At 43.7% G+C, this 57,671-nt stretch carries 53 protein-coding genes, 1 pseudogene and 2 other annotated features (1 of these 56 cut by a window edge); of the genes and pseudogenes, 10 read left to right on the forward strand and 44 right to left on the reverse strand.

Annotated features, from left to right (window positions below; genetic code table 11):
- Positions 1 to 17: 17 nt before the first annotated feature.
- Positions 18 to 1,391, reverse strand: coding sequence for a M24 family metallopeptidase (locus IGI66_RS15795; RefSeq protein ID WP_438849538.1), 1,374 nt, complete (start codon positions 1,389 to 1,391; stop codon positions 18 to 20).
- Between the two features lie 185 nt (positions 1,392 to 1,576).
- Here IGI66_RS15795 and IGI66_RS15800 point away from each other — a divergent pair, with 185 nt between their 5' ends.
- Positions 1,577 to 3,127 carry a helix-turn-helix domain-containing protein gene (locus tag IGI66_RS15800; protein ID WP_010779283.1) on the forward strand — a complete coding sequence of 517 codons (1,551 nt, stop codon included), beginning with the start codon at positions 1,577 to 1,579 and terminating at the stop codon, positions 3,125 to 3,127.
- A gap of 46 nt (positions 3,128 to 3,173) precedes the next feature.
- Here the strand turns inward: IGI66_RS15800 and IGI66_RS15805 are convergent, their stop codons facing one another.
- The 13 genes and pseudogenes from IGI66_RS15805 to IGI66_RS15865 form a co-directional block, all read right to left on the reverse strand.
- Complete coding sequence (locus IGI66_RS15805; protein ID WP_438849539.1) at positions 3,174 to 4,052, reverse strand: sortase domain-containing protein; 879 nt, start codon at positions 4,050 to 4,052, stop codon at positions 3,174 to 3,176.
- A 229-nt stretch (positions 4,053 to 4,281) separates the two neighbouring features.
- Positions 4,282 to 5,472 (reverse strand): DUF6179 domain-containing protein, encoded by a 1,191-nt coding sequence (locus tag IGI66_RS15810; RefSeq protein WP_438849540.1) that lies wholly within the window; start codon positions 5,470 to 5,472, stop codon positions 4,282 to 4,284.
- Between the two features lies 1 nt (position 5,473).
- Positions 5,474 to 5,899, reverse strand: coding sequence for a DUF6323 family protein (locus IGI66_RS15815; protein ID WP_438849541.1), 426 nt, complete (start codon positions 5,897 to 5,899; stop codon positions 5,474 to 5,476).
- Positions 5,900 to 6,296: 397 nt separating this feature from the next.
- On the reverse strand, positions 6,297 to 7,337 hold the full coding sequence (locus tag IGI66_RS15820) for a peptidylprolyl isomerase (protein WP_438849542.1): 1,041 nt from the start codon (positions 7,335 to 7,337) through the stop codon (positions 6,297 to 6,299).
- A 140-nt stretch (positions 7,338 to 7,477) separates the two neighbouring features.
- Complete coding sequence (locus IGI66_RS15825) at positions 7,478 to 8,008, reverse strand: ClbS/DfsB family four-helix bundle protein (protein ID WP_431378550.1); 531 nt, start codon at positions 8,006 to 8,008, stop codon at positions 7,478 to 7,480.
- A gap of 131 nt (positions 8,009 to 8,139) precedes the next feature.
- The gene (gene cydC / locus IGI66_RS15830) at positions 8,140 to 9,888 is read right to left on the reverse strand and encodes a thiol reductant ABC exporter subunit CydC (protein WP_438849543.1); all 1,749 of its coding nucleotides are present in this window, start codon (positions 9,886 to 9,888) and stop codon (positions 8,140 to 8,142) included.
- The gene (gene cydD / locus IGI66_RS15835; RefSeq protein ID WP_438849544.1) at positions 9,885 to 11,597 is read right to left on the reverse strand and encodes a thiol reductant ABC exporter subunit CydD; all 1,713 of its coding nucleotides are present in this window, start codon (positions 11,595 to 11,597) and stop codon (positions 9,885 to 9,887) included. Before cydD ends, cydC begins: the two co-directional genes overlap by 4 nt.
- A 41-nt stretch (positions 11,598 to 11,638) precedes the next feature.
- Positions 11,639 to 12,682, reverse strand: coding sequence for a cytochrome d ubiquinol oxidase subunit II (cydB, locus tag IGI66_RS15840; RefSeq protein WP_438849545.1), 1,044 nt, complete (start codon positions 12,680 to 12,682; stop codon positions 11,639 to 11,641).
- Positions 12,675 to 14,091 (reverse strand): annotated as a pseudogene (locus IGI66_RS15845) (cytochrome ubiquinol oxidase subunit I). The gene cydB and the pseudogene IGI66_RS15845 overlap by 8 nt, the downstream one beginning before the upstream one ends.
- 332 nt (positions 14,092 to 14,423) lie before the next feature.
- Positions 14,424 to 14,915 (reverse strand): DUF6773 family protein, encoded by a 492-nt coding sequence (locus IGI66_RS15850; RefSeq protein ID WP_438849546.1) that lies wholly within the window; start codon positions 14,913 to 14,915, stop codon positions 14,424 to 14,426.
- Positions 14,899 to 15,111, reverse strand: a complete 213-nt coding sequence (locus IGI66_RS15855; protein ID WP_114525489.1) for a helix-turn-helix transcriptional regulator — start codon at positions 15,109 to 15,111, stop codon at positions 14,899 to 14,901. The genes IGI66_RS15850 and IGI66_RS15855 overlap by 17 nt, the downstream gene beginning before the upstream one ends.
- A 196-nt stretch (positions 15,112 to 15,307) precedes the next feature.
- Positions 15,308 to 16,201 carry a diacylglycerol/lipid kinase family protein gene (locus tag IGI66_RS15860; RefSeq protein WP_114525488.1) on the reverse strand — a complete coding sequence of 298 codons (894 nt, stop codon included), beginning with the start codon at positions 16,199 to 16,201 and terminating at the stop codon, positions 15,308 to 15,310.
- 352 nt (positions 16,202 to 16,553) lie between these two features.
- The gene (locus IGI66_RS15865) at positions 16,554 to 16,871 is read right to left on the reverse strand and encodes a MazG nucleotide pyrophosphohydrolase domain-containing protein (RefSeq protein WP_086304785.1); all 318 of its coding nucleotides are present in this window, start codon (positions 16,869 to 16,871) and stop codon (positions 16,554 to 16,556) included.
- A 78-nt stretch (positions 16,872 to 16,949) separates the two neighbouring features.
- Between IGI66_RS15865 and IGI66_RS15870 the strand changes: the two genes are divergently transcribed.
- A complete protein-coding gene (locus IGI66_RS15870; RefSeq protein WP_438849547.1) occupies positions 16,950 to 17,510 on the forward strand; it encodes a TIGR00730 family Rossman fold protein in 561 nt (186 codons plus the stop codon).
- Between the two features lie 100 nt (positions 17,511 to 17,610).
- On the opposite strand, the gene IGI66_RS15875 is transcribed toward IGI66_RS15870, so the two are convergent.
- The 8 genes from IGI66_RS15875 to trpE form a co-directional block, all read right to left on the reverse strand.
- Positions 17,611 to 19,017 carry a C69 family dipeptidase gene (locus IGI66_RS15875; RefSeq protein ID WP_438849548.1) on the reverse strand — a complete coding sequence of 469 codons (1,407 nt, stop codon included), beginning with the start codon at positions 19,015 to 19,017 and terminating at the stop codon, positions 17,611 to 17,613.
- A gap of 70 nt (positions 19,018 to 19,087) precedes the next feature.
- The gene (gene trpA, locus IGI66_RS15880; protein WP_438849549.1) at positions 19,088 to 19,843 is read right to left on the reverse strand and encodes a tryptophan synthase subunit alpha; all 756 of its coding nucleotides are present in this window, start codon (positions 19,841 to 19,843) and stop codon (positions 19,088 to 19,090) included.
- Positions 19,840 to 21,033, reverse strand: coding sequence for a tryptophan synthase subunit beta (gene trpB / locus IGI66_RS15885; protein ID WP_431378564.1), 1,194 nt, complete (start codon positions 21,031 to 21,033; stop codon positions 19,840 to 19,842). Before trpB ends, trpA begins: the two co-directional genes overlap by 4 nt.
- A 37-nt stretch (positions 21,034 to 21,070) precedes the next feature.
- Positions 21,071 to 21,670, reverse strand: a complete 600-nt coding sequence (locus IGI66_RS15890; RefSeq protein WP_431378565.1) for a phosphoribosylanthranilate isomerase — start codon at positions 21,668 to 21,670, stop codon at positions 21,071 to 21,073.
- On the reverse strand, positions 21,667 to 22,425 hold the full coding sequence (gene trpC, locus IGI66_RS15895) for an indole-3-glycerol phosphate synthase TrpC (protein WP_431378566.1): 759 nt from the start codon (positions 22,423 to 22,425) through the stop codon (positions 21,667 to 21,669). The genes IGI66_RS15890 and trpC overlap by 4 nt, the downstream gene beginning before the upstream one ends.
- Positions 22,425 to 23,438, reverse strand: coding sequence for an anthranilate phosphoribosyltransferase (gene trpD / locus IGI66_RS15900; protein ID WP_431378567.1), 1,014 nt, complete (start codon positions 23,436 to 23,438; stop codon positions 22,425 to 22,427). Before trpD ends, trpC begins: the two co-directional genes overlap by 1 nt.
- Entirely contained in the window at positions 23,439 to 23,963 is a 525-nt protein-coding gene (locus IGI66_RS15905) for an anthranilate synthase component II (RefSeq protein WP_438849550.1), read from the reverse strand.
- Entirely contained in the window at positions 23,960 to 25,309 is a 1,350-nt protein-coding gene (gene trpE, locus IGI66_RS15910; RefSeq protein ID WP_438849551.1) for an anthranilate synthase component I, read from the reverse strand. The genes IGI66_RS15905 and trpE overlap by 4 nt, the downstream gene beginning before the upstream one ends.
- Before the next feature lie 332 nt (positions 25,310 to 25,641).
- Positions 25,642 to 25,868: a binding site (T-box leader), on the reverse strand.
- A gap of 124 nt (positions 25,869 to 25,992) precedes the next feature.
- Positions 25,993 to 26,224 (reverse strand) — a binding site (T-box leader).
- Positions 26,225 to 26,350: 126 nt separating this feature from the next.
- Here trpE and IGI66_RS15915 point away from each other — a divergent pair.
- Positions 26,351 to 27,325 carry a YncE family protein gene (locus IGI66_RS15915; protein ID WP_438849552.1) on the forward strand — a complete coding sequence of 325 codons (975 nt, stop codon included), beginning with the start codon at positions 26,351 to 26,353 and terminating at the stop codon, positions 27,323 to 27,325.
- A 39-nt stretch (positions 27,326 to 27,364) separates the two neighbouring features.
- On the opposite strand, the gene IGI66_RS15920 is transcribed toward IGI66_RS15915, so the two are convergent.
- Positions 27,365 to 28,078: a nitroreductase family protein gene (locus tag IGI66_RS15920; RefSeq protein ID WP_438849553.1), complete on the reverse strand. Its 714-nt coding sequence runs from the start codon at positions 28,076 to 28,078 to the stop codon at positions 27,365 to 27,367.
- Between the two features lie 95 nt (positions 28,079 to 28,173).
- The gene (locus IGI66_RS15925) at positions 28,174 to 28,971 is read right to left on the reverse strand and encodes a formate/nitrite transporter family protein (protein ID WP_374044137.1); all 798 of its coding nucleotides are present in this window, start codon (positions 28,969 to 28,971) and stop codon (positions 28,174 to 28,176) included.
- A 231-nt stretch (positions 28,972 to 29,202) separates the two neighbouring features.
- Here IGI66_RS15925 and IGI66_RS15930 point away from each other — a divergent pair, with 231 nt between their 5' ends.
- A complete protein-coding gene (locus tag IGI66_RS15930) occupies positions 29,203 to 29,637 on the forward strand; it encodes an OsmC family protein (protein WP_431378571.1) in 435 nt (144 codons plus the stop codon).
- A 100-nt stretch (positions 29,638 to 29,737) separates the two neighbouring features.
- Here IGI66_RS15930 and IGI66_RS15935 read toward each other — a convergent pair whose 3' ends face one another.
- The 13 genes from IGI66_RS15935 to IGI66_RS15995 all read right to left on the reverse strand — a co-directional run bounded on the left by IGI66_RS15935 (position 29,738) and on the right by IGI66_RS15995 (position 44,510).
- Positions 29,738 to 30,409 carry an Mpv17/PMP22 family protein gene (locus IGI66_RS15935; RefSeq protein ID WP_010779311.1) on the reverse strand — a complete coding sequence of 224 codons (672 nt, stop codon included), beginning with the start codon at positions 30,407 to 30,409 and terminating at the stop codon, positions 29,738 to 29,740.
- A gap of 15 nt (positions 30,410 to 30,424) precedes the next feature.
- Entirely contained in the window at positions 30,425 to 31,543 is a 1,119-nt protein-coding gene (locus IGI66_RS15940) for an NAD(P)-dependent alcohol dehydrogenase (RefSeq protein ID WP_301516584.1), read from the reverse strand.
- 81 nt (positions 31,544 to 31,624) lie between these two features.
- Positions 31,625 to 32,695 carry a butyrate kinase gene (gene buk / locus IGI66_RS15945; RefSeq protein WP_010779313.1) on the reverse strand — a complete coding sequence of 357 codons (1,071 nt, stop codon included), beginning with the start codon at positions 32,693 to 32,695 and terminating at the stop codon, positions 31,625 to 31,627.
- Positions 32,696 to 32,698: 3 nt separating this feature from the next.
- Entirely contained in the window at positions 32,699 to 33,592 is an 894-nt protein-coding gene (locus IGI66_RS15950) for a phosphate acyltransferase (RefSeq protein ID WP_438849554.1), read from the reverse strand.
- A gap of 9 nt (positions 33,593 to 33,601) precedes the next feature.
- On the reverse strand, positions 33,602 to 34,942 hold the full coding sequence (locus IGI66_RS15955; RefSeq protein ID WP_438849555.1) for an aldehyde dehydrogenase family protein: 1,341 nt from the start codon (positions 34,940 to 34,942) through the stop codon (positions 33,602 to 33,604).
- Between the two features lie 141 nt (positions 34,943 to 35,083).
- Positions 35,084 to 35,662: a TetR/AcrR family transcriptional regulator gene (locus tag IGI66_RS15960; RefSeq protein WP_288226934.1), complete on the reverse strand. Its 579-nt coding sequence runs from the start codon at positions 35,660 to 35,662 to the stop codon at positions 35,084 to 35,086.
- A gap of 239 nt (positions 35,663 to 35,901) precedes the next feature.
- On the reverse strand, positions 35,902 to 37,872 hold the full coding sequence (locus tag IGI66_RS15965; RefSeq protein ID WP_301517575.1) for a glucosaminidase domain-containing protein: 1,971 nt from the start codon (positions 37,870 to 37,872) through the stop codon (positions 35,902 to 35,904).
- 395 nt (positions 37,873 to 38,267) lie between these two features.
- Entirely contained in the window at positions 38,268 to 39,143 is an 876-nt protein-coding gene (locus tag IGI66_RS15970; protein WP_438849556.1) for a hypothetical protein, read from the reverse strand.
- Between the two features lie 12 nt (positions 39,144 to 39,155).
- Positions 39,156 to 40,667 (reverse strand): FAD-binding oxidoreductase, encoded by a 1,512-nt coding sequence (locus IGI66_RS15975; protein WP_301517266.1) that lies wholly within the window; start codon positions 40,665 to 40,667, stop codon positions 39,156 to 39,158.
- Positions 40,664 to 42,109 (reverse strand): FGGY-family carbohydrate kinase, encoded by a 1,446-nt coding sequence (locus IGI66_RS15980; protein WP_438849557.1) that lies wholly within the window; start codon positions 42,107 to 42,109, stop codon positions 40,664 to 40,666. The genes IGI66_RS15975 and IGI66_RS15980 overlap by 4 nt, the downstream gene beginning before the upstream one ends.
- 100 nt (positions 42,110 to 42,209) lie before the next feature.
- Positions 42,210 to 42,773 (reverse strand): glycerol-3-phosphate responsive antiterminator, encoded by a 564-nt coding sequence (locus tag IGI66_RS15985; protein WP_438849558.1) that lies wholly within the window; start codon positions 42,771 to 42,773, stop codon positions 42,210 to 42,212.
- Between the two features lie 88 nt (positions 42,774 to 42,861).
- The gene (locus tag IGI66_RS15990) at positions 42,862 to 43,962 is read right to left on the reverse strand and encodes a glycerol dehydrogenase (protein WP_438849559.1); all 1,101 of its coding nucleotides are present in this window, start codon (positions 43,960 to 43,962) and stop codon (positions 42,862 to 42,864) included.
- Between the two features lie 194 nt (positions 43,963 to 44,156).
- On the reverse strand, positions 44,157 to 44,510 hold the full coding sequence (locus IGI66_RS15995; protein ID WP_071875837.1) for a hypothetical protein: 354 nt from the start codon (positions 44,508 to 44,510) through the stop codon (positions 44,157 to 44,159).
- Positions 44,511 to 44,748: 238 nt separating this feature from the next.
- Here IGI66_RS15995 and IGI66_RS16000 point away from each other — a divergent pair, with 238 nt between their 5' ends.
- Complete coding sequence (locus tag IGI66_RS16000; RefSeq protein WP_438849560.1) at positions 44,749 to 45,909, forward strand: cation diffusion facilitator family transporter; 1,161 nt, start codon at positions 44,749 to 44,751, stop codon at positions 45,907 to 45,909.
- Between the two features lie 37 nt (positions 45,910 to 45,946).
- On the opposite strand, the gene IGI66_RS16005 is transcribed toward IGI66_RS16000, so the two are convergent.
- The 4 genes from IGI66_RS16005 to IGI66_RS16020 form a co-directional block, all read right to left on the reverse strand.
- Entirely contained in the window at positions 45,947 to 47,935 is a 1,989-nt protein-coding gene (locus IGI66_RS16005) for an FtsX-like permease family protein (RefSeq protein WP_438849562.1), read from the reverse strand.
- Positions 47,936 to 47,938: 3 nt separating this feature from the next.
- Positions 47,939 to 48,700 carry an ABC transporter ATP-binding protein gene (locus IGI66_RS16010; protein ID WP_438849564.1) on the reverse strand — a complete coding sequence of 254 codons (762 nt, stop codon included), beginning with the start codon at positions 48,698 to 48,700 and terminating at the stop codon, positions 47,939 to 47,941.
- A gap of 141 nt (positions 48,701 to 48,841) precedes the next feature.
- Positions 48,842 to 49,831 carry a sensor histidine kinase gene (locus IGI66_RS16015; protein WP_438849565.1) on the reverse strand — a complete coding sequence of 330 codons (990 nt, stop codon included), beginning with the start codon at positions 49,829 to 49,831 and terminating at the stop codon, positions 48,842 to 48,844.
- Entirely contained in the window at positions 49,828 to 50,508 is a 681-nt protein-coding gene (locus IGI66_RS16020) for a response regulator transcription factor (RefSeq protein WP_438849566.1), read from the reverse strand. Before IGI66_RS16020 ends, IGI66_RS16015 begins: the two co-directional genes overlap by 4 nt.
- A 683-nt stretch (positions 50,509 to 51,191) precedes the next feature.
- Between IGI66_RS16020 and IGI66_RS16025 the strand changes: the two genes are divergently transcribed.
- From IGI66_RS16025 to IGI66_RS16035, 3 genes are all read left to right on the forward strand, one after another.
- Positions 51,192 to 51,575, forward strand: a complete 384-nt coding sequence (locus tag IGI66_RS16025; RefSeq protein ID WP_438849567.1) for a hypothetical protein — start codon at positions 51,192 to 51,194, stop codon at positions 51,573 to 51,575.
- Positions 51,576 to 51,623: 48 nt separating this feature from the next.
- Complete coding sequence (locus IGI66_RS16030) at positions 51,624 to 52,214, forward strand: DUF2922 family protein (RefSeq protein ID WP_438849568.1); 591 nt, start codon at positions 51,624 to 51,626, stop codon at positions 52,212 to 52,214.
- Positions 52,215 to 52,313: 99 nt separating this feature from the next.
- Positions 52,314 to 52,406: a type I toxin-antitoxin system Fst family toxin gene (locus IGI66_RS16035; RefSeq protein WP_438849569.1), complete on the forward strand. Its 93-nt coding sequence runs from the start codon at positions 52,314 to 52,316 to the stop codon at positions 52,404 to 52,406.
- Positions 52,407 to 52,465: 59 nt separating this feature from the next.
- Here the strand turns inward: IGI66_RS16035 and IGI66_RS16040 are convergent, their stop codons facing one another.
- From IGI66_RS16040 to IGI66_RS16050, 3 genes are all read right to left on the reverse strand, one after another.
- A complete protein-coding gene (locus IGI66_RS16040) occupies positions 52,466 to 53,314 on the reverse strand; it encodes a TIGR03943 family putative permease subunit (RefSeq protein ID WP_438849570.1) in 849 nt (282 codons plus the stop codon).
- A 10-nt stretch (positions 53,315 to 53,324) separates the two neighbouring features.
- Complete coding sequence (locus IGI66_RS16045) at positions 53,325 to 54,218, reverse strand: permease (protein WP_010779333.1); 894 nt, start codon at positions 54,216 to 54,218, stop codon at positions 53,325 to 53,327.
- Between the two features lie 157 nt (positions 54,219 to 54,375).
- Positions 54,376 to 54,651 carry an HU family DNA-binding protein gene (locus tag IGI66_RS16050; RefSeq protein ID WP_010779334.1) on the reverse strand — a complete coding sequence of 92 codons (276 nt, stop codon included), beginning with the start codon at positions 54,649 to 54,651 and terminating at the stop codon, positions 54,376 to 54,378.
- A gap of 324 nt (positions 54,652 to 54,975) precedes the next feature.
- Between IGI66_RS16050 and IGI66_RS16055 the strand changes: the two genes are divergently transcribed.
- Positions 54,976 to 56,499 (forward strand): helix-turn-helix domain-containing protein, encoded by a 1,524-nt coding sequence (locus IGI66_RS16055; RefSeq protein WP_438849571.1) that lies wholly within the window; start codon positions 54,976 to 54,978, stop codon positions 56,497 to 56,499.
- Positions 56,477 to 57,671, forward strand: partial view of a helix-turn-helix domain-containing protein gene (locus IGI66_RS16060; RefSeq protein WP_010779336.1) — the 5' portion only. 320 nt of this gene lie beyond the right edge of the window; only the first 1,195 of its 1,515 coding nucleotides appear in the window; its start codon is at positions 56,477 to 56,479; the stop codon falls past the right edge of the window. Before IGI66_RS16055 ends, IGI66_RS16060 begins: the two co-directional genes overlap by 23 nt.

A 57,671-nucleotide genomic window follows, 5' to 3' on the forward strand; every position in this document is an offset into this window, starting at 1 on the left:
TGAGTGTCAGAGAGAAATTATCGTGCAGTTAAAGCGTCTTCCTTGTTCAAAAAGAAAGGCCGGTAATAGGCAGTGGCATTGCTCATTGGCAATACTTCTTCGCTTAGTTTGATGCCGATTTCTTCTATTATATAGTGTCTGCGTGCCTGCATATGGGCCCACATTTCAGGATACGCTTCCTGAATCAACGCGCGGAGGCGTTCATCTGCCAGCAGGATACCGCCCTCACAGCTTGCCCCCGAATAGCCGGGAACAGAAGGAATGATATCGAATTGGAACAGCATACCGCTTCGGATCGTTTCCTGAGAAGCAGGATAGATCGGTGAAGCCAACCATTCTTCATCCGCACAAAGATGACCTGGATTCAGGTGCCAGCCGTAGGTTTCTTTTGGCAGCACTTCTTCGATCTTGTCATACAAAACGGCGCCATTCATGTCCACCGTAATTGCCTCGAGCCACGTTTTGACTGCGTTGTAGTAAGGTTTTGCGACGCGATCCAGATAATCTCTTTCATTTTCCGGCAATTCTTCCGTGTCATGGACAGCGTAACCGCCACGGCTCTGCAGACCGCCTTTATAGCCGACAGTCATGGAAATCCGATCACCAAGCTGAATTTTCTTATTCGTTGGATAAAGGTTCGCTTTTTCAAATCGAGCCCCCGTTGCCATGATCGTTACCACGCTGGGTGTTTGCCCGTAATCATTCAACAATCCGCCAAGCTCCAGCTCACTCTTGCCGATCTCTAGCTGCTCCATGGTTTTTAGCACGCCGTTGCCTGCAAGCATAGCGCCGAATTCGTAATGAGCGACCTCATTTGCATTGTTACTGATGCGCAGACCGTTTTCGCCAATTAGAATAGATGAAGCATTTGTAAACGTCGCCTTTGGTGCAGCTTGTTTCAGGCCTTCAACTAAAAAGTACGGCAAATCAAAAAGTGCAGTATTCTCCTCGGAAGAGCTGGTAAACTTCTTCCAGCCAATCAATCCAATCGTGCGGGCCTCTTGCAGCTGTGTTTGTTGCAAAATTTCTGACACAGTAAATTTGGTCTCCATGGGTTGATTTGGCAGAGAAAAATGCGGCATATGGACAGCCTCCGCCGCAATTCGAGCAAGAGGGGCTTTATTTAGATTTTCGTTGCCAAGTACCAGATAAGCGTCTCCGTTTTGATGAACCACGAGCAAGGCTTCCTCAAAACGCGGAACGAAGCCTGTAAAGTATTCAAAATTGCCGCCATGCTCTAAGTCAGCATAGATCGCGACTGCATCGTAATTGTTTTCCTGCATTTTTGCCAGCAGCTGCGTTTTGCGCGCCGCCATTGTTTCATCGGTCAATTGAACCGGTACGACATTCGTATCTAAATGTGGTGGTGTTACTTTCGCTAATTTAATCACAGTAAATGAACTCCTTTATTTTTTTCTATCATAACATAGCTTTTCATGAGAAAATACGTTGTATAGTTTTCTTTTATAGAATCAACTCACTCTTTTAAAGAATAGATTAATTAAATAGCTCGCTTTTTTTGAAGAAAATCGGTAAAATTATAACGAGAAAAACTATTTGTTTGAAAGGAGTCAATATGAAGCAGCTACTTAACTCCTCTACGTATCGACGAATCCAATTCGTTGAATTTTTAGATCAGCTTCCTTCTTGGTGCGACATCAAAGAAGCAGCAAGAACCGTTGATTGTTCCGTGAAAACGCTATTAACAGACATTGATTTTATCAATGAATTCTGGGGAGACTACATTTACATTGACTATTCAAAATTTCAGGGGGTTCGCCTGAACAACATTACCTCAAATAAGCTGGGGAATGTCTATGGTCAGATCTATCACGAATCATTAGAATTTCAGTTTGTTGAAAAAATGCTTTATGAATCCAATCAGGATGCCGAGTATTGGATCAACGAGCTGTTTATGAGCGAGGCGTCCTTTTATCGTATGGTGAATGCGCTGGAAGATTTTTTGAAGCGTCGAGGACTGACGCTTGAACGCTCCCCTTTTCGGATCACTGGTCCGGATGAACGCTGGGTCCGTTTTTTTTACCAGCAATATTTTACCGAGGCGTATGGTGTCAATCAGTGGCCCTTCACCTTGGATCATGAAGAAACGACGTGCTTCATTATGCGCACCTCGACTGATTTTGATGTGTCGCTAGACGATCGTGAGATACAAGAAGCGGCGTACCTATTCATGGTGACGTTGAATCGGATGCATCAAGGCTTTTATTTGCCGGAGAATGTCTATGTTGAAGAGGACGACACGATTGATAAGGTATTGGATTTCAGCCGTCCCTTTGCGGAACACCTCTTGGCCGATACGGATTTTAGTTTGCCTAAAAAATGGTACAAAGAAGTGAGCCGAACGGTTTTCCATGAATTTTATAATTGGGACAATCCGGAACAGATCGTCCGTATCAACGGGAAGATCGATACGTTTCTAAAAAACTTATCTCATGCGATCGAATTCCCATTAGATCGTGATGACCGTCGGAAAATCATTCAGGCGATGATGTCTTGGTACGTGGAATACAATTTCTATCCCTACCGACCGAATATGCTGTTTGATAAGCACCAAAAATTTGCGCGGGAAATTCAATTGGTATATCCTATTTTTTCTGCGTTGGTCAAAATCCATTTAAGGGATATCGAGAAAAAATCTCCGGAGCTTTGGACAGATATTCGTCTAAACAATGTCTTTTTCTTACTGATGAAGGAGTGGACCCATCTTCCTATCCATCTAGAAAATATGCGCCAAAAAGTTTCCATCATGATCGTGAGTGATTTGGGACGGCGGCATGCAGAGATGCTTCAGGATTTCTTGATCGCCAATTACCATGAGCGAATCTCAGTAGATACCTTCAAAGAACCGGTGATCTCAACCGGCCCTGAGGATTTCGAAGCCTTCGCCAAGTACGACATAGTTTTGAGCAATAATCCTATCAAAGGCTACGAAAATAGTAACGTCTTGATCGTCAACAATTTCTTCTCCGCTTCGGACCGTGACAACCTGTGGAATTTCATCATTGCTGTCCAAAAAAACGAAGCCCGCAGGCACCTCAAGGAGCTTGGCAACATCAAAATGAAGACGGCCAAAGAAATTTATTTTTCTCAACAGATCCTCAATTAATCAAGAAAACGACCATTCAACTGAATCAAGTTGAATGGTCGCTTTTTTATTTATTCGCAAACACGATCAGGTTGTAGTCATCGTTGATACATGTTTGCAGTGTGATACGTTCACCACCGCCTGAGCCAGTGATTTGATCCCAATAATCAGTGCCATCTGCGGCCATGCCATAGTCATCAACGGTTACGATATGGGAGATCGTGTATGTTGTGACGTTGTTGGCACTGTCGGAGACTTCAATTGATTGGCCGTTTCCAAGTGAAAACAGTACATTGAAGATGCCAGGATTGTGTCCAATAAAATGTGTATTCGCGCCATCATTCCCCGATTGCACTGAGGCGCCGCCCCAAGTGGCTACTTGGTTGTGATTGGCATCAATGATTGCCTGTCCATTGTCTTGTCCCGCATTTGAATAGGAAATGAACTGTCCATTGATTTTCATTTGGTTGGCTTGAATAGAGACAGGTGCAGGCTGTGCAGCATTCGTTGATTCTGCAGGGGTTTCTGACACTTGCTCAGGAACGGCTTCATTCACTGGCGGGGCCGGACGTGTGTTGACTTCAGGAGCTTCTGTCGGTTCGGGTGTTGGCTCTGGTGTATTTTCAGGAGCCGTTTGCGCTTCTTCACTCACTACCGGAACCTCTTCTGTTTCTGCTGGCTGTTCTGCTTCTTCTGATTGAACTGGTACCGCACTGCTATCAGTGGTAGCGGGCTCAGCCGCAGCTTCACTGGTAGAACCAGCGGATTCGTTTTCTAATTTGGTTGACGAAGAGGCGGCTTCCGTTGATTTCTTGCTCGACGATTGCACCGCAACTTTTGGTTCAGTTCCATTAGAGGCAGATTCCTGTGACTCCCCTAATACAGAAATCGCGCCAGTCGTTATGAGTAAGGCTGCGATGATAGTAAATTTCAAGTAGGTATTCATTTTCCGTTTCCTCCTATACATAGGCTGTTCTTCTTGCCTTAAAAGTAACGGAAAATAAGCCCTTTCACTGAATCCCGGCTCGTAAAATAACTATTGATATTATATGATAGATGAAAAAAACGGACAACAGCCCGTTTTCTAGCAATATTTTCATAACTTTCTTTGTTAAAGATAATTCTGGTCGAGCAAAATATTAGGGAAAACATTAATAATTTTGGCGAAACTCTTTTTAACTAAAGTCATAAGAAAATAATTCATAATCTTCTATATCAGAAAAGCGTCCATACCGTTCATCGATTGTCAGCGATTTTAATAAATCTTTTAAAAGCGCGTCTAAAGGTCGTTTCGCTGTTAAATCAACGATTTCGAAAGGGCTATCTAAATTATTACGATGTACAACAAACAATATAGAGACTTTTAAAAGATCGTCATCGAGTTCTTTAAAAAGCCTTTTATAAAAATCAGTTGTTTCATAGCTGATGTTGATGTATTCCTCTAAATCTTCTGGTGAAGAAATTACTTCATTTATTTGCGCTATTTTCTCTTGCTGATCTGCATTAGAACAGGCTTCTATAAGCTGATTAAACCGGTCTGCAGGCATTATAGGAGGCAATTCTAATCGCTTCTTCGTAGAAGTGGTCACTAAAAAGAATGAACCCGCGCTCTCCGTGCCCTCTAAACGACGTGCATAATCCTGAAAACGAGAAAAGGCTCTCTGATAATACGCATTTTTTTGAAAAAGGAAATCAAGTGCTGGAAAGCTTGATTGTGTTTTTAATTGATGGAGCGCATAGTGAGCTTCGATCGTATTCAGCAGAAGGGTTTCATTGTCTCTTTTTTCTGTTAATACTTTTCCAACAAATTGTTTAAACACACAGTCAAAAAGATTATTGATGTCCCTTCGATAATCAAACCCTAGCTTTTCTTGATACACGTTTAGTAACTCAACAATTTGTGTCTCAGGAATATACGTGATGAAGAAAACCTCAGCAGCCAAATTTTGCAGATAGCGTTCGTAAAAATCCAAGCCCACAAAATCTAATGGAACAGCTTCCGCCAATTGATAGTCTAAAAATGCGTGATCAACTTCTGCGGCAGCATACTCCATATCATAATTTGCAAAGAAGTGATCGATCTCAGCGAGACTTTCCTCCAATGACTCTATTCCAAAAGTTTGGACATTCTTCAAAAGGACTTTGTAAAGGCGCTGCAGTGCATCGAATCGTTTTGCCAGTTGCTTTTTCCCTTGGTCAAAGCGAACAGGCACTGTCCCCTCTCCACCATTTTCCAAGACATATTCGATGGATCGTTGAATCTCTTCCGCTTGCTCGATAGTCATAACAGTGGTTCCGCTAAGTCGCTCTTGAACTTTTTTCAAAAAGAATGGATAGAAGGTTGGATCGCTCAAGTAATTTTTCATTTTATTCCTCCAATGCTGGGAAATCTTCAAAGGAGCCAATCAACCTGTCTAAATCTCCTTGATATTCTTGGTAACGGACTTCGATCGCTTCACGAATTTCCTCGTCAGTGACAGAGCCAGAATGATAAGCGCGCAAATAATAAAAAATCGATTGACAGGCGGATAAATGGGTCACGTACTCACGTTTATAAAAAAGCGGCTCTAAAGCCAAAAAAGAAGCGAAGTAGTTGGTGTTCCCCCAGCTAAAATCGACTAAATGATGTTCTTCAAAGAGCGCCTTGCGTTCATCGGAGATCGCTGTAAAATCTGCTAGCGACAACTGATACTTTTTATTTCCCCTTTTAAGCCATTGATTGATCTGTAAATTTACGTCGGGTGCTTGTTCAAATAGTGACTGGTTAAATAACGTACTATCAAATCTCTTCATCCCTTCATTCTCCCCTTTCATAGACGTAATAGCACAGGTCAATCGAAAAGGCAATCTTGAAATTTAGTCAAAAATGTGTTATCATAGAGAAAGTTGAGACAGTCTGTTTAAGCCTTTCTTAACCTTTTTTATTGCTCATTTTTAGATACTAAAAATTTTAGAAAAATAAAAATAACAAAAGGAGCATATTATGATTCAAGCAACCTTGCTCTATCTTCTCGCCGCTGTATTCCTGATATGGGTTTGGAGTCCCGCCGCGCCGTTACGCTTCTTTCTACTTGTACTATTGATCTTTCTCTATTCGGTCACTTCAAAACGACTCCAATCAAAACGGCGAAAATAAGACGGCGTTCATCAATCATTCGTTAGTCTACGTCTACAAAAAAAGCAAGCCAGATTAAATCTGACTTGCTTTTTTAAACGTGATGCTTTTTATCCTAATGGGCTCAAACGGCGCATCTTGATCGTCTGTTTCTTGGTTGGCAATCTTTCGGACAACCGATAGGCCATCGATGACTTGTCCAAAAACAGTATAGCGCCCGTCCAGTTCTGGGAGACCACCGACCGCTTCATAGTGGGAACGAACTTTCTCTGGCAGAGTCATGCGATACAGTTGTTCCTTGTCTGCCTGATTTCGTTCGACGATGAAAAATTGATTGCCGTTGGTGTTCGGACCATGATTGCCTAAACAAACCGCGCCATCAAAGTGATAGAGACCCTCATCGACTTCATCCTCAAAATACCCGCCGTAAATAGAGTTCTTCTCTTTCCCTGAACCGTCCAGGGCACCACCTTGAATGACAAAGTTCTTGATCACTCGAGCAAAGGGGGTATTGTCATAAAACCCTTGCTTAGCTAGTCCACGCCAATTTTTGACGGCTTTTGGTGCATCCTGCCGAAACATTCGGAATGTAATTGTCCCCGCATCCGTTGCTATTTGGCAAAGCTCTTCGTTTGGTCCGACAGCCGATAACTGCATTAGGCGATCATTGGGGTACTTGATTCCTTGATCGGCAGCAATCACCTCTTGGATATACCAGTTCAGCTCCCTCACGCCTAAGCGAGCAACCTTGAGGGAATACGTATACTCTCTTTTTGCGGTCGCCACGCGATAAGACACGATGCCCCGCAAATTGTTGTGGGAATCTCCTTTGACTTTGAATAGACTCGTAAAATGCGCCTCTAAAAAAATCAGTTCTTGTCGTTTTAAGGTGCGAAAGTGTTTAGCTTCCTTGCCTAAAACAAAACGTTCGATTTTTTCTGTATCCCCCTCTGCCAATGCCTGCGTAAATGCTTGCAGCCGTTCAGTGATCTCTGCTTCATCCCAGTGACGAGGAATTAATTGATTGGTCACGGTCTCTGTTTCGATTTTTCGTTTCACAAAAACAGAAAGAGCTCCTAACGCTCCCGCTGTCAAAATAAACTTGGCTTTCTTCATACCCTGCCTCCTAACACGCTTTTTTCTTATTGTAACAGAAAAAACATGAAGTAGTCATTCCGCTAGTGACAGGGTCATTATAATGCATTTATTTCTAATGCGATATTTTTAGCGGTTAATATCGAACGACCTTTGCTCTGCTACAGCGATTTCTTGAATTTGCGAATTTTCTTCATTGCCCACTCATAATGACTCGCAGTGGCGGACACAAAGTAACTCCCCAACGTACTGCCTCCCACCCACGAAAAGCTGCCTTTCGAAAACAATTCGTCGTTTGAGAAAGTATCTGCTAATGCCATCACTTGCTTATGACTTTCCGTTAATAGCTGGCGTGCGGTCTCATAACTGGTGGTTTGGTGCTTCTCCCAAAATTCCACGTTCATTGCTCCGTAGTTCTTCCAGTTATAGCCCTCCTTCAAGAACTGCTTCGCCTCCCCTGCTTGATTCGCCGTCACCCAGTTCAACAGCAATTGCTGCCATTCGTATAAATGGATCAGCACGTCGCGAAGATTTTTATCCCGCGTCCAATGAGCTTGCTTCTCATTTTCAACATCAAACTGAAACGTACTCATTAATTTTTCCTCTGGAATCGTTTCAAGCAGCGCGTTCATTTTTTCATACGTGTCAGTCCCTGCTTGAATCAACTCTTTTTTTATTGTCGGTCTTCCCATAATAAACTCCTCCTCGAATCTCTTTGATACACTTATTGTAGACCAACACGTAACGTAGGAGTCAATACTTTTTCTTAGTACCACTGAAACAAAAAAAGCTTCTCCAGTGTAAACCAGAGAAGCCGTTCTTATTAAATGATGCCTTTATCGATCTGTTTTAGCTTTTGATAATGGGCATTGGTTCGTTGCAATTCTTCTGGACTGCCTTTCATCGTCAAGCGTCCATCTTCAATGAAAATGACTTGGTCCATTGCGTCGATCCCCTGCAAATGGTGCGTGATCCAAATCACCGTTTTCTCTTGCAATTCATGGAAAAAGGTATCGATCAGGGCTTGCTCCGTCACTGGATCAAGTCCCACTGTAGGCTCATCCAACAAAATGATTGGTGCTTCCTGAAGTAAGATTCGTCCAAGCGCCAAGCGTTGGCGTTCCCCGCCAGAAAAGCGTAAGCCGGCTTCGTCCACCATTGTTTCTAGTCCTTCCGGTAAACTCTCGACCAATTCCTTCAATCCTACACGCGCTAGAACTTGCCAGAGTGCTTCCTCTGTCGCCGCTTCATTTCCGATGCGCAAATTATTCGCGATCGTTGTATGGAATAGATACGGTGTCTGATGAATCACCCCTAGATAGTTGCTGATGGCATCACCAAATGCATAAGTCTCCTCTCCATTCAGCGTGATCTTTCCTTCGGTAGCTTTCAAATCGCCACGAATCAGATTCGCCAGAGTACTCTTTCCCGAGCCGCTTCGGCCAAGGATCGCGATCTTTTCACCAGGCTGCAACGTCAGATCAATGCCTGACAGCACTTGCTTATGACTATCTGGATAATGATAATGCACCTGATCAATGGTCAATGTCACCGGTCCTGAAACCGTCGGAATCGTCTCAAGATGTTCTTGGATTTCCGGCAGCTCATTCAGATTTTTAATGGAGTCTTGGTAACTATTTGTTTCTTGCGCCGCAGCCGGCAACGGTGCAAACGCATCGATCAATGGAAAGACCGAGAGTACAAAGGCAGCGATCCAATTCGCGGCTCCCCCGTGATTTCCTGGAAATTGCCGACTTGTCCATAGCAGCAACGCAATGGTGATCACACCAAACATCAATTGTAAAATAAAATTGCGTTTTCGTTGAAAGCTTTGAAGCTTGCGCGTGACTTCTCGTAGTGCTTCTTCGGATTTTTCGTGATGGTTCACATAATCCTGCCCCCGTTGACTAAAGATCCAATCCGACACACCTAATACATTGTCGGTCAAATCGCTGTACAGTTGATTCTTCATTTGCTTTTGCTGCTCTTGCCGCGCACCGTTGATGATCACCGACCATAAAGGCAGTAAAAATACGACGATTCCCAGCAGCAACAGCATTGCCAATGCGAAAAAGGGCGAAAAATACACGATCCCGATGATAATAAAGACGTACAACAACCAGGCGATGATCGTTGGAAAAATAGTTCGCAGATACAGATTTTGGATATGGTTGATGTCCTCTGAAAGAAGCCCCAGAATATCTCCGGTGCGATGGTTCTGTTTAAAGAAAATCGCGTCCTGCTCCAACGAATCGTAAAGCTTCACCCGTAAATTCGACGTCATCTTCAAGACCCAATTATGACTGACCAACCGTTCCACGTATCGAAAGACTGGCCGACCGATCCCAAATGCCCGTGTCAGCACGATGGGGATATAGATCAGCAAAATATTTTCAGGCAGCGAGGCAGCACGACTGATCAAGAAGCCTGAGTTGAACATCAACGCACCTGCACAGAAAAACGTGATGAAGCCAAGCGTTAGCGCCAGTATCAACGATTTCTTGTACTGCTTGAAAAAGGGTTTGACCCATTCATCTGTTTTTAGCACTTGAAACAAGCCGATTCGATTCATCCTTTTTCACCTCGCAATGCCTGACTCAACCTCATAAACGCGCCATTTTTTTGTTTTAATTCTTCCAAGGTTCCTTGCTCCACCAATTGACCGTGGTCCATTACCAAGAGATAATCCATCTCTGCTAACCAATGCAGCCGATGTGTCGCGAAGAAAACCAAATGATCGTCCATTAACGGCAGCATCCGTTCCTTAAGCTCAACTTCTGTCTCAATGTCTAAGTGGGCAGTTGGCTCATCAAACAGTAGAATTTTTCGTTCTTGATCTAAAAAGGCCCGTGCCAAGGCAATTCTCTGTGCTTGTCCGCCGCTAAGCGTGCGTGCGCCTTCGCCTAATTTCGTGTCCAATCCCTCCGACAATTCGTTGACCAAGTCCGTTAAGCCTGTTACCTCCACCGCTTTTAAAATCTCGTCATCCGTTGCTTCTGGATGATAAAAGGCAATATTTTCACGAACAGATCGTTGGAAAATGTACGGATTTTGCGGAATGTAGATCAATTGTTCCTGCCACTGAGGCTGGTCAAACGCAGGCAGTTCATGGTCGTTAAAGCGAATCTGACTTTCATTGGGATTTAAAAACCCGCTCAAGACATTGATCAGTGTTGATTTTCCTGATCCGCTCATGCCGATGATCCCGATTTTTTGATACCCCTTTACCGTAAAGTCTGCTTCTGCACCCAGCTTTTCTTCATAGTCATAGCGCATCTTTACCTGCAGTTGACTTTCTTGGGCCCACGTCGGCAGACCGATCGTCACCCCTTTGTTCTCCGGCAGATCCAAAATAGCATTCACAGCATCCATCGCATTCTTCCCGTCCAAGGTCGCGTGGTAATCACTCGAAAAATCACGGATCGGCAAGAAATATTCTGGCGCTAAAATCAGCACCGTCAATGCAGGGAATAAAAGAATGACTTCATTGATTAGACGCAGCCCTAAAAGAACGGCGACTACCGCTACCGAAAGCGTCGTAAAGAAATCCAACGCAAAAGTTGAAAGAATCGCGATCTTCAGGGTATTCATCGTAGCCTGACGGAACCGCTCGCTGGTGGTGTAGATGCTCTTACTGTATTGCTTACTGATGCCAAAAAATTTCAGCGTGTCGATCCCTCGCAGAGAATCAATAAAATGATTCGACAACACTTGAAACACTTTGTATTGCTTGTCCGCTTTGCTTTGTGCCGCATAACCTAAAATGATCATAAAAATGATGATCAAAGGAAATACCAGCAATAGAACCACACCCGATTCCCAATCCAACAGAAAAATGGCGACTAATAAGATCCATGGAATAATCATCATATTCAGCATTTTGGGCAGAATCAAATGAAGGTACTCTTCTACCTGATCGATCCCATCTAACGCTGTTGTGACGACACTCCCGGTCCCTTGTTTTTGCACCACCTGCGGACCTAAGCGGAAAATCTTTTGCAGCAGCTCGCCGCGCAAGTCTTTGGCCCGCTGGTACGCGTATTCTTCTATAACGTGCTCTCGCAGATACGTCATCACATGCCGCAATGCGAAAGAAACAAAGAACAGCAGCAGCCAATTGATTTGATTGTTTAAGCCTTCCCCGTTCCATAAATGAGTGATCGTCATGGATAGACCATACGCTTGCCCAATTATAAAGATTGCTTGCAGGACAGCAGATCCTGCAAGCAACATCAGAATTTTTTTGATACCGGGAAGTTGTAATAACTTCTTGTCTATCATGAGTAAACTCCTAAATGATTAAATTGAAATGACTCTTTTGATTAATACGAACGACCTTCGCCACTGCTTAGAGCAGTATTGGTGATCTCATGTGGATTCTTGATCCGTTTACGGAAAATATAGTACGACCAAGCCGTATATGCTAAGACAAATGGCAAGATCGTCAAAGAAATATAGGACATGATCTTCAACGTATACGGGCTAGATGACGCATTTTGGATCAATAGATCATTGCCAGGGATCGAACTGATCAATACCCGTGGGAACAATCCGCTGAACAACAATGCGACTAGCACGATCAATGTCAAACCGCTTGTAATAAAGGCGATCATTTCTTTGTTTCTAAAGACAGAAACATTTGCGATCACAGTAAGTACAACGATCAACGCTAGCAAGCCCAGCGTCACGGCAAAATTATTTTGGAAGAAATCGGTTTTGATATACATCAGTACCGCAAAAGCCACTAATCCAAAATAAAGCACGCCATAAAGCATTTGCGCATAATTCTTCGCACGGTAACGAATCGGACCTTCTGTACGCAACGCGATGTAATTCAAGCCGTGTAAGTAGCACAACAGTGTCAGCGCTACGCCGCCTACGATCGAATAAAGATTGATGTAGTCTGTAAACGTCGCGGTCATGTTACCATTCGCATCGATCGGCATCCCTTGAATCATGCTGATAAACAAAACACCAAAGAAGAAAGGCACGATAAAGCTGCCGATACTCAATGTCCAATTCCATAGCTGTTTGCGCTCTTTTGGCATATGACTGCGGAATTCAAAAGAAACGCCGCGAATGATCAGGCCAAAAAGAATGATAAACAAAATCAAGTAGTAGCCGCTGAAGAGTGACGCATACCAATAAGGGAAAGAAGCGAACATCGCACCGCCCGCGGTTAACAGCCACACCTCATTGCCGTCCCAAACAGGTCCGATCGTTTCAACGATCTGGTCCTTTTCTCCTTCGTCGTGTGCCAATGATTGCACCGACATCCCGACACCAAAGTCGAAACCTTCAAAGAAGAAAAAGCCTGAAAACAAAATACCGATTAACACGAACCATAATAATTGTAAACTACTCATGTGTGAACGCCCCCTTATCAAAAGGATCAACAGAGCCAGTATCTTCATTCATTTGATCAAGACCAGGTCCTTTATTCAATTCGCGTCTCACCAAATAGATCATCGTAACCGCTAATCCTGAGAATAATAAGAAGTAAATGATGTTTGAGATCAATAGCGAGGTGACCGACACATTAGGCGACACACTGTCTTCGATCGTAAACAAGCCATAGACAGTCCAAGGATAACGACCCAATTCCGTCACTAGCCAACCCGCTGTATTTGCTAGGAAAGGCGCGAAGGTACAAAGCCCCATCACCCAAAGCATCCAGCGCTTCTCATATAAAATAGGATTTTTCTTGCGGGTAAAGAACAAGCCCATGATGGATACTAACAACATCAGCATTCCAAAGCCTGCCATGATCCGGAAATTCCAGAACAAGACATTGACTGGTGGGTAATAATTCCGATCCCCGTATTTTTTGACCAATTCTTTATTGATGGTATCCATCCCTTTAATCGAACCAGAAGGTTTATTATAAGAAAGAATACTTAACATGTACGGGATCTGCACACCGAACACCTGCTTGTGCTCCCGTTCGTTGTCCCAAGCGATCAACGTCCATGCGGCCGGATCTCCAGTATCCTCATAGGTACCTTCCATCGCCGCAAACTTCATTGGCTGACCTTCGATCAAGGCCTTCATTTGCGCATCGCCCGCGCCTAAAACTAAGACCGAGCCAAACAATGTGATCACTAAACCAATACGCATCGATTTCATGAAAAACTCCCGTATTTTTTGGTCTTTGCGCTTCAATAATTGGAAAGCCGCAAGTCCCGCAGCAATCATTCCGCCCATCGTGATCGCAGCCGCGATGACGTGACCAAATTCATACCACACTTTAGGATTTCCAATTACAGCACCAAAATCAATCATCTCTGCTCGACCGTTACGAAGGGCATAGCCAACTGGATGCTGCATAAAACTATTTGCCGCTAAAATCCAGAAAGCGGATAACATCGAAGCTAGAGTAACTAACCAAATAAAGGTGACATGCATGAGCGGTTTTACCCGATCCCACGTGAAAATCCAGAGTCCCAAGAATGTGGACTCCAAAAAGAAGGCCAATAATGCCTCTACTGCTAATGGCGCGCCAAAAATATCTCCGACGAACCGTGAATAATCTGACCAGTTCATCCCAAATTGAAACTCTTGGATGATCCCGGTCACGACGCCTACCGCAAAACTTAATAGGAAAATGTTTCCCCAAAATTTCGCCAATTCACGGTATTTTTCATTTTTCGTTTTAACAAATAATGTTTCCATAATGGCAACAACTAATACCATCCCAATTGAGAACGGCACGAAAAAAAAAGTGAAAAACCGTTGTCATGGCGAACTGAAAACGGGCCAACGTCACTATATCCATTTTAATTCCTCCCCTACTGTTGTGAATAACAAAACTAAAAATAAAATACCCTCTGGAATAACTATAGTCCTTAAGGAATAAATTGCCAAATGTTCAGCTTAAGCGCTTTTTATTGATGAAATTTGAGAAAAGAGGAAAATAACTATTTCAAAGAAAATTTACACAGACTTTTGGTCATAATAAGGCTATGTATTCGTTTTCCTTTTTAAGAATCTCACTAAAAAGCTATTTTTATAGCCAATTTCAGATGAGAAATTTGAGGGACAGGAATAATTCTTATTAAAAGAAAAAAATAAAAAACGATCCCCGTTTCAAGGATCGATTTTGTTAAACTAGTCTTCGTCGTCGTCCAATTTCTTTTCTAAGCGCTTTTGCCCGTATTCCTCAATGAAGAATATGGCCCCAATCATGACAGAAGTAAATACCAAAGATGAAAGAAATGTAATCCCCAACACTGCTAAGAAATGACCATCAAAAATCCCAGTATACTTTTCGCCGTACATGGAATAATTTTTTACTCCATTGATCATTGAAATTACGATACTTATGCCGATAATCACTGTTGACCATACTTTTTTTCTCGTTTTCGGATTACTTGTCGTGCTATAACCTGCAAAAGAACCTCTGATCGCCAGATAAAACGCCGACACGATTAAGACGATCAATTCTGTCATGTACTCGGAGACCGGCTGATTCATGAGGTATGCCTTAATAAAAATTGACAGCATTACCAACGTACTCACTAAAATGAACGCCTCGCTTTGAAGCTGATTATTTAACTGCGTGATCCGTTCATCCCGGACTTTTTTATGCATTCTCATCATATGTTTCCTCCCAAAATAAATCGTTTAATGTTTTGTTGAGTGTTTTACAAATGGCGATACACAGCTTTAATGTCGGATTGTATTTTCCCGCTTCGATCAATCCGATGGTCTGTCTGGTCACACCAATGGCATTCGCCAAATCCTCTTGGCTCATATCATTTTCCAATCTTGCGATCTTTATTCGCTTATTTTTCACTTTTCAACACAATCCTCCCTTTTCATTTCTACGATTTCATTGTAGCTTATAGCAAACATTTTGTAAACTATATATTGCATTTAGTTCGTTATACTTTACAATGGATAGAAAGAACCAAACTTCCGCCTAAAATTCTATGAACGCAAAAAACACCCGGCAATTGATTGCCGGGTGTTGGTGCACGTTGATTGGTTACTTACTCCGTACCGCAATAGACTTCTAGATGCTGCGGCAATACTTTGAATGACAAGGGCAGTTCAGGCCCTTCGTCGCCATCCACACTTGGATGCAGGTCCGCGGATTCTTTTACTTCCAGACGGCCTTCAGTAAAGGGAGTGTACCCGATATTTTCTGTCGATTCATCGATACCTCTGATAATGTCCGGTACACTTTTCAGTCGATCGGCAATGCTCTGATCCTTCAAATACAGCAGGTATAATTTTCCGTCGTTGTTTTTTGCTTCAGGAACGATGTGGGTAAAGCCGCCAATGGTCCGTGTCAAAACGATCACCACCGCGCTGCTGTCGATCTCGGTGCTCTCGCCATCAATTTCCAATACGAAATGATAGTTTTCATCGTTAAAAACTTCTTTGACACCATTCACAAAGTAAGCCAATTTCCCAAATTTTGTCTTTTCTTCCACGTCTACGTCACTAATGGCTTCAGGAATACTTCCAACCGAAACGATATTCATAAAATAGTCGTCATTGAGCTTTCCAATGTCTAGCGCTGTTTTTCGCTTAGGGTCAAAAGAATCGATCGCCTCTTCAGGGTCCATCGGAATATTCAGCGAACGACCTAAATCATTCACCGTTCCTAACGGGAAAAAGCCGAATGTTGGACGATACGGCTGTTCCGCCAATCCGCTGATCGCTTCATTGACCGTGCCATCCCCGCCCATCGCAAAAACACTATCGACCTCTTCTTCTGCGGCTTTTCTGGAGAACGCCGTCGCGTCTCCCTCCTGCTCCGTTTCAAGAACTTCGACTTCCTCATAAAATTGCTGCAATTTCTGTTGGGCACGGTCTTTATATTTCTTAGCTTCTTCATTCCCAGAACTAGGATTGACAATCAAGACTGCTTTTTTCATTGTTCGTTTCTCCCCTTCCATCTATCTGGAAAATACTGCGTATCCGTTTTCTATTTTTTCAGTATAACAGGTACAGGTTGATTTCCAGCGGGAGACGACTTATCCATAGAGTCCCTGCATAGTAATCAAAGAACTTCTATAGTCATTGTGGGTTTAAGGACAATTCGCGCTTTTTTATATCGGGTATTTTTGATAGGTATAGCTTTTTTCTGACAGAATAAAGAAATCGTCAGATAATGAAAGCTTATTTTTGTGACAACCGGGTCAAAATCAGATGCCAGAATCTTTGACATTGGCTATCGGAACCTTTTATTCGCTATAAGCGCATCGTTAAAAGAACCTAAAGCCTCCTTTAAACATCATAGCGCTGTGACAATTTTTGTTTGTGGGCAGACATGATCTCTTGAAATGAAATTCCATATTTGTCTGCGAGAATAACTATGTTGTCCAGCACATCCCCTAATTCTTCTGTCAAATTCTCTAATTGTGTTGGAAAATCTGAGGATTCCTCATCTGGACGGTCTCTGCCAATTTCAATCGTTCGAATTGCGCGACTTACCTCACCCACTTCTTCTGCTAAAAAATTTGCTCGAATAAACGGATCATACTGGTACCAATTTCGTTTTTTATAAAATTCACTGATCCATGCTTGATACTCATTCAATTCCATCATGCTCCCCCTTTTACGAACGTAAGTTCTGACTCTATGGTATACTAATTTAAATGCAAAAGGAAGGGTTGAAAGAAATTGAATATTGTTGTTTATTGTGGCGCCAGCAGCGGGAATGATCCTATCTATCAGCAGGCTGCCGAAAAACTTGGCGGATGGATCGCTGAACAAAAACATACATTAATATATGGAGGCGGAAAGGCTGGATTGATGGGGATCATCGCTGATTCAGTGATTGCAAAAAATGGTGAAGTGATCGGTGTCATTCCAACTTTTTTAAGGAATAGAGAATTGGCACACCCCAATCTGACAAAAATGTACACGGTCGATACTATGTCTGAAAGAAAGCAAAAGATGTTGGATTTAGGCGATGCCTGTATTGCCCTTCCTGGCGGACCTGGTACTTTAGAAGAAATAACTGAGATGATCTCTTGGTCAAGAGTCGGTCAAAATCCCAACCCCTGTGTGCTATTTAACGAAAATGGCTTCTATGACCCATTAAAAGATCTGTACGATCATATGGTCAAAAGTGGCTTTCTTTCAACTCAAGACAGAGAAAAAACACTTTTTTCCAATTCACTCAATGAAATCAGTGAATTTATCCGAGAGTACACTCCGCCTGAAGTACGAACGTATTAACGATGAAAAAACAGTTAGGTGAAGTTGATCATCAACGATTTTTCACACAAAAAAAAGGGACTTTCAGATTTGTGAAAGTCCCTTGTTTTGATTCAGTCAATTAGTCATTCAAGTTGTACCGTAATTTCATATGCTCTGAGCCTGAGATGACCATATCGCCAAATAATTTTGTTTGACGCTTGAAGGATTCATCCGCCAATTTTTCGTTGGCTGCTGCTAGGAAGCCTTGAACGTCTTTTTCACCTGCTGCTGCTTTATCCGTTTCGTTTTGGATCACGTGGTAAGCGGACATTGCTTCTAATTCAAAGGTGTTGCGGAAATCTACATAAAAGTCATAATCTGTATCCCCAAGCAACGCAGTCGCACAGCTCAACCAATACATATTGTTCATATCAAAAGTTCCCGTCGCATCTTTGTAGCATGACGGTGTGTCGTTGACATTGGAGTAGAAAGGCACCACTGTATTGAAGGTATTTGCCCCATAAGCCAACCAATGAACCCCAGCGATTTCAGCTGGTACATTGTTGCGAATTTGCAAAATGTGGACGTTGTGGTTACGGTTGATCCCGATTGGACGTAATTTCGTTTTTTCAACTTCTGTACCATCACCGTAAGGGTCAAATTCCGTGTTTTCGAAGTGAGAACTCAAGACAAATTTTACGTCTTCGATCGAAATCTTACGGTTTGCCCGACAGATGAAGGGTAAATCTTGATCCATAACTTCTTGTTCTACGTCTGGTGTGAAATATTTTTGGCCATACCATGCCCGAGGATTGTTGTAAACCGTATCTTTAATAGAAGAGCTGCCGAAAATATGACGCAAGTTGTAGCCTTCAAAATCTGGATTCAACTGATTGTCATCGATCAATGCCTTTAAATCTTTTGAACACAAAGTATCTGTGGAATCAAAATCAAAGTGATCAATGTTCATTCTGTTTGGTGCAACGACGTAAGCATCATCTGGGATACGTACGGCTGCCCAATGATGACCACCGATTGTTTCCAACCACCATACTTCTTCTTTATCAGAAAAAGCGATACCGTTTGGTTCATAAGTGCCGTATTCCTCTAATAAAGAGCCCATCCGTTCCACGCCTTCTTTGGCGCTGTGGATGTATGGCAAGACCAATGTCACGATATCTTCTTCACCGATGCCGCCTTCAACATAAGGATCAAGTCCTTGGATTCGTGGATTTGTCGTGATTGTTTCTGTCGCAGACATGGCGATATTCTCGCTGTTGATCCCTGCTGCGGGCCAAATGCCGTTCGTTAAGATCGAGTTTGGCATAGATGTGTAACGCATTGGATTGTCAGGCAATTCAATCGTTACTCCGCTGATCACAGATTGATAAGATCTTGGTTGGTCTTCTGGTTGAACGACCACAAAACGTTGTGGGTCTAATGCTTCATGCCCATCATCGTTCCTTGAAATCATAGTTGAGCCATCGATCGATGCTTTCTTTCCGACTAAAATACTGGTACATGAACCTTTTACTCTCTTTGTCATACTTGAAACACTCTCCCTTTTCATGGTATCTCAAGTATAACGCTAATAAAAATAAACACCAAACGAAACCCTATTCAAAGATTTTCGCCACCAGTTCTCCTGTTTTTTCAGTTCCCTGTTCTTCCAAGGAACGAACGATTTTTGAACCGATCACCACCCCATCACAGACTTCTTGGAAATTTTGTACCTGTTCCTTGGTCGAGATCCCGAAGCCCGCCAGCACAGGAATCGTACTAACAGCTTTGACAGTAGCCAAATGGTCCATCAGATCTTGGCGGAAGTGTTGATCCGTTCCGGTGATGCCGTTGACTGTGACCGCGTAGATAAAGCCTTCCGCATCCTTTGTCAATTCCTCGATCCGCTCCTTTGGACTCGTCAAGGATACCAGCGTCAGCAGAGCCATATCTCCTAAATCAGGAGCCACTAGATCCCGGTGTTCATAAGGCAGATCAGGAATGATAAAGCCTTGGACATCCGTCTCCTTTAACTCTTCTACCAGCTCCTTGATACCATAATGGAAAAAAGAATTGCTGTAGCCCATCAAGATCAGCGGGACACTTGAACGTATGTTTTGCAGCTTCGCGATCAGCTTCTTTAAGGTTACTTGCTGAGCAAAAGCTCGTAGGCCAGCAGCTTGAATCGTCGGTCCATCCGCAACTGGATCGGAAAAGGGCACGCCCAATTCGATTGCCGCTGCGCCTTGTTCCGCTAGCATCTCGATTTCTTCTTCCAATTTATCCAATCCCTGTGCGCCGGCCATGATGTAGGGCACAAATAGTTTTTCCGTTTCTCCTCGGCTTTTTAACGTCTTTGTTAAAGGTTTCATTCTGCTTCCTCCATTCGTTCTTTGATTTGCTGGACGTCTTTGTCTCCACGACCAGAAAGATTCATCACAAGAATCTGTTCCTTACTCATCGTTGGTGCGACCTTCATAACTTGAGCCAACGCATGGGAACTTTCCAACGCCGGAATGATGCCCTCTAGACGGGACAAATAATGGAAGGCTTCCACCGCTTCCTCATCGTCGATCGCCGCATATTCCGCTCGACCGATAGTATGCAAGTAAGAATGCTCTGGCCCAATACCGGGATAATCCAACCCAGCCGAAATCGAGAAAGCCTCCAGCACTTGTCCGTCGTCGTCTTGCAGTAGATGCATCTTAGCCCCATGTAAAATGCCGACACTGCCTTTATTGATGGAAGCCGCATGCTCTTCCGTGTCCAAGCCGTGCCCTGAAGCCTCCACCCCCATCAAACGAACATCTTCGTCTTCAATAAATGGATAAAACATCCCCATCGCATTGCTGCCGCCGCCGACACAGGCGATCACTAAATCGGGCAAGCGGTCCTCTGCCTCCAGGATTTGTCTGCGAGTCTCGATTCCGATCACACTTTGATAGTCACGTACGATTTCGGGAAACGGATGCGGGCCTAAAACAGAGCCCATCACATAATGCGTGTCCTCTACCGTCGCCACCCAATAACGCAGCGCCTCATTCACCGCATCCTTCAAGGTCTTACTGCCAGAAGTGACGCTTTCCACCTTGGCACCTAACAGCTCCATCCGAAAAACATTCAATGCTTGACGCTTCACATCGACTTCCCCCATGAAGATCGTGCACTCCATACCGAAAAGTGCCGCTGCGGTTGCTGTTGCCACGCCATGTTGGCCCGCACCTGTTTCAGCTACGACTTTGCGTTTACCCATTCGTTTTGCCAGCAGCACCTGTCCAAGGGCGTTATTGATTTTGTGGGCTCCTGTATGATTCAAGTCTTCCCGTTTTAAATAAATCTTTGCGCCCCCCAGCTCACGAGTCAAGCGCTCCGCAAAGTAAAGAGGATTCTCACGGCCTACGTATTGCTTCAAATAATAATCCAGTTCTTCTTGAAAAGCGGGATCTTTTTTTGAAGACTCGTAGGTTTCCTCTAATTCCTTCACCGCGTACATCAAAGTTTCTGGAACAAACTTCCCGCCATATTCTCCGTAAAAACCTGCTTCATTGGGTTCTTGATACATCTAATCACTCCTGTTTTTATTTTTTTGTGGTTTATTTTTAGTTACGTATTGTTCTTTTTACAGCGTCACAAAATTGCTGGATTTTAGCCAAGTCCTTTTCTCCTGCTGTCTCTACGCCGCTGGAGACATCTACGACACGCGGCTGAAAATACTGAATGGCTTCACCCACATTTTCAGCAGTTAATCCTCCCGCTAGCCAAAGTTTTTCTTTCGGAAGATTTCGCTGATCAATTAATTGCCAATCAAATGTGCAGCCATTCCCTCCCATCAGCTTGGCGGGCGGGGCATCCAATAAATAAAACGGATATTGCCCGTAAGTCATCGTCTCAGCTTCGTTACTGCCAAAGGCTCGAATGATTGGTCGAGACAGCTTTGTTATATTCGTTGGCCCGTGGATCTGGGCCATGTCTAATCCCGCTTCCGCGATGATGTCCTCCACTGCTTCGTTTGTCGGTGAAACAAATACACCGACCTTTTGAATTCCTTTTGGCAGATTTCGTGTTAATTTTCGAACCTGCTGTGGAGTGACTTGACGAGGACTTTCAGCAAAGACAAACCCTATATACGTTGCGCCGGCAGTTACCGCCGCCTCGATCGCAGCCGGAGTTTTTAACCCGCAGATTTTGATTTGAGTCATGTTCGTTTCACCCGCAATTCCGCGATTTTCTCTGCTGGATCACTTGCCCGCATCAGTGTTTCTCCTACAAGTATTCCATGATAGCTTTGGCTGACTTTTTCGACATCTTCTCTGTCTTTAAAACCAGATTCACTGATATAAACCGTTTCACCTTCCGGCTGAGCCAAATCAAGACTGGTTTGCACTGACACGTGGAAGGTTTTCAAATTACGGTTATTGATCCCGATAATTTTCGCCCCAATTGCCTGCGCCTGCTTCAATTCGTCTTCGTCGTGTACCTCGACTAACACTTCCAAACCGCGAGCCGTTGCTTCTTGATAAAGGGCGGCTAATTTTGTGGCGGACAAGGCGGCGACGATCAGCAGTACGATGCTCGCTCCAGCCTGTTTGGCCCGCTCAAGCTGGCGCACATCAATGATAAAATCCTTGCAAAGGATCGGCACATTCACTGCCTGAGCGACTGCCGCCAGATCCTCGATGTGTCCCTTGAAAAAGACAGGGTCGGTCAATACTGAAATGGCGCTAACCCCTGCCGCTTCGTATGCTTTGGCCTGCTTCAAAATATCGACCTCTTCATTAATATCTCCCTTTGATGGCGAGGCACGTTTGATCTCGCCGATCACATGCATGGTTTCCGGCTGGTCTTTGACGGTTTGATAAAAAGAAGGCCGCGTCTTAACAGGCATTGGTTCTACAAAGGCTAGGTCCTCGACCTCCCGTTTTTTTTCCTTCAAAATCGTGGTTAAAAAATCCATTACGCCACCTCCTGTTGTTTCATGATCAATTGCTGCAGACGATCGTAGGCTGCTCCTGAGAGGATGGATTGCTCCGCCTCTTTGATTCCTTCTACCAATGTTTTTACCCGTCCGCTAGCTAAAAAGCCTAAGCCGGCATTCAGTAACACTGTCTCATAATAAGCAGAAGGAACGCCTCGCAAAACAGATAATAAAATATCTTTGTTTCTTTCAACCGAACCGCCGACGATTCCCTCCAGAGGGACCCGCTGAAAGCCAGCTTCCTCAGGGTCAAAAGAAAATTCTTCCACCGCACCGTTTTGATACAGCGCGCAATGCGTCGCTCCTGCCAGATTCGCTTCATCCATCCCACCATGTCCATGAACAACGATGGCGCGTTTTCGCCCGAGCTGTCCCAAAGTTTTAGCCGTTTCCATAAGGGCTTCTCCTGCGTAGCTTCCCATCAATTGATGTTCCAACGGGTACGGATTAATGATCGGTCCTAATAAATTAAAAATCGTAGGCGTCGCCAATTCTTTTCGAATGTGCATCACTGCCCCCATCGCTGGGTGTAAATTCGGTGCAAATAAGAAAGCAATACCTGTTTCCTTCAATAAATAATCAATTTTCCCGGGGCTGACTGTTAACGAAATCCCTAACGCCTCCAAGACATCCGCGCTGCCAGATTTACTGGAAATACTGCGGTTGCCATGCTTCGCCATCGGAATTCCTCCACCAGCCAAAACAAAAGCCGCCGTCGTACTAATATTGAAGCTGTGGGAATGATCGCCGCCGGTCCCACAGTTATCCATCACGCCGGAGGGAGCCGCCATCATGGGTGTCCCTTTCCCTTGCATGACTTGTGCTAAGCCTGTCAATTCAGCCGCCGCAACGCCTTTTACTTTCAGCCCTACCAACAATCCGCTGATCTGACTATCGGTCAATTGCCGGTCAAAAATGGCTTTGCCCACCTGCTGCATCTCACGAATGGATAAATCATTGCCGCGATATACTTTTTCAAATAATTCTTGCATTTAAATCCCTGCTTTCTGTAAAAATTGCGTAAGGTAACTGGCGCCGTCTTCTGTTCCGATTGATTCTGGATGGAATTGCAATCCGAAAACGGGATACCTTTTGTGACGGATCGCCATGATGCAGCCGTCCACTTTTTCCGTTACTTCTAAATCCTGCGGTACAGCTTCTGGATCAATCATTAGCGAATGGTAGCGCATGACTTGCCGCTCCCCTGAGACCCGTGATTGTTTCCCGTGCATGATCGTGGGTGCACCGATGATTTTTCCACTGAACACTTCACCGATGGCTTGATGTCCGAGACAAATGCCTAAGATCGGTTTTCTGCGATAAAAGCGACGAATCAGCAGCTCGATTTTCCCCGCTTCTTCAGGCCTTCCCGGTCCCGGCGACAGGACGATCGCGGAAGCCTTCTCTGCGGTGCGTAATAATTCTGGATCGTCGTTTCGTAAAATAGTTAAATCCTCTGGCAAAAGCTGGACCAGATTATACGTAAAGGAATCGTAATTATCGACAAGTAAAATCATTTTCTTACCTCCATCAATGCTTTGGCTTTTTGCAATGTTTCAAAATATTCACTCGTAGGATCAGAATCATAAACGATTCCTGCCCCGGCTTGCACATGCGCGTTGTTGTCTTTGATGACCATCGTGCGAATCGCAATGGCGAAATCCGCTTGATCCTCTACACCTAAAAATCCGACCGCTCCTGCATAGATCGAACGTTTGACCGTTTCAAATTGATAAATCCGAGTCATTGCTCGAATTTTTGGTGCGCCGCTGACGGTTCCGGCTGGCAGAGTCGCCTTCAGCGCGTCCATCGCGGTGCGTCCTGGCTGTAGCATTCCTGTCACTACGGAGACAAGATGCATAACGAAGCGGTATCGCTCGATGGTCAAATAGGTCGGCACCGTCACAGAACCGCGAACCGCAACTTTTCCCAAATCATTTCTGCCAAGATCCACCAGCATCCGATGCTCCGCGATTTCTTTCGGATCGTTTTGCAGCTCGATTGCTAATGCTTCGTCCTCCTGTTCATCCGCCCCCCGTTTTCGCGTTCCCGCGATCGGGTTCGTCGTTACGGTATCGCCTTTGACTGTGACCAGGCTCTCTGGTGAGCTGCCGATTACCTGAACATCTGGAAAATCCAAATAATAAAGATAGGTTGACGGGCTGCTTTTTCTTAACTGGCGGTAATAGTCAAAAGGAGCACTCGTGAAAGCCGCCGACAATCGTTGCGAAGGTACGACTTGGAAGAGATCCCCCTCCACGATTCGTTTCTTCGCCTGCCTGACGATCGCCTCAAATTCGTCTTGAGAAAAATTGCTGGTAAATGTCAACGGAGGAAGATTCCCCTCTGGCAATTCGATTTCCTGTTGAAGCGTTTCTTCGAGATTTCCCATTCGCTCTTCTAATCGAGCTTCTGAATCTTCGCTGTAGCAGTTTCCGACCACCAAAGTAGTGATTTGCTTCTGCTTGTCATAAATTACGTAGGATTCATACAGATAGAATTGCAGGTCTGGTACATTCAGCTCATCTTTCGGTATCTCTCCGATGTCTTCGTAGCACGCAGCAACATCGTAACCAACATACCCTATTGCCCCGCCTTGGAAAGGAAGTTCCTCCTGACACTCCTCATCAATCAGAACCTGCTTTTCCAATTCCCGTAACGGATCGGTACACGAAATTTTGTCATCGTTGATACGAAATTCTCCCGCTTGAAAAGTCATCAGCTTGACTGGATCAAACGCGATGATCGCGTAATCCTGAACCTTAGATCTTCGTTCAAAGATGCAGGTTCCACGATTCTTCAAGCGATAATAAATGGTGATTGGGTCAAGCTTCTTATTAGATAACTGTTTAATTTTTTTCATCTTAAGGCTCCTTTATTTATTGATTGATTTTTACTGAAAAATGTTTTTTATTTACAACTAAGCGTGAAGATAAACTCGCAGCTACCTCGTTTTGAGGGTGTTCCTTTTTCAAAAAAACGAAAAAGTAACTTTGATTCTCGTTACGCATACGATTTTTCTAATCACGCTAAAGCGTGAAGAAAAACTCGCAGCTACCTCGTTTTGAGGATGTTCCTTTTTCAAAAAAACGAAAAAGTAACTTTGATTCTCGTCACGCATACGATTTTTCTAATCACGCTAAAGCGTGAAGAAAAACTCGCAAAAAAAGCCCTCAAACCAAAAATAAACTTTGGTTTGAGGGCGCAAATAGCACGGTACCACCTCTTTTTACTGTTCGTAAACAGCAACTCTAATCGTCTAACAACGATCGTACTCTGTAACGGGAGCACCCGTCGTTCCCTACTGTAGTTCAAGAACGTGCCAACAAGTCCATTCACTAAGGAAAAAATGTTTCTTCTCATCAACCGAAACTTTCTGTGATTTTTTCTATCCTAGCTACTTCTCTTGTTTATACTTTTGTTTTATTAAATTGATGCTTCTCTGAAGGACAAATTCCTGCGCCCTATCATTAACCTGAGGAAAAACTCTTTTCAAGGGTGGTCCTTTTTTTAAAAACAAAAAGCCCTCAGACCAAATAAACTTGGTCTGAGGGCGGATAATCCACGGTGCCACCTCAAGGATATGCCAAACAAGGCATTTCTCAATCAGTCGTCTAACAACGACCTTACTCTATATCGGGAGTTCCCGGAAGTTCCTACTATGCGTTCAAAACTTCGTCCAAAAGTCCATTCGCATAATTCTCCTTACTGATTCGCAGCACCATCAGCTCTCTGAAAAAGGGTTCGTTATGTTACTTCTCTTTTGTAAGACGCTTATTTCGTTGAATACTACGCGTTATCCTTCAACTTGTCAACCGTTTTTGACAACTATTTTTCTATGAGAGCCTAAAACTGTTCCCATTTTCGATATATTGCTAAAATAAATGTATTGGAGGCGAGTTCGATGAAAAACATGCACATTGGAACACTCACTTGGCTGCGCCATTTTTTATCAGGCAGTTACTTTAATCGTGGAAATGTTTGGCGCGTTTTCCCAGAGTTTTTTCAATCTGCGGAGGAGCAAACATACCCTGTTCCCGGCTTGAAAAAGGCCCACTCAATCACGCGGGAAGGCGAAAAAGAAACATGTTTAGACATGACACCGCAAGGACTGACGTTGACGGAAGACTATCTGCTGATTTCTGCCTATTGTCACACCCACGAACATCATTCTGTCATTTACTTAGTGAATCGCCGAAATGGCGCCAAGCTCAAGACGATCTTCCTGCCGGATCTGCCCCACGCAGGCGGTCTCGCCTATGATCCGATCCATCGAAAACTATGGGTCAGTAATACACTTGGAAAAAACGCGGCGGTTGCAGCAATCACTCTCGAAGCGATCCTCCACTATTCAGAAAAACAGGGCCCGATTGCTTATGAACAAAAAGTCCCTTTGAAAGAACTGCCTCGCGCCTCTGCTTTGACCTATGACAATGGGTATTTAGTGGTTGCCTTGTTTGCCTTAAAGGAAAGTGGAACTGTCGTGTGCTACCCAATCGATGACGAAGGGAATTTGACGCAGAAACCGAATGTTTCAAATCACTCACCGAACCTTGCACCCCTTGCTTCACCCTTTGGCTCGATGGCGATTCCGAAAAAAATTCAAGGCGTGACCTTTTATAAACAGTTCATGCTTCTTTCAAAATCTTGGGGCAAGCAGCCTGGGCAAATTTTTATTTTTGATATTCATAAAACCACTGATTTCTCAGATATTTCCCAAGCCATAAAAATCATCGAGACGCCCCCTTATCTCGAACAGATTTATGTAGAAGGCAACACACTCTTCGCACTATTTGAGAGTGGCGCTGCCGCCTACCGCAAAAAAACCTCTTTTGTCGTCAAAGAGGTTTTGCAGTTGGATTTACTTTCACTTATCTGATAAGTGCATCACACCTCTTCAAAACGGTTTGAAGAGGTGTCACGTGACTGTTCCCAAATACAGGAAACCATCTGGAGCGCCCGGTGCACCTTTCGTGATCCCAAAGTTGAAATCCTTTCCGCTCTCTTCTGTCGCTACAGCTAAATGACATAGAGCGATCCCTACATCCAAATCTGTCATTTTATACATGATCCCCGGCAATCCGTTGATTTTCTTCTGCCTGTATACAAATAGCACCCCTGGTTTTGCAATAATATACCACGGCTGACCATTTAATCCTGAGGGCGCTAATCGAACCGCATCTAAGCGAGAATCCGTCCCTTCAGAGATTTCCTTTAGCGGCTTACGGTCAAAATCCGTTAATGTTCGCTTCTCTTCTTTTTCTGGATACCCAAAGGCCATCCCAATAATAAAATTCGGATCGGCTTCTTTCGGCTTCAGCATCCCTAGCCAACGCGAAGCATACCCTTTGGAAAATAAATACAGATCCACATGCTGAAACAATAATCCTGCACAGGTGTTTCTTAAAAATTGTTCCTTGCCATAAATCAAAAAATAATGAGGCGCCTTTGGAATCCCCATCCCCTTGACTTCTTCTGGACCCACGATCTTATAGGTAATCTCCGCATCTGGCACTAAGGGAGGGATTGTTTGAATAAAGCTTTTGATATCAGCCAATGCCTCTCCTGATAGCGGCTGGTCCGTGAACTTACGTGTCGATTTTCGTGTGAAAATGCTTGAATACAACGTCATAAAAAGCCTCCTTTTCCCGCTCGTTTCTTTCACTATAGGATACATCTCATTCCTTCGCAACAAAAAAAGCATCAGGGAAAAATCCCCGATACTTCCTAATCGACATATTTTGATTCTGTGTTATTCAACCATGCATAACCAAGTCCCATGACCAATCCGCCGCCGATAAAGTTTCCAATCAGCGTGAAGAATAGATTGTGGGCGACATTTCCAGCCGTCATCTCAGCAATCGTTCCATGAGAAGCAAAGTAAGCTAAAGAAAATGCTGGGAAGTTCGCGATGACGTGCTCAAAACCTAAAAAGGCAAAGATGAAGATGATGAAGATGATCGCCATGACCTTCGCTGCATCGTCTTTCATTCGCAGACTGACTAAAACGGCAGTGTTTACGACGATATTCGCAAACATCCCTTCTACTAAGATTTGACCAGTGGATTTTGTCAACTTAGACGCGATCCCGGTAAACATATAGTTGTCTGGTTCTAGGTGTCCAAAAGGAGCGGTCAATGACAATAGATAGCCGCATAGAACGCCGCCGATCAAATTGAACAAAATACACGTAAATAATAATTTCACCGCAAAAGAGACGGACATCTTTTTCTTGTACACACCGATCGTGGTGTACAGCATATTCGACGTCCCTAATTCTGCATTCATAAATAGGATCATGACCAATGACCAGCTAAACATAAAGGCATACGCCATTTTTTCCAAACCAGGAATCGCTTCCTGCATTCGAATAGCGATATAAAAAGCAATAGCCGTTCCTAAAGCTAAAAAGAGACATGCAAGCATGGAACGTACTGCATAACGAGGCAAACTCGAATTAAACAAATCCATTTTTTTACTGATTGAATACTCCAACTGAGCCATCAAGTCTGAATGAGGCTTCACATGCTTTTCGTTTTCAGACGCAGGTGTTTCTTCAATTTCCATAAATAAATCCGATTTCATAAGGTTCCTTCCTTCTTGGCAAAAGCCATAATGTACAGGTATCATACAGGATTTCCAAAATATTTTCAATGAAAAGTTGTAAAAAAATGTAATGTTGAGAAAAATTGCACAAGTTATTTATTTTTTTTAATAAAAACCGTATGATTGAGTAAAAGAATGGAGGAATGTTTCATGGCAAAGCAAACATTAAAAGCTGAAGTTGAATCACTCGGCGGCATGCAGCTAAAGTGCTCTTCTCGCGGATTTGAATTTATGATCGATGAGCCAACCGGTGTCGGAGGAACAAACGAAGCGATGAATCCATTAGAGGCGCTGCTTTGTTCGTTAGGCGCCTGCAAAATGATGGTCGTTCGGTTTTTTTATCAAGCAAAACAGATCAATCTGCATTCAATGCGGGTCGAGATTTTAGGTGAGATCGATTCGGACCGTTTAAAGGGCAAGCCGGATGTAAAGATCGGTTTTTCTAAAATCATTACCAACTATTACATTGATGCGGACAATACCGAGGAAGAGATCGAAGCACTGGTGGCTTTTATCGAAAAAACGTGTCCAGTCAAAGACACGATCGTCCATGCTCCTGAAATGGAGCTGCATATCAATCCCTAAACAAAAAGAAAGCCGAACGCTTGATTTCTTTCAATGTAGAAAGCAATCAGACAGTCGGTTTTCTTTTATTTATGGTGCTGCGAGTTTCATTGTCCCATTTTTATGCCAATTTTTCTTCTACTTTCGGGTCACTGCTTCCCTTTTTCGAGGCAAAGGAGAGAATGATTCCCAAGGCGATGGAACAAAAAGCAGCGACGATCACCCGAAGATTCTCTGGTAATAAAAACACGATCGTGTGTACAGGAATCCAGAAGAAGATGCCCACCTTCAACCAATTGAAGGTCACAAAGGACACCCAATCAATTTTCCCGATGATTTTTTTTAACGTCACTGGCTCGTTAGCCGCTGCTGATTCGATCCAAATGTCCATGACACGGTGGAAGGTATTCATCGCAGGGGCAAAGGTCAGATTCATGATACTGCTGCCGCAAAGGGCCTGGACGAAAGTCACTCCGGCAAAAGGAAGCAGTTTTCCTGCCTGTGCCGCGCCGGCACCACCCATAAAGACTGGAAAAACGAGGGTTACCATACAGCCGATGATTCCCCAAACAATCGCCCGGAATAAAACCTGAAGCGACAATTGATAGTTTCCCGAAGCGATCCGCTTGCCTAGAATATCCCCCATCGTCGCCAGTATCGCGAACTTGATAAAGCCGCCGATATAAGGATGAGCACTACTTGACGCTAAGATTGGATCTCTCGTCACAGGGATCACGAACAACGCCAGTAATCCAGCCAACAAAAGAACCCAGATAATGTCTCCTTTTTTCATAGTCTCCTCCTCCTATCATTTAGGCGGCTGGTATTCTTTGTCCATCACCACCACTGCTTTGATAACCTCGCCGCTAAGAGAATCGGCCTCTGCCTGATTGATATTCTCAAAATCATAGTATTTAATAAATTGGTCAAATGGAAATTCCCCGCGTTTGTAAAATTCGATCAGATTCGGTAAATGGTATTTAGCGATCGTATCTCCGATCAATACCCCGCGAACCTTTTTATTCCCGAAAACAAGATCAAAGAACGTATTCACTTCAAAGTTTTTCTGCGTAACCGCTAGTGGGACGAAGGTTCCAGAATTGCTTAGGGAGTGAAGCGCTTTGGTCATCACAGGTCCAACGCCTGTGGAGTCGATGACGTAATCCAACCCTTTTCCGTCGGTTAATCCCATAATGAATTCTTGCGGATCATTTTCTTTGCTGTTGAAAATATGACTGGCACCTAATTCCTTCGCTTTTTCCAAACGACCATCATTGATGTCGATTGCCACGATCGGGTAGCAGCCTGCGATTTTCGCTGCCATGACCGCTGAGAAACCAACCGCTCCCGTTCCAAACACCGCGATTCCTTCACCGACCTTTGGTTGCAGGACACTCAGGACCGCACCGCTTCCTGTTCCTAATCCACAGCCCAATGGTCCTAATAAGCGCAGATCCACGTCTTTATCCACCTTCACGATATTGGATTCCTCAGTCAAGCTATAGGTAGAGAAGGAGGATTGATTAAAGAAGTTGTTGACCTCTGTACCATCTTCTGTGTGCAGCACAAATTCTCCCCGAGGATTTTTCCCGATATTGTTCACCGCAAACCATTTTTCACAAGAGGATGGGTGTCCTTCTACACAGTGCTTGCATTCCCCGCAATACGCGTAGGACAGAATCACGTGGTCGCCCGGTGCCACGGAAGTTACCGCATTTCCCACCTGCTCAACGATCCCTGCACCCTCATGCCCTAAAACATTTGGAAAGTTGATGCTGTTTCCATTTCTTTCTCCGTAATCTGAACGACACAGTCCAGACGCGACGATTTTTACTAAAACGTCCTTCGATCCGACCTCGGCCAATTCTAGTTCGGTAATTTCATAGGGTGCACCCTTTTCCTTTACTAATGCTGCTTTGATTTTCATGTGTGTTGCCCCTTTCCCTGTTCATTTGTTTTTTTACGAAATGTGTACGCTTCTTTTGTCCTTTTATTAAGACTGATCGTCTTAAACATCCGAGCTGGTAAATTGCTTCAATTCTTCCTGTCCTAAGACGACCCGTTCTGCTCCTTTTGACAGAGCAATCATTTCATGTTCCCCAGGAACAGTGATGATCGGCGCAATGAAGCCTACCCGTTTCGTTAGTTCAGAAACGACCATTTTTGAGTAAGCGACGCCGCCGGTCAAAGCGATGCGATCCACTTGTCCGTTTGTCACGGTTGCCAGGCTCCCGATTCCTTTGGCAATTTGATAAATGTACCCTTCATAGACCGTCTTCAGCTCTTCATCGCCAGCCGCCACGCGTTCTTCGATTTTTTTGGCGTTGCTCGTCCCTGCGTAGGACTTCAAGCCTCCTTCTCGTTTGTAGATCCGCATCATTTCTTCCAATGAATGCTCGTAGCACATGGGCATCACGTACTTCAATGGCAATCCGCCCGTACGTTCTGTTGAAAACGGCCCCTCATCATCAGAGATCAAGTCGATCATCTTGCCTTTATGATGAATACTGATGGTATTTCCTCCACCTAGGTGAGCGACGATCACCGTCGCTGTTTGATAATCCAGTCCTTCTTCTCGTGCAACCTTCATCGCCACCGCCCGCATATTCAAAGCGTGCCCGATACTCTTGCGTTCGATCCCCTTCAGTCCAGAAATACGAGCCACATCCTCAAATTCATCTACTGACACCGGATCATAGATCAAGGCGAGCGTTTTTTCATTTCCCTGTTCTTTGATTTCGTTTGCTAGAATCGCTCCTAAATTCGAAGGATGCTCGATCTTGGTGACCCTTCTTAAATAGTCGATCATCTCTGCATTGACTTCATATGCCCCAGAAGAAACCGGCGGCAAACTCCCTCCGCGTCCAGCTACAGCGTCTAATTCTTTAGGATCAATGCCCTCCTCCTTCATAAAGGCTAATAATATATCTCGACGAAATTCCATTTGATCGACGACCTTTTGAAATTTTCTTAGTTCTTCTGTTGAATGAGAAATGCCCTGTTCCTTGATGATTTCTCCATCCACATAATAGGAAACTTTCGTAGAGGTCGATCCAGGATTGATTGCTAAAATTTTCATTTGTCATCCCCTCTTGCTGCAATACATAGCGACTAAAATTGAGTAGACCTTCTCTTCTTCCGTTGATCCGCGTGACACCATGACGATCGGCACGCTGGCGCCCATGATCAGGCCAGCCATTTTGGCACCCGCCAAAACAGTGAGACTTTTGCCTAAAACATTCATCGTAGTGATATCTGGGCCTACGACGATATCCGCATCACCTGCAACAGAACTTTCATAATGCTTGATCCCCGCCAACTCTTTGCTCAAAGCCAAGTCCAACGAAATCGGGCCATCGATCCAGCAGCTTTCTGGTGCTTCAGACTGTATTTCTCGCATGATTTCTTCGGCTTCTACCGACGACGAAATTTTCGGATTCACTGTTTCCGCCGCAGCTAAAAGGCCTACTTTGGGTTTGGCAACGCCGATCTTATTCATGACTTCGATTCCGTGGGTGATCAGTGTCTTTTTCTCTTCTTTACTTGGTGCGGTGACCATCCCGCCGTCTGTTGTCAGTAATAATTTATGGTAGTTAGGAATTTCATTCAATGCTACATGGCTCAATAAGCCACTGGCAGCAATGCCCTTTTCACGATCCACTACCGCTCTTAAAAAGGTCCGGGTTTGAAGATGGCCCTTCATCAAAAAGTCGATCTCGCCCGCTCGTACCATTTCTACCCCTATCGCGGCACATTCTTCCTCCGTTTCCGCCGCAACGATCCGTGCAGAAAACGCATTTTGGGTGACGATTTCGAGTATTTTTGCCTCGTCTCCAATCAAGACCGGCTCCAAGTAGTCTCGAACCTTTTCATGAAAGACAGATTGAATCGTCACCTCGTCATTGGCACAAACCACACCGATGCGAATCTTCTCCTTACTAGAAAAATTTGCGAGCAACGCATCAAATTTCTGCATCGTCGTCACCTAATTCCACGGTTCGCCGTCATGCTTCGGCGCAATCGGCATCGCAACCCGGGAAATATTAATCAAATGAGTATAATTCAGATTCTCTGAGATAATATTGTTTCCCCAAGAGCCGCAGCCTAGCGAGACAGTCGGATTCAATCCATTGGCTGGAGATCCGCCCGCATCAATCGTTGGCTGATTCACCACGACACGACTGACTGGCAATACTTCTCCTGCATAAATTCGGTGCTCTTTGCTGTTGCTGAACAATCCTGCCGAGTGTCCTGAACCTTCCCACAATAGATTTTCCCGAGCAAAAGCGACAGCCTGTTCAAAGGTATCGTAGCTTTTCAATGCGAGAACCGGCGCCATTTTTTCTTTACAGAACAGCTCCTTCTTGCCGACCGCGTCGACCTTCACAGCGATGATCTCGCTATCTGCCGGAATGCTGAGCCCCGCCGCTTCGGCGATTCGTTGAGGGTCCTGTCCGATCATTTCCGGATTTGCTTTTCCTTCTATAAAGAGTACGTCCCGTAATTTTGCTAAGTCTTCTTCTTCTGTGAACAGTGCTGCCTTTTTATCCTTCAATTGTTCAAACAATTCCACTTCTTTTTCCCCTGGGTAGAACAAGCTTTGCTGACACGCGCATACGATGCCGTTATCAAAAGAACGCCCGATCACTGAAAGCTCTGCGGCAATCTCTACATCGTAATCCCGGTCCAAAATTGCTTGTACATTTCCTGGCCCTACCCCATAGGCTGGGTGACCGCTAGAATAAGCCGATTTCACCAATCCTGGTCCGCCTGTTGCTACGATCAAGTCGACAGACCGCATAAGTTCTTGTGACAATTCGATACTTGGCTCTTCAATCACCTGCAGCAGGTCTCTTGGCGCACCAATACTGACAAGTGCTTCGCGCATCAATTCAATGGTTTCCTTTGTCGTTTTCTTTGAACGAGGATGCGGGGATACGATCATGGCATTTCTTCCTTTTAGCGCCATCAATCCATTTCCCAAAGGTGTGATCGTCGGATTTGTCGTTGGCGTGACTGATCCGATGACGCCGCGAGGATGTGCAATCTCAATTAAGCCTTCCTCTGGAATCTCCCGAATCACGCCGACAGAAGGTTTGTCCTTTAAGCTCGCAAAGATGTTCGTCGCCATGCCTTGGTTCTTACCGATTTTATGATCCAAACGCCCTAATCTGGTCTCTTCGATCGCTAACTTTGCTAACGGCTCTGCTTGCTCAAATACTGCTTTCGAAATTACGTAAAGCATCTCATCCACTTGTGCCTGATCGTACCCACTGATTTTGTCCATTGCGATACGTGCCTGTTGTACCATTTCCTCAATTGCCATTTTCCCAAGCTCCTTTCATTTTTACATACACACATGTATGTATCTAACAATTCCAATATACGAATTAATGAAAGCGCTGTCAATTTAGTGAAAAAAAGAACTTGTTCACGAAAGGCTGCTGTGAACAAGTTCTCCTTTTTTTTAAATGTTCCTAAAAATAATCGAAATACTGCAGGTGATAGCCTCTGGTGTGTAATTTTTTGTGACCTCGTCTGGCGTTCCAGAACCATACATTCCTTCAAAATAATTGTAAAGCATACTGGAAACAGCCGCTGCCTCATTCTCATTTAGTCCTTCTTTTCTCAATCCCGTTAAAAAGAACTCGTACAAACGCCCGCGCGTCTCACGGAAAATATCCAGCAGCTCCGCAAATTCTGGATAGACCTCCATGGTTTTCAGTGATTGCTGCATAAATTTGAATTCCGCTTGATTTTGTGACGGTACGATCAGTATTTTTACGACTTTTTCCTCAAAGCTCAAGTCCTCGTCACGCATGATCGCCCGTTTCTCTTCTTTGATTTTTTCGATGGTCATTTTGATCACTTCACTAAAGATCTCTGACTTATTCTTGAAATGCCAGTAAGCCGCACCGCGACTGACATTGGCATCTTTTGATATTTTGTCTAAAGAAGTATTTTCAAATCCCACTTCATAAAAATTTTGAAACGCGGTTTCTAACAAACGCCGCTTCGTTACTAGGCTCTCTTGTTTTCTTTTCATTGTCATCTCTCCTGCGTTAAAAAAACAAAATTAGAGTCTTTATCTCTCTTTTTTTATTTTTCTTACTTTCTATAATAAATTCACGAAATGTGTTACTTTGTGAAATTTTTCTTTTCTAAATCCTTCATTTACTTACTTAAACATAAAAAGAATACGATTACATTTTCACACACTTTTCTTCCTTTTAAAAGAGAAAAAGCTGCTAAGTTTTCACTCAGCAGCTTTTTTATAATGATTCTTTAGTTGATCGGCGGGATGATCGCCAATAATCCATTGCTCAATGTGATGGAGATTGATGCGGCTGTCGGCAACGTGTCTACCGCTGCTTTTTTCGTTGGCAGAGCAGTCGTTGCTAGCGCGATCAAGCTTTCACCACGGAACAAATTAACAAATTGTTTCGTCGACATGATCTGCGGAATACGCGGGCTGTCGATCAGACTGGCAATCAATTTGGATTGAATGCGGTCATTGACATCAAAAACTGTCTTCGCAGACTGAACTTCTGGTCCAGCCGCTTTTACTTTCGTTTCTTTTGCATGATCAAATTCAGTTAAATCGTAGGCAGCGATGATCGCATTTAACTTTTCAGCGTATTGCTTGTCTGTGGCATAGCGGCCTTGCAAGTGATTCGTCGCATCCTTGTAAGAGTCCGTTTGGTCTTTCCAAGCAGACTTATAGAACTCCTCGTTGCCTGAGATACCTTTTTTGATCAGCTTCGCATAATCCTCTAACGATTCTTTATAGGAAGGATATTTTCTGAATTCTGATGTGATTTGGAAATTCGCACCATCATTGTCTTGTTCAAGCGTTTGGAATGTCACGCCTTGATCCTTGAATTTCCCTTTGATCCCGAACAAATTATAATTTGGTTCGCTTGCCAATGAGCTGTTTCCTGAACCACTTTCCAGGATGGCTTGAGCGATCATAACGGAAGAATAGATATCGTTCTTCTGTCCGATCTCACGAGAAGTTTCTCCGATTTTCTTAATGAATTGATCGGTTGTTTGATTTTTATTAAAAATGAATGGTTGATTGGTGCTGTATTCCCCGAAGGCATTTGATAACGAGCCTGTTGCCTTTGGTAAGCCAGCAATGTTCACTCGAACGGCAAAAGTCGGTGTAAAATCGCTAATGTTTCCGATCTTAACGACATCGCCAGGCTGCGGTGCGTGAATGTATTGGCCATTTCCAATATAGATCGCTACGTGAGTCGTGACACTTGTTGGCGCTCCCCAAAAGAGCAAATCACCCGGTTGTGCTTCGCTAACAGGAATCTGAGTCCCAGCGTATTGTTGGTCGCCCGTCCAGCCGCCGATATTGTGACCTGTTGCATTTGCATAAACAACATAGGCTAACCCAGAACAGTCAAAGGCATTAGGTCCTTTAGCTCCCCATACATACGGTTTGCCAAGGTAACGATAAGCCTCTTGAACGATCGCGGTTTGTACATCGTTGCTAAATGTTGGTGCTGGTTGATTCGAAGGCACACGAACATCTGCCGGTGCAGCAGAGGCGTCCCCTTCTGGCTGCCGTGCTTCCTGTTGCGTTGGCTGACTAGAAGCTGCTTGATTTTCTGCCGGTTTTGGTGTGTTTTGAGCACCATTATTGGCTGACGTACCTGTTCCGCCAGTGTGATTGTTTTGATTGTTTGTGTTGCTGCCATTGCCATTGTCCGGTTTTGGTTCTGGTTTTGGAGTCGGTTTTGGATTGGGCTCTGGTTTTGGTTCCGGTTTTGGTTCTTCCTTCTTTTGGACCTCTAGATGGACAGAAGCATCTGCATCGGGCATCGTAAATTGACCATTGACAGCCGCGCTTGATGTCAAGACAGTTTGCGTTGCTGTATCAATGACTTTCACTTCTTTCAGCTCAAATCCTTCAGCTAGGGAAACAGTATAATGAACGAGTGTACCAGCCACTAACCCCTTGTCAGAGGTGTATTGAAAGGCGACACTGTTTCCATTACCATCGACAAAGGTATTATTCGCGATAGGTGTGCCATCTGCTAATAAATTATGCTGTTTCACTGGTTCAGGAGTTGGTGTTTCAGAAGTGTCTGTTCCTTCTGTACTCGAATTTTCTGTTGGCTGCGGCGCAGGAGTTGTACTTGCGACGGTGCTGCTTTCATCCGCAAAAACTTGTTGTGAAGATAAAAGAGTCGGCCCAAATAAAGTTCCCAGCGCTAGCAAGCTTATCATTTTGTTGTACTTCACATGTATACCTCATTTCTTATTTAAATACACGGTGGTATATAATTATTTTCCTTAATTACTCACTATATTAACATTAATTTAATGGTGTGTCTAAAGACACGACCATACTTCATAGAATCTTCAATTTTATCAAAAATAAAGTATATGTATTGCTGATGCACCTCCCCCTTCACCGCTCAAAATACTGATAAATCAGCTTATTTATGTGTTTATATTTTCTTCTTAAAAGATATATTCAAAAAATATGATTGCGAATTAAATCAATTTATTAATAATAATTTTAAAATACGAATCGTTTTAATGATTATTTTTTGACATTTTTATATAGTAAACATACGCATAAAATGAAAGAAATCTCGGATTATCATAATAAATACGACAATCCGAGATTTTTTTTAAAGTATCGCCTGTATTCCTGTCATCAGCAGCGTGCATACCATGATCGTCAATGCCGCGTTGTCTACGTGGCTGTCAACATTCGTATTGAAGCTCCGTTGAAAAAAATTCCCCAAAAAGCCCGCAAGCAATCCAAAGGCGATCGCAATCGCCATATTTCCAAACATCAAGGTTGCAGTTCCCGTCACTAAGGTAATATGATAGGTCACTGGTATCGGCAGACCAAAATATAAGACGATCAAGGACAATCCGCTAAATCCAAACATCAGCACATCTACTTGAGTCATGCTCACCACTTGGAAGGTGACGACAGCCAGTGCAGCTATCCAGATAGCCGTGAAAACTATGTGATTCGCCGAAAGATCATAACGCTTTTCCCCGGCAGAAAACTTCCCAGTCAGCCCGCTTTTACCAAATAGCAATCGCGCCAATATTCCTGTGGCAGCTACCGTTGTTGCACTGGCATCCATCGGCGATTCCATCACTGTCAAGGCAGTAACGAGTAGAAAACCCAGCATTCCGAACAAACCGCCGACAAGCAACGTCGGAATATCTTTCATTTTCATTAAAGGGGTGATGGTGTCCGCCCCGGTAAATCCTTCGATACTTTTGGCAAATTCTTCACCATGAGACAAATTCATTCGGTGGCGCCCGTAAAAGGCCGCTGCCCCTACACCACCTACAAAGGCGATATGAGGCGCAAAGGATGTCCCGAATGCGACCTGCAGTAAAAATGTATCGCCCCCACCAGATAACGCAATCGCTGATCCCAAAAGCACCATCAATCCCATAAAGATGAAGAGCGTCGTGCCGCCGAACAAGGCACCGAAGACCCCGCCGGCAAAAGCGCCTACCAATGCTAAGAACATATCCATCGTTTTTTCCTCCTATTCTTCGTAGAAAGGAATCGGGATGATCGTCCCCGCATTCATCGTATTGTTTGGATCAAATGCCTGCATCAATTTCTTTAATACGATAAATGAAGATTCATATTCATCCTTCACATACGGCGCACGCGCTTTACCGATTCCATGATGGTGACACATACTGCCGCCGCGCTTCAAGGTTTCCTCCACAATGATTTTATTTACTAAATGATGGTATTTCGTCACTTCATCCTCTGGATCATCCGATTTCACCTGATAGCCATAAACAAAATAGATATTCGTTCCATTGATATAGCTGTGAGACGAATGCCCGCCAATGCCATCCATGTTCGGCACTTCCTTCATCACCCGTGCAACTACTGCTTCAAAAATCGCGTGGATCTCGCTCCAGCCCGCAGATATTTCTGTCGTGTAGCCGACATGGCCTGTCTGTCCAAACTCCGCGATTTCCTCATTGATCCGCTGGTGATCCCAGTTTAAGTTATTTAGCCAATCAATCATTACTTGATTGTCCATCTCTTTAAATTCAGCATCTTGCGCGACGATTTCTTTGATCCCTTTTGCTGTCGCCTCAGAGATCAAGGCATTTCCTTCTGTTGAGAACATCAAGATGTGCTTGTCCTCGACTCCTTTTGAGAAGGAGTGGATGCTGGCATCGCCCGCATCATAAACCCGAGCAACAGCAGGCTTGTAGCCAGCTACCATGACTTCCCGCAGCATTTTCCAGCCCTTTTCTAACGTTTCAAACTGCCAAATCATGTATTGGGAATTCTCCGGCAGATAGCTGAACAGCTTCACCGTCACTTCGGTGATGAAGGCGATCGCCCCTTCATTCCCAACAAAAATATGCCGAATATCCGGGCCTGCTGCGCGTCGCGGCACATTCTTGATGCGAATCACTTCCCCCGTCGGCAAGACCGCCTCGAGACCAACGATCATATCCTCAATTCCCCCATATAAGGTAGACAATTGACCGATACTGCGCGTCGCTACTAATCCGCCGAGCTGTGCGGCCGGCTTAGACTGGGGTGAATGCCCCGTTGTATAGCCCATCTCCCGCAGGTGGTTTTCTAATTCCTCTAGGGAAGTCCCGGCTTGTGCCGTTACCTGCATATTTTCTGTATCGATGTTGATGACCGTATTCATTTCAGAGCCGTCTACTAGAATGTACAGCTTGCGGGCACTCTCTAGGCCTTGCTCGATGCCGGAATTTCCCGTCCGCGGAACGACATTGATCCCGTTTTGATCCGCAAAAACGAGAATCCTTGAGACTTCTTCTGCTGTGTGCACCTTGACGATGGCTTCTGGAATCGGCCGTGTGTAGGATTCTTGTGCCTTTTGCCATTTTCGGAAGGTATCGATACTGTTTTTTTCTCGTTCCTTTTGATCCGTCTCGACATGGTCTTTTCCAACAATTTCAATAAGTTTATCGACAATCTCTTGATTCGTGATCGTTTTATTTTTCGCTTCCTCGATCGTGATATCTGCTACGTAGTTTTCTGTTGTTTTCATTCTGTAAACGCCCCTTCTGTTACTTCATTTGCTGTTTTATAGTATTGATCGGTGATGTCGCGAATAGACGCATAGTTTTTAACGGCTGTTTGATAGACGTCTGCGTTTTCCGCATTTGGTTCAAAGGTATCTGCTTGACGCACCATTTTTTCGATCGCTGTTTCATAATCGGGATACACACCCAATCCAACAGCGACATTGATCGCTGCCCCGAGTGAAGCTGCACCGTTGATGACATTTCGTGTAGCTGGCAGATTGAAGACATCCGCAAAGATCTGCATGAAGAGATCACTATTTGATCCCCCGCCAGTAATCACTAATTTACTGCGAGTGATTTTCTGACGATCCAGCATGGCATCTACATTTAATTTCATCGTGTAGGCGATGGCCTCTAGAATCGAACGATAGATATGGGCATTCGTATGCCGTTCATCAAAGCCAAGGATCGTTCCTTTGCGGTACAGCGCTTGCTGATGGGGCAGCCAGTCAAGGACGGTCATCAAGCCATCGCTTCCGGCTGGAACATCCAAGCCTGCTTGGTTCATCAGTTCTTCAGGAATCGTCTCCAGAGACAACGCCTCTTTCTGCCATGGTTTTGCTAAAATATCATTGATGAACCAGCTAACCATCCACATCCCCCGACGGATGCCGCCAGATTCATTTAAGAAAACATTCGGTATCGATGCTGGATTTGACCAATAAGGCAATTCGGGATCAAAGGGGGTGTACTCATTCGCGATCATTCCCGCGATATACGTCCCTAACGAGATCAAGACCGTATCTTCATCAATCAAGCCTGCCCCTAATGCCTCTACTGCTTTATCATTGGCCGTCGCGATGATTGGTAAATGAGCGGGCACATTCATTCGTGCCGCCTCTTCCGGCAGCAGTGTTCCTAAAACGTCGCCAGGCATTTTCAACTCCAATAGCATGTCTCGCGGCATCCCAAAGTAGTCAAATAGATCAGGATTGTCACTCCAATCCCACTTTTCAGGATCGATTGGCCATGCTCCTGCGTAATTCGAAAAGGTATCCACAAAATTCCCTGTCATCCGCACCGTCAAATATCCCGTGTCTGCCGATAAATAAGCCACTTTTGGATTTGTGCCTTGATATGGATAACCGATCCGTTCATCCATCCATGTTTGGATCGGCTCTGCCAATGTGCCGTCTTTCTTCATTAATACCCGATCAAAACGGATACTCCCCAGGCCGATTCCGATAATTTCCTTTGGATCACCAGTGAATCTTTCCATCAGCTCCTGCATGGTCTCCACGATGCTCTCGTAAATATCTTCATGCTGTTCAGCGATCCCGCCTGGTGCCGTGACCATCGCCTGTAAAGGGTGCTTGGCTGAACACAGCTCATTGCCTTCAAAATCAAACACACTGATTTTTGTCGATTGCGTCCCTTGGTCGATGGATAAAATATATTTCCCCATTCTAGTTCCTCCTAATTTTTAAAATAAAAAAAGGCACACTCAATGAAGAGCCTGCCTTTCCCTCGTTTCTAGCAACCTGTCAGTTTCTACTATTTAATTGTTAAATGCTCCAGCACTCTTTATTCGTCGTTGAGATACCGATCGCGCCGGCATTCAGCGCATTTAAGATATCCTGCTTTTCACAGACCAGTCCGCTGGCGATCACAGGTGTTGGTCCCGCTTCATTCACCTGCTTGATGATTGAAGGCATCAAGCCAGGCATGATCTCAACCACGTCAGCGTTTGATATCTGGTATTGCTTTTTCAAAGCGATCAGTGAGCGCGAATCCATCATAGAATAGCTATGGACTGTCATCAAGCCTAACCGTTTCGCCTCAACGATCAAGGTTGCCTTCATAGAGACGATGCCGTCTGCCTTCGCCGTGCGCCGAATATAGTCGACAGCAATTCGATTTCCTGCCAGACCATCAATCAAATCGATGTTGATCAAAACGGTCTTGCCTGCATCCTTTAAGCGTTTGACGATTTTTGGCAAGCTCATGATGTCGCCGCATAGTACGAAAACGACCTCCGCATCAAGCGCGATCACTTCATCGATCTGCTTCATATGGTTAATAGCCGGGATTACCGGATTGTCCTCAATCAATTCTTTCAAATAAGCCATCTTTTTTCCCCCTGTTAAGTTGTAAAACGGTGGTGTAGATCGGGTGCTGTAGATCGATAGTAGCCCACAGAGGAAAGCGCTGTCAATATTAATGTTTCTCTTTGTACGCCTTCACGTAGCGATCCACTGCTAAGATCGCGTCTATCACACTCTCCGCAGAGACTTCGGCTGGCAATTTATGGATAGACTCCCATGGGGCCGTCGCCGTTTCTCCAACTGCTCTTAATTCATCCGCAGTAATATCCTCAAGCCCTTGATCGGCTAAAGTAGTCGGCAGATTCAATTCCAATAATAGCTCAAGGTAACGATCGAATTCTTCCGTTTCTACCCCTTCCATCATCAATTGGCACAAAATACCAAACGCCACACGTTCGCCGTGCATTAAGTTTTTGCCGCGACCAAGAACGAGAAAGGCATTTTGAATCGGGTGAACCGCACAAGTTCCTCCACTTTCAAAGCCCAGTCCGCTCATTAAGATGTTCGCCTCAATGACGTATTCTAATGCGGGCGTCACGACCTTCGCTTCATTCGCCTGGATGGCTTGACGGCTATAGTTAAAGATGATTTCCTCACATTTTTCCGCGATGGCAAGTGAGGTCAATGTTTGATTGGCTTGCAATATCGTAGACTGCTCGGCTTTTTTGATGGCTCTCGCTTCGATCCAGCTGGATAACGCATCGCCAAATCCAGCGGCTAAGAATCGAGAAGGGGCATTTGCGACGACTTGGCTATCTACCATGACCAAATCAGGATTCTTTCCATAGAACAAATAATTTTCTAAACTGCCGTCTTCTTTATAAATAACAGACATTCGCGATGTCGGCGCATCTGTTGACGCCAAGGTGGGGATGATTACTAGTGGGATGGATAGATTGTGGGCCACGGCTTTCACGGTATCGATCGTCTTTCCTCCGCCGATTCCGATAATGAAGTCCGCCGCCAATTCTTTAGTTTGAGAGGTGAACTTCTCGATCGCTGCCATCGAGGCTTCCCCTTCAAACACCTGCTTCTGCACATCAAATTCTTCCCCATTGAGATAATCAGCAAAGTCGTTCCCGACCATTTCCATGACGAAAGAATCGCCTAATAAAAAGGGCTTCGTTCCGAATTTCGTTAAATAGTCTTTCCCAGTTTTTAAGATATTTTTTCCTAATATGAAATCTGATGGACTTACAAAAATTTTGGTCATCGTTTCTTCCTCCTCCATTTTTAGACACAAAAAAAAGGCACACTCCAAGTAGGAGGTTGCCTTTCGCTTGTTTGTCTGTCAACCACTGACAATATACCACGTCAAGAAATCGTTTTCAACCCTTTTGCTTTTCTACCTAATCCATTCAATGAATAAAAGCTGCTCACTCGCGCCAGAGCAAGGATCTTCACTTGTTATTTCTCTTCGCACGCTCGATCCTTCACGATTTTTTGCATCAATTTTGAGATGGAGCGCTCGTGGAAATGGGTCATCCGGACACTTTCGCCGCTTTCTGTGCGCCAAATCTTATTTTCATAAAATCCAACACAGTCACGGTTGCCATCCATTAACTCTTTCGCATAGCCCAAAACAAGACGGATAGCTTCTCGTGTCGGCTCGTCACTCTTGAAATACCCTGGGTAGCTGCGCAGGTACTCATCAAGGTCACTGTTCTTTGAAACTTTCCAATCTTCAATAAAATCATCTAGCGCTGTCACAACGTTGTTCGTTTGAATTTTCCATAAGGTTATATCTACATGGTTCTCCATATGTTTGATCCTCCCGTTTTTGAATCCCTTTACAACTACATTATAAAGTGTTTACATTTTAAATGGCTGAGATATCTGCAAATTTTTTATTAAAAATCGTCAAAAAATTACATTTATTTTTAGGTAAACTTCAAATAAATGGAGTTTACCTAAAATAATATGCATCAGTAGATTTAACTTCTTATTGTCAGAACTTTCAGTTATACTGGTACTAATTGATTTGAGAAGGATGATTACGATGTTACCATTTTTAATAAACAAAATTACCCAACGCTGGAAAGGCAACAAACGGACAAGCGTCGGCATACTAGCAGGGATTTTAGGGTTGATCTCTAATCTCATGCTTTTTTTAGCTAAATTTTTTATCGGTTCTATTTCAGGAAGCGTCTCGATCATGGCAGATGCCATGAATAACTTGTCAGATACCGCCTCTTCAATTATCACCCTAGCAGGCTTTAAGATTGCCGGAAAACCGGCTGACGAAGGACACCCCTACGGACATGAACGGTTTGAATACATCAGCGGCTTTATTATTTCTATTTTAGTCACCTATGTCGGCATCCGTTTCTTGGACAGTTCCTTTCTTAAGATTCTTCATCCCAGCAGTGTGTTGCTGACTCCGATTGTCTATATCGTCTTGATTTTATCCATTTTAATGAAATTTTGGCAATCGTTTATGTATCAAAAATTAGGCAAGGAAATTCATTCAGATACGTTAAAGGCCACTGCGCAGGACAGTATTAATGACGTGTATACGACCATCGCTGTTTTGATCTCCGCGATCATTGAATGGTTCAGCGGTTGGCGTATCGATGGTTATATCGGTTTTTTGATTGCTCTGTACATTATTTACTCAGGGGTCAAAATGATCTTAGGCTTTATCAATGATTTGATGGGGGTTCGCCCGCCAGATACCGAGGTATTAGCCATTCGGAAGCACCTCGATAATTTTCCTAATATTATCGGATACCATGACCTGTTGATTCACAGCTATGGACCAAACAGCATCTTTGCGTCTGTCCATATCGAGGTTGATCAGGATTGGACCTTGTCACACGCTCATGAGGTGATTGATTCCATCGAATACGAGGTCAAAGAAAATTTAGGCGTTGACTTGGTGTGTCACGTGGACCCCTACCCTCTTGACGATCCAGACTTCAAACGGATTGCGCCGGAACTAAAAAAGGTTTTAAAAGAAAGCCATCAACACCTTCGCTTTCATGACTTGAGGGTAGATAAGACCACCACGCCTGAAACGATCTATTTTGACTTGGTAGTTCCTGAAGAATTAAAGAAAGTATCGAACTCGGAATTACAGGATCAAATCAGCGCCCGCTTCATTTCACAAGGGGAACCCGCAAAACTAGTGATCACCTTTGATCGCACCTATCTTTTATAAAGCGAAAGGCATTGGTCGACAAACGACCAATGCCTTTTTATGCGTTTCGTTCAACTAATTGATAATAACTTCTCGCCGTCAGACGATACACGATGAAATACAAGATGGCAAAGACGATCGTCACGACTCCGCACACCATCAAGAAAAGCTGTCCGTTTACCAAACCAAATAAAATCAGTAATTTCTTGATCAAAGGAAACGCAAAGCACAAATGAATGATCGCCATAAGTAATGGGAAGGAGAACACCATCAGAATTTGACTGCTGATCACTCGTTTGACCTCCTGATGACTCATCCCCACCTTTTGCAGAATCTCAAAGCGTTCACGATCCTCTAATCCCTCAGAAATTTGCTTGTAATAGATAATCAACGCGGTTGCTAAAATAAACGTTCCGCCAAAAATAATCCCTAAAAACATGAAGCCTGCGGTGATGAGGCGATTCTCAGAAACAAAAGTCGCTTTGTCGTCAAATTTAAAGTTTTCAACGCCTACTTCCTGCTGCAGTCGATTTCTCAATGTATGTGCGACGTCTAATTGCTGCTTTTCACCGCTGTTCTGTAAATTGAAAGAGAAGCTGTATTTAGGAAGATGCAATTCACTCTTTGCATTTTTGGGCAGCCAATTTTTTAAACAGCGATCGATCACTTCCTGATTGGCCATCACGACAACAAAAGAATCCGTCAATTCGACCTGCTGATTGATACCTGGAAAGGCGTCAATGCGCTTTCTGATTTGAAAGGTCTGATCACTCAATGTCAGTTGTTTTCCTGAATGCGTACCGCTGACTGGGTAAAAATAGATCTCGTCTTGAGATAATTCTGCTTTTTGATTGGTTTGCTTCTCGTATTCTTGCGCAGTCATGAAAAGCATCATCGCAACTTTCGCTGATTTCACCCGATAAAAGTCCTCTATATCAATGTATTGATACCGGTTCTCCTTCTTCAAAAACATCATACTTTGCGTTGACGTCAGATAGACTTTGTCAGAAAACGACAGACTATCTTCTTTACGAACGTCTTCGATTATCTTTTCTACCTTCTCCGGGTGCTGATTCGTTGAAATGGAAATATCCCGTGGATAACGACCGTTTTCGACATCCTGTTTTCCGATATAAAGACTTGTCGTCGTCGCAACGGTCACTAAGACCATGGTCGATAGGATGCAAATACTTGCTAACCCTGCTGCGTTTTGCTTCATTCGATACATCATACTTGAAATAGAAATGAAATGATTGGTTTGATAGTAAAATCCCGCGTTCTTCTTTAAAAGCTTTAGTAACGCAATGCTCCCTGTCGTAAATAAGAAATACGTCCCTATGATTACTAAGAGTACCGCGATGAAAAATTGTGACAAAGCGGCTAATGGCGCCTCAATGGTCACCGCGATCCAATACGCACTCCCTAAACAGCCCAACCCGATGAGTGCCAAGAGCCAATGAGCTTTTGGTTCCTCTTCGCCTTTTTTGGTTCCCTGTAAAAGAGTAATGGGATTGGTTCGATGGATGTGAATGCAGTTGATCACAAATAACAAAAGAAAGACCGCAGCGAATAAAGCCACGAGAAGCCCTATGCTTACAAAAGACGTATAAAAAACAAAGTTCACTCCCGCACCGATCATCCGATGCAAAACAAGGAAAGAAAATTTTGCCAACACCAAGCCTGTGATGACGCCGCTGATGATCACTAAAAGAAAGCTGAACAAGGATTCCCACAGCAGCAATTGATAAATCTCCCGTTTTCCTAAGCCTAAAATATTGTACAGTCCCAGTTCCTTTTTTCGTTGTTTCAATAAAAAGCTGTTCGTATAAAACGAGAAGATGACCGTAAAAATAATAATGATCACCTGTCCTAATCCGAACATCGTGCTTGCGGAAGCTCCCCCTGGCAAGGTACGCATTCCCTCATTTTTAACGAGCATTAGCGAAATCGTGTTTACAGCTACCAGAAAGAGCATCGACAGCAGAAAGGGCAAGTAGCCGCGATGATTTTTTCTCAAGTTCGTCAATGCTAATTTTGCATAAAACATCTGCTACGCCTCCTTTGATAGTAAGGCTGTCAGTGTTTCATTGATCGTCTCCAAGAACTCGTGATTGGCCTTGTTTCCACGATACAACTGATGATAAAGCTGTCCATCCTTAATAAAAAGAACCCGATTGGCATGGCTCGCGGCGATCGAACTGTGGGTCACCATCAAAATCGTCTGCCCCTTCTCGTTCAAGCGTTGGAAAACCTGAAGGAGCTGTTGGGACGTTTTAGAATCCAGCGCCCCTGTCGGCTCGTCTGCCAAAAGCAGTTCAGGGTCAGTAATGATCGCTCGTGCAATGGCGACCCGCTGCTTTTGCCCGCCTGATAATTCATAAGGAAACTTTTCGATCAATTTTTCGATTCCTAGAGCGCTGACAATGGGCTTTAGTAAGCCTGACAGCTCTTTGACTGGCGTGCGAGATAGCACTAGCGGCAATAAAATATTGTCTTTGACCGAAAAAGTATCTAATAAATTAAAATCTTGAAACACAAAGCCTAAATGATCCCGCCGAAAAGCAGCCGCGTTTTTCTCCTTGATGGTATTCAAGCTTCTTCCATCTAATAAAATATTCCCAGAAGACGGCTTATCCAGTGTCGCGATCAAATTCAACAAGGTGCTTTTTCCAGAACCTGACTCCCCCATGATCGCGACGTATTCCCCCTCGTCAACAGAAAAACTGATCGTCCGCAGTGCCTCCACCGGCAGCCCTTTAAATTGTGTTTGATAAATCTTTTTGACGCTCTCAACTTGTAATAATTCAGTCATTGCGGCATCCTCCTAGTTCTTTTGATAGCAGTAAAGCAGCTTGAAGCTGCTCGTTTGCTCCTCTACTTCATCATAGAACCTTCTCTAAAAAAACACGACTTACGAAAAGAAATCCAAACTTACAATCATGAAAGTTTGGATTTATTCGAAGGCAGGGATTTCCTCAGGAAAGACGATCGTTACCGTTGTTCCTTTATTTACCTGAGAGTCGATAAGTATGCGACAGCCCAATTTTTCAGCCGCCTGCTGGCTAAGATACAGCCCCAGTCCACTCGCTCGTTGCTGTTCCCGCCCATTTATTCCTGTGTACCCTTTTTCAAAGACCCGCGGCAGGTCCTCCGATCGAATGCCGATACCGGTATCTTGAATCGTGAGCTGATTTTTCACAAAAGAAATCTTGATCGTGCCGTTCTCCGTATATTTGATGCCATTGAAAATCACTTGCTCCAAAATAAATATCAGCCATTTTTGGTCCGAATAAACAGTGCCTTCCAGTTGTTGAAGCTGCAGACTCAAATCTTTTTGAGAAAAAAAGGTCGCGTATTTTTTAACAACGGTTTTAACGATCGCTTCGATAGACAGTTGCTGAAACACAAAGTCTGTCTGGTCTAAATGCTGCCGCATATAATTCAAGATCATTTGCAGGTACTCATTGATTTTAAACACTTCATTTTTCATCGTTCGAGGGTCCAACTGGCCTGATTGGATCACTAAGTCTAAAGCCGCGACAGGCGTCTTGATCTGATGCAACCAAAGCCCGAAATCATCCATCATCGCCTTTTGTCTTTGCTGCAGCTCCTTTTGCTGCTGATTCTTACTTTCTAAAACAACCTGCAAAGTTTGTTGATACGTTTCTTCTGCCAGCGTTTCGGCCTTAGGTAAAAACAGCAGATTGCTCACCTGCAAATCTTTCGTTGCCAACAACTCCAGTTGCTGTTGTTTTCGAGAAAAGCGATAAAAGGAAACGATGGAATAGACCGCCAGTACAAACAGCGTAAACAATAGGCTATCCCAAATCGGTACAAAACTCGCGTCGTGGAGAAACGTCGTTAGGCAAATCAATCCCCAGAAAACAATGTACATGCCATAGAGGACACGGCGCTCAAAAAGAAAGGCTTTTAGTCGTCTCATGGCGTCTCCTCGATCAAATACCCTTTATTTTTGACCGTTTGAATCAGGCTGTCGATGCCAAAATCCTTTAATTTTTTTCGTAAACGTGTCAGGTTGACCGCCAATGTGTTGTTATCAATAAAATCATCACTCTGCCACAGCTTCTCAATGATTTGCTCGCGGGGAACGACCTGTCCCTGCGCAGCAAATAGGACACTCAAGATGCGTGACTCATTCGGCGTCAAAGGCAGATGATCCTCCGATGAACGAAGCTGGTTCATTGACGGCAAAAACTGATACGATCCAAAGGAGTAGGTTAGCTGCTGGCCGTATTGATAACTACGCCGTAACAGCGCTTGGATTTTTGCCTGAAGAATACTCAATTCAAACGGCTTTTCAATAAATTCGTCCGCCCCCATATTCAAAGCCATTACTTGATTCATCTGATCCTTAGCCGACGAAAGAAAAATAATTGGCACCTCCGATACTTTTCGGATCTCCTGACACCAATAAAAGCCGTTGAAAAAAGGCAGCGAAATATCCAAGACGACCAGGTCCGGCTGCTCTGCTTGATACTCCTCAAAGACCCTTTGGAAATCCGTCGCTCTTACGCATGTGAATCCCCACTGTGTCAAATGCTGCTGAATCACAGAAACGATTGTTACGTCATCTTCTACTAGAAAAATTTTGTTTGTCATCGTTATTCCTTCTGTTTTTCTTTCTATTATACTAAATATGAGAACGGCTCACCACTTAGGTAAGACGATGGGACCTTCGTCAACGCCTAATTAATTGACCGGCTGCGCAAGACATATAGTTACCCTTGTTATGGTAGTGATACCGTTGTTCCAAAGCTATGCTTCAAGGTATGTATGATTACTGGTTTTGATTTTTTGCAAAAAAAAAATGACTTTTAGGCGAATTTCCTATGAAATCCGCCTCGTCTAGCTATAAAGATGGTGCTCATCCCGCCTCAACGGTAGCATGTCTTGATAATAAGACTGCTTTACCCTCTCCGATCAGTAAAAACCTTCCATCTTAGTCTTTTTTGTTATCCGCTGTCAATGCGCAACTTCGAATATTTCTATCCAACTTAGAGTATTGCCTATTGATAAATCAACGTTTACCCTTCTCAAATACTCGATTTTCGGGAGTAACCATCGAAATTGCGGTTCGCTTTCTTTTTGAAAATCCGTTATCTTATAGTCACCGGCCGGAACAGCAACCTGATTACTAGAGAAAAACACAGGAATCAAAAATTAGGCAATTAGCTACAAGAATTAATGGAACAAAGACTCGAAAAAAAGAAGCGCCTAAACTTGTAACATACAATCAATACGATCGAAACTATCATTTACCTTAAGAAGGAGGAACAGATCCCATGAATGATCCAATTTTGACCCACCGTCAGCTTTTTTCTATGACACCAAAAACACTTGAAAAACGAATTTCCGAACACTACTATACGACGCAAAACAGCAGCTTGACGATCAAGTATGCCTTGGCTTTACGGGTGCGCTTTAAGCTGGGGGCATTAGAGTTCAAGGACATTCTGCGGGATCTGGTCCGCAAAGTCTTCTTAGAAACCAAAGCGACCCGCACCATGAAGCGCTTCTTCTACTATTTCCAAGATTACTTCATGGCACCTGAATGGCAATCCTTGACCTTGCGGACGTTTCCGATCCGAAAGTTCGGACAAAAAGCGTTGGCTGTTTTGCGTTCGTTAATTGCTACTGCCCGTCCTGAAGAAACAAACGAACCGTGAGTTTAATGATTTTTCTGCCCATCAAAAAAACGAGAGAGGATGACGAAGATGACCCATGATTTAGTAACAACCTTCACGAAAGGCAATGGAAAGAATCATCGCTGGACCTATAAAAACATCGACACGACCCTGCCTGCCCACGAGATCAAAGAAGCTTGCGAACTCCTGACGACCTTAAATATCTTTGAACAAGACGGCGTAAAACTATTTGATACTGTCGTAACAGCAAAGATCGTGACGAAAAAAGAGACCGTGATTTTTGATAAACACGCAGAAAATGGGGCATCTGAGCATCCTGCCGCCTGCTTTCCTGTGGCGGGTATTGCAACATCTAAAGCAGTACGTAAAGCAATATCTGAACCAGTATCTCAAACAGTCCCTGTCACAGCCAAACGCGCGCCGAAGCCGGTCTTTCCGACAGTCACACTGACAGACGGATCAGACAACCAAGTCAACCAACAGTCATTAATAATAAAAGCACCATCAATCGGAGCCACGCACAAAAACGTCGAACAACTCCCGACTGTCAGTGAGTCGAAAGCTCACGAGGCGTCATCCAACCAAGTGACGTCCTCTCCACCCAAGCCGCGAAAACGGCTGTTAAATAGGCTGTTTCACAAGAGTAAGCAGCAGGAATAACCTCGCAAATTTTTCGCATCCTCTTTCGTAAAACGCGCAGAAAAAATACCCTGTCGCTCACTGTGACACCCTCCCACACGGAAAGGAGGTGATGCATTCGTGAGCGATCTGATTCGATCCGTCTTCGCCCCTCTTTTCGTGGGACTGATCATCGCCCTCGTCAACCACTGGCTGCGGGGGCGTGATCCATGACGAGACGCCAACGATCCCCCTGCGTATACGCAGGGGGATAAACGTGTTGCATTGTTTTTTTAAAACGCGCGATACACGTATTGATTTTTTGGTGCGCTGATAGTCGTTGCTTTCGTTACAGCAACTGATGGAATCTGCCGCTGAAAGGGTTCAAAGAAATCCAGCGTGATCGTCCCTTCGACATGCAGCCACTCATTATTTTTTACAGATATGTTTGGCGGCAGTTTGGTCATCAAGCCAAAAACGCCGGAATCAGCCACACAATGAATGATCCCAAATCGGAACAAGAAATCGTAGGTTTGGGTGTCTTTTTTTGTTTCATAAACGAAACCGTTAAAGGAAATCGTCTTACCGACAAAGGAATTTGGATAATTGTAAATTAATTCCATTACTTCTAGATAGTTATCATCGGTCACTTCTAATTTTTGATCGGTCTCATATTTTTTCATTAGTTTCGTCATTTGATCATTATAGTCGCTCTTATTGTAATAAATACTTGTATCGGGTTTTAAATATTGCGTCGTCATTTCGGGATCTCCCACCGACTCTTTGCTGATTGGGAAGCTGAAGCCCTTTGCCTCAACGATCGTCGTATCTAAGCTGATCGTTGGAAACAGTGTCCCCACCACCAAAGGCAGCGCCAGTAGAAGATAAGCAATTGCTCTTTGATAAGGCTTTGACAGTCCATGGTCATGTCCCGCATGGTCATGATGAGAAGGATCATGTGCCCCCTTTTTCTCGCTTCCCGCCCAAATTTTTAATTGGACCAAGGCCAATACTAACGATAAAAACATCGTTAAGAAAATCAGATAGCGATAATGGACATTGATATATTGATCCAATCTGCCGGAAACCTGCAAATACATCATCAATTCAAAATAGCCGGATAAAATTAAAAAGCGTATCATGGGTCTCCTCCTATATCACGAACGCGTAGATCGTAACGATCACGCTGATCAAAGCAATCAATTGAATGATAAATTTCGTGTGAAAGCTGCGTTTCATCATTAATAAATTCTTGATATCTACCATTGGACCGAAGACTAGAAAAGCCACGATCGCATTTGTTCCGAAAAGACTCAACAAAGAAGAGCCTACGAACGCATCGGCCTCTGAGCAAAGAGACATTGTGAAAGCCAAAATAAGCATGACTAGAATTCCGACGATTTTTGTCGAAGTCAATTGCAGCATAAAGTGGGTTGGCAGGTAAACCTGCATCCCGCTGGCGATCAGCGAACCAATGATCAGATAGCGCCCCGTATCGAAAAATTCATCAATCCCATGGGTAAGCACGGACCAGCTATTGCTGCGAAAAGTCTTTTTCGTTTCGGGCTCGTGTGTTTCTTCATGAAGGTGCAATTCTTTCTTTAATATCGGCGCGTGCTTGAAATAAGCCAGCCAAGAGCCAATAAGCAACGCGACAAGTAAGCTGCCTACCGCACGTAAAAGCGCGAATTTCATACTATTCCCAAAAGCGATGTATGTTGAGAACAACACAATCGGGTTAATAATGGGAGCCGTGACCATAAATGCGAAGGCTGTATGCTCAGGCACCCCTTTACGCATGAACTGTGTGATGATCGGCACGATCCCGCATTCACATGAAGGAAAAAAGAATCCTAAAAATGAACCCACTACAATAGCCAAGAATTTGTTATTTGGTAGAATCCTCTGGACTCTCTCCGGGGTCAAGAAAACCTGCAGGGCACCTGAAATGATGCACCCTAATAAAACGAAGGGAATCGCTTCGATCACGATCGATAGAAAGATCGTACTCATCTGCAAAACTGAATGTGGCAAAAAATTAAACATGGGTGTCCTCCATTTTTTTTACTGTTTTAAGATATACTCTTTTTGCTCAAAAGACACAAGAAAAATTTAATTCACAAACTTTTTTTTAGACTTTTTTATGCTTTTCACAACTTTTTGGGACAAAAAAAGCCCACTCAGATGAGCGGGCGTTCATTGACTATTTTACAGCGTCTTTTAATTGCTTACCAGCCTTGAATGCTGGTGATTTGCTTGCTGCGATCGTGATTTCTTCACCTGTTTGAGGGTTACGGCCTTTACGAGCGGCACGTTCGCGTACTTCAAAGTTCCCAAAGCCGATGACTTGAACCTTTTCGCCCGCTTTTAATGATGATTGGATTCCTTCAAATAAAGCATCTACAGCTGATGTTGCGTCTTTCTTAGTCAATCCAGTTTTTTCTGCTACTTGTTCAACTAAACTTTGTTTATTGATCATAATGTATAGCCTCCACAATCTTTTTTAATGTATTCCAAAGACAATTCTATTCGTTATTGGATAGAAAGGCAACCGTTAACACTCTTTTTCTGCTTTTTTCAATTCTTTCTTTTTTGTTTAATAGAAATTAAAAAATAAAAAATTTATTCAAATATTTTTAAATTTATAGTTAAAAAGCCTTATCAAATCGCGAATCTAGTTTATAATAATTCTTATCGGGAGTTAGTGAAATAACGAAAATAAGATAATAATAAGGTTTGAAGGCTTGTATTACCCCTTTTTGAACATTATATTAAATAAAAAAAATTCAAGGGGTACGATTATATGAATCTAAGAGGGTTAATGAAAAAGGAAACGACCAGACGTCTACGACTGGTTGAAGAATTATACTATTCAAAAGAAATTGTTACTTCTGATTATTTAATGGACAAATTAAAGTGTTCACTACCGGCACTGATCAGTGATATTCGTTTTTTAAATAGCGAGCCCTTGCCGCTGAAGGTGACGAAAATCAAAGGGGTCTACACGGTGGATTTTGATTTTTATGCGACGATCGATACCGTGTATGCCTATATTCTGCGCACCAGCTTGGAGTATCAGACGATCCGTAGTCTCTTCTTCGAGAAAAGCAGCAGCATCCAGCCTGCAGCGAATCGTTTAAATTGTAGTTTTTCCAATATGCAGCGCTATTTGAAATCCATTGACAGTGAAGTAACCGGCTGGGATATCTCTGTTGAGCATCGCCCTATCCGGCTTGGCGGCGATGAGAACGCGGTCCGTCATCTTTATTATTTATTTTTTAAAGAATCGCGGCTTGCTTTTACTGAATATCCTTTTTCCAAAGAAATCATCAAAGTAGTCGATCGATTGATCCGCAAAATATTGGATGACAATCACATCAAAAACAATATGACGATCCATTTTCAATTGATGCATAGTTTTCTGATCGGCCTGCAGCGTCAAAAATGTGGGCAGTACATCAGCGATCTTCCTTTAGACAGCGGTCTGATCATCCCGGATGTTGGCAGGCTTCAATACATGACTCGATTGTTCAAACGTGAATTGCGATTGGACTTCTCCGATCTTCAATTAAGAGAATGCTTGTGGCCGTTGTTTTCCCATCAGCTTATTTTAAATCGGCAACAGCAGTCACTGGCACATAAAAGAAACAAGCGTTTAGCGCAATTTTATGAGCTTCATCATTTGCTATTAGAAGAAGTGAGTCGTCTATTGGCGGTTCCGCTCTCTCAATCCGAAATAGTCGAAGCCTTGAGACTCTTGGGGAATGAATTGTTTTGTTATTATCCTCACAAAAAAACCATGGACATCCTGCAGGAAACGGATCAAATCATGGTGGATCTGATTGACAACAAATTTAGTCGCGAGATCCGCAAGTTGGAAGACATCGTCAGAAGATTTCTGATTCCTCAGGAACGCGAAGACTTTATCCCAAAATATATTCGCTGCCTGGTTACGAGCATTGACAATTTATTGCAGCGTTTGGTTGACTCTGATAAGCCAATCAAGATCTTATTATTATCTGATACTTCTACAACTCAGGAACGTTTTTGGCATGCGACGTTTCCTGCTTTTATTAAAGGCTCGGTTCAATATGAATACTTTGAAACGCCTTTTATAAAACAAGACCAACTAAATGAATTGACCAAGCAATACGATCTGATCGTCACAAATGTGACCATGCCAGATCTCATGCCAGCCTGCCCGTTGATCGCGGTCAATACCTATCCAACGGCAAAAGATTTTGAGCGTATTCAACGATTTATTAATCAATATGAATCGCTCCCCTCACGAAAGGAACAATTTAATGAACTTACGCCGTCTACTTAAACGAGAAAGTCAGCGACAGCTACAAATGATCGAATTGCTTTATTACTCCAAACACCCTCGTTCCAGCGAGGAATTGGCAAAATTGATGGATTGTACGATACCGGTTATTTTAAGCGATATTCGATCCATCAATCTACAAAGTGAGTATTACAAAATCACGCGAGACAGCAGTCTGTATCAATTGGAATTAAAGGACAATGCGACGATCGATGTGATTTTTTCAACCATGCTGAATAATTCATTGGCCTTCAGAATTTTGGAGGCCCTCCTTTTCGAAGAGAGCTATACCCTGAAGGAACTCTCTAAGAAAGCCTTTTGCAGCTTATCCAACCTTCAATACACAATGAAAAAAGTGGAAGATGCGTTAGCGAAATGGAAAATAACGATTTACCGACGTCCCTTTCGGATTGTCGGGGATGAAGTAGCGATCCGTCATTTGTTTTTTTTATACTTCTCAGAAAAAAAGGTGGTTCGAGAAAATACCCGTTTCAGTATGGAGTTTTTCAAATTTGGCGATGGTGTCGTTCGATCCATGATCGAAAAGAATCACTTATCGGTGTCCTTAGGGCAATACAATCGTTTGAGCATCACCTTTTTTGTTAGTTTGGTGCGAATCTCCAGAGGGCACCGGATGATGTATCGGAAGCTGAGATCAACGGCGATCGTGCCGCCAAGCTATCGCTCCATCAAAAATTTTAGTCCCTATTTACGGAAGGAATTGCATTTGGTGTACTTAGATGATGTGATGAAGGACAGCTTCTGGCTGCTCTATTCCGATCTTTTTCTGCTAGGGGAAGAACAGAAGAACCATGTTTTACTGACGAACCATGCGCTGGCCTTTCACTATGAGGTCCATTACGAACTAGTGGAGCGACTCAGCGGTATGCTTGTCACGCCATTGAACGAGGAGCAGCAGGAACAGCTCATTATCATTTTGATCAATCAGCACCTGTTTCACGCTAGAACAAAGGAGTTCATCAGCGTGCTGCAAGATCCAAAGAAGGATTGCATCACGCTTTTAGAGACCTTTCACGCCCATTGTGTCCATCAGTTGCGTAATCTAGTGATTGATTTCACGGAAGAATACCAGTTGTTTCGTTCACCGGAATTTGTCGAAAATTATATTTACCAAATCATCGCCACGATCCCAAGCTGCTTGAACGGAATGAAAA

It is taken from the genome of Enterococcus sp. AZ048, assembly GCF_051715125.1.
GTDB lineage: Bacteria > Bacillota > Bacilli > Lactobacillales > Enterococcaceae > Enterococcus_A > Enterococcus_A gilvus.

Bases quoted from the DNA above. Each gene is read 5' to 3' on its own strand.
- IGI66_RS15800 (WP_010779283.1), top strand. From the start codon at position 1,577: ATGAAGCAGCTACTTAACTCCTCTACGTATCGACGAATCCAATTCGTT.
- IGI66_RS15805 (WP_438849539.1), bottom strand. From the start codon at position 4,052: ATGAATACCTACTTGAAATTTACTATCATCGCAGCCTTACTCATAACG.
- IGI66_RS15810 (WP_438849540.1), bottom strand. From the start codon at position 5,472: ATGAAAAATTACTTGAGCGATCCAACCTTCTATCCATTCTTTTTGAAA.
- IGI66_RS15815 (WP_438849541.1), bottom strand. From the start codon at position 5,899: ATGAAGAGATTTGATAGTACGTTATTTAACCAGTCACTATTTGAACAA.
- IGI66_RS15820 (WP_438849542.1), bottom strand. From the start codon at position 7,337: ATGAAGAAAGCCAAGTTTATTTTGACAGCGGGAGCGTTAGGAGCTCTT.
- IGI66_RS15825 (WP_431378550.1), bottom strand. From the start codon at position 8,008: ATGGGAAGACCGACAATAAAAAAAGAGTTGATTCAAGCAGGGACTGAC.
- cydC (WP_438849543.1), bottom strand. From the start codon at position 9,888: ATGAATCGAATCGGCTTGTTTCAAGTGCTAAAAACAGATGAATGGGTC.
- cydD (WP_438849544.1), bottom strand. From the start codon at position 11,597: ATGATAGACAAGAAGTTATTACAACTTCCCGGTATCAAAAAAATTCTG.
- cydB (WP_438849545.1), bottom strand. From the start codon at position 12,682: ATGAGTAGTTTACAATTATTATGGTTCGTGTTAATCGGTATTTTGTTT.
- IGI66_RS15850 (WP_438849546.1), bottom strand. From the start codon at position 14,915: ATGATGAGAATGCATAAAAAAGTCCGGGATGAACGGATCACGCAGTTA.
- IGI66_RS15860 (WP_114525488.1), bottom strand. From the start codon at position 16,201: ATGAAAAAAGCAGTCTTGATTGTCAATCCTAGTTCTGGGAATGAAGAA.
- IGI66_RS15865 (WP_086304785.1), bottom strand. From the start codon at position 16,871: ATGGAATTGAATGAGTATCAAGCATGGATCAGTGAATTTTATAAAAAA.
- IGI66_RS15875 (WP_438849548.1), bottom strand. From the start codon at position 19,017: ATGACAAAGAGAGTAAAAGGTTCATGTACCAGTATTTTAGTCGGAAAG.
- trpA (WP_438849549.1), bottom strand. From the start codon at position 19,843: ATGAAACCTTTAACAAAGACGTTAAAAAGCCGAGGAGAAACGGAAAAA.
- trpB (WP_431378564.1), bottom strand. From the start codon at position 21,033: ATGTATCAAGAACCCAATGAAGCAGGTTTTTACGGAGAATATGGCGGG.
- IGI66_RS15890 (WP_431378565.1), bottom strand. From the start codon at position 21,670: ATGACTCAAATCAAAATCTGCGGGTTAAAAACTCCGGCTGCGATCGAG.
- trpC (WP_431378566.1), bottom strand. From the start codon at position 22,425: ATGGATTTTTTAACCACGATTTTGAAGGAAAAAAAACGGGAGGTCGAG.
- trpD (WP_431378567.1), bottom strand. From the start codon at position 23,438: ATGCAAGAATTATTTGAAAAAGTATATCGCGGCAATGATTTATCCATT.
- IGI66_RS15905 (WP_438849550.1), bottom strand. From the start codon at position 23,963: ATGATTTTACTTGTCGATAATTACGATTCCTTTACGTATAATCTGGTC.
- trpE (WP_438849551.1), bottom strand. From the start codon at position 25,309: ATGAAAAAAATTAAACAGTTATCTAATAAGAAGCTTGACCCAATCACC.
- IGI66_RS15915 (WP_438849552.1), top strand. From the start codon at position 26,351: ATGAAAAACATGCACATTGGAACACTCACTTGGCTGCGCCATTTTTTA.
- IGI66_RS15920 (WP_438849553.1), bottom strand. From the start codon at position 28,078: ATGACGTTGTATTCAAGCATTTTCACACGAAAATCGACACGTAAGTTC.
- IGI66_RS15930 (WP_431378571.1), top strand. From the start codon at position 29,203: ATGGCAAAGCAAACATTAAAAGCTGAAGTTGAATCACTCGGCGGCATG.
- IGI66_RS15935 (WP_010779311.1), bottom strand. From the start codon at position 30,409: ATGAAAAAAGGAGACATTATCTGGGTTCTTTTGTTGGCTGGATTACTG.
- IGI66_RS15940 (WP_301516584.1), bottom strand. From the start codon at position 31,543: ATGAAAATCAAAGCAGCATTAGTAAAGGAAAAGGGTGCACCCTATGAA.
- buk (WP_010779313.1), bottom strand. From the start codon at position 32,695: ATGAAAATTTTAGCAATCAATCCTGGATCGACCTCTACGAAAGTTTCC.
- IGI66_RS15950 (WP_438849554.1), bottom strand. From the start codon at position 33,592: ATGCAGAAATTTGATGCGTTGCTCGCAAATTTTTCTAGTAAGGAGAAG.
- IGI66_RS15955 (WP_438849555.1), bottom strand. From the start codon at position 34,942: ATGGCAATTGAGGAAATGGTACAACAGGCACGTATCGCAATGGACAAA.
- IGI66_RS15960 (WP_288226934.1), bottom strand. From the start codon at position 35,662: ATGAAAAGAAAACAAGAGAGCCTAGTAACGAAGCGGCGTTTGTTAGAA.
- IGI66_RS15970 (WP_438849556.1), bottom strand. From the start codon at position 39,143: ATGGATATGTTCTTAGCATTGGTAGGCGCTTTTGCCGGCGGGGTCTTC.
- IGI66_RS15975 (WP_301517266.1), bottom strand. From the start codon at position 40,667: ATGAAAACAACAGAAAACTACGTAGCAGATATCACGATCGAGGAAGCG.
- IGI66_RS15980 (WP_438849557.1), bottom strand. From the start codon at position 42,109: ATGGGGAAATATATTTTATCCATCGACCAAGGGACGCAATCGACAAAA.
- IGI66_RS15985 (WP_438849558.1), bottom strand. From the start codon at position 42,773: ATGGCTTATTTGAAAGAATTGATTGAGGACAATCCGGTAATCCCGGCT.
- IGI66_RS15990 (WP_438849559.1), bottom strand. From the start codon at position 43,962: ATGACCAAAATTTTTGTAAGTCCATCAGATTTCATATTAGGAAAAAAT.
- IGI66_RS15995 (WP_071875837.1), bottom strand. From the start codon at position 44,510: ATGGAGAACCATGTAGATATAACCTTATGGAAAATTCAAACGAACAAC.
- IGI66_RS16000 (WP_438849560.1), top strand. From the start codon at position 44,749: ATGTTACCATTTTTAATAAACAAAATTACCCAACGCTGGAAAGGCAAC.
- IGI66_RS16005 (WP_438849562.1), bottom strand. From the start codon at position 47,935: ATGTTTTATGCAAAATTAGCATTGACGAACTTGAGAAAAAATCATCGC.
- IGI66_RS16010 (WP_438849564.1), bottom strand. From the start codon at position 48,700: ATGACTGAATTATTACAAGTTGAGAGCGTCAAAAAGATTTATCAAACA.
- IGI66_RS16015 (WP_438849565.1), bottom strand. From the start codon at position 49,831: ATGAGACGACTAAAAGCCTTTCTTTTTGAGCGCCGTGTCCTCTATGGC.
- IGI66_RS16020 (WP_438849566.1), bottom strand. From the start codon at position 50,508: ATGACAAACAAAATTTTTCTAGTAGAAGATGACGTAACAATCGTTTCT.
- IGI66_RS16025 (WP_438849567.1), top strand. From the start codon at position 51,192: ATGAATGATCCAATTTTGACCCACCGTCAGCTTTTTTCTATGACACCA.
- IGI66_RS16030 (WP_438849568.1), top strand. From the start codon at position 51,624: ATGACCCATGATTTAGTAACAACCTTCACGAAAGGCAATGGAAAGAAT.
- IGI66_RS16040 (WP_438849570.1), bottom strand. From the start codon at position 53,314: ATGATACGCTTTTTAATTTTATCCGGCTATTTTGAATTGATGATGTAT.
- IGI66_RS16045 (WP_010779333.1), bottom strand. From the start codon at position 54,218: ATGTTTAATTTTTTGCCACATTCAGTTTTGCAGATGAGTACGATCTTT.
- IGI66_RS16050 (WP_010779334.1), bottom strand. From the start codon at position 54,651: ATGATCAATAAACAAAGTTTAGTTGAACAAGTAGCAGAAAAAACTGGA.
- IGI66_RS16055 (WP_438849571.1), top strand. From the start codon at position 54,976: ATGAATCTAAGAGGGTTAATGAAAAAGGAAACGACCAGACGTCTACGA.